This window comes from Peribacillus sp. QJM3NY_7, assembly GCF_056173225.1.
Genome location: NZ_CM149663.1, coordinates 4,582,767 through 4,640,437, shown reverse-complemented (window position 1 = coordinate 4,640,437; position 57,671 = coordinate 4,582,767). Strand labels below are relative to the sequence as shown.

The following is a 57,671-nucleotide window of genomic DNA, read 5'->3' as shown; positions in this document are numbered from 1 at the left end:
TCTTATCATTATGGGGTACATAGCTGATGAATTAAATTTAGCAGGAGACGTTATTTCCTCATATATGTTTCTTATAATTTTAGGGTTAAGCATATTTAATTTGTTTATTTACTTGAAAAATAAAAACAGTATTATTAGTGCTTAATAAATTCTTAAAGTATCAGGTGTTTTACTTCAATAATGGTGTTGCTTTTCGAGCTCTTCTTCATATGCAACTGATATGAACGAAACTGTCAACCCACCACACCCAAATGTTTTTAAATGGTGCTTCATTCAGCTATGAATAGAGTTGTTCCTTGTTCAACTTATAAACCAAATATCCTTTCGGATTTAGCTTGTCAAGGGCGTACTTTCCCTTGATAAGCTAAATCGAAATGGATACAATTCTAAAAGTTGAACAAGGATAACCTTAAAAACTTGGCACGAAGGCAAAAACGTTGACGGTGGTATACAAACTGATATGCGTGGGTTGGTTACCACATTTCACTCCATCCGTCACGGAGCTGCCTCGGACTAACGGCGCACGTTCAGTCCCTAGACCTAGTGCATAGTTGCACATGAGGGTTCTCCTTCCCGGGGGTTTGCCTTCGAGCCAAATCTTCAATTCTAACTCACAAAATTATGATTCGAAAAAATCATTTATTACATAATCTTACTTTCGATCTACTTAAGCAACATTCGATACACTTACTTGCTTATCCTCAATGGCACAACCGATAGCCCAAATAAAACCAAGTAATTCTCTGGCTACTGCAACAGCTACTTTTCCACCTTTTCCTTTAGCAGAGATGCGATGATATTTCATATGAAGAGGGTGTTGAGCTTTCCAAGCAATCCGTTTTGCCTCTGGATCTTGACCTTCTTGACGTTTAAGCAATTCGCCTTTAAGAGATGGTCGATGGCGATAAGACCAACAAACTTCTACTATGGAACGACGAATTTGGGAGTTTCCGGTTTTCGTAATGGAACCTTGCCAACGACTAGACCCACTCGAGTATTCCTTTGGAACAAGTCCAGCATAGGACATCAGTTGTCTTGGGTTTGAAAAGCGAGAAAACTGTCCAATTTCAGCTACCAAAGTAACAGCTGTGACTTCTGCGACTCCTCTTAATGTTTGAAGAGCTTGAATTACCGGAGCATGTTCACTTTGAAGGGCTTCTTCATGGATCTGAGCTTCGATTCGTTTCATACGATCTTCAACTTCATTGATTGCATGAAGATATTCTTGAAAAACAATACGTTGAGAAGCTCTTTCAAATGTTAATCGTTTTAACCATTCACGATGTTTTACGGACCAATTTCTAACTCCTTGCGGAGGACGTATTCCATGGCGAAGTAAGAAGTGAACAAGTCTCTGGCGAGAACTTTGTAAATCCTCACGAGCATCATGACGAGCACGAATTAAGTCTCTCAATGCTTCATGATCTTCATCTGGAACCCATACAGAAGTAGCTGAGCTAATCTAATAGAATCTCTTTTATCTGTTTTCACACGATCGCCCGATCGCTTTGGAATAAGGGAGGGTGCGACAACCATACAATCAATGTCCATAGATAGAAGAAATCGATAAATTCCATACCCAGAAGATCCTGCTTCATAACATACTAATAGGCTTTCAGGCTTCCCTAACTTTTTCATCAATTTGCGAATATCCTCTGGTTTATTTTGAATAGTTCCATGAAATCTAGGTTCACCACGACCAGAATCAGCAATCGCAACAGCAATTGAATCTTTAGATACGTCTAAACCAACAAATTTTTGAACATCCTTCATAATATAGGCTCCTTTTCGTGTGTAGCTCTACACTTGGTTTTTTATTTTTGGTAGTAACATTATGACCAAGTGCAATCTACGTTAAGCGATGGGAGCCGTTTTCGTTCATTATGACTATCGGGGCAGCATTCCTGTAATAACTGAAAATGAGGTTTGAATGAAAAAAGACCTCTTGATAAGATGAATGTGTCCTAAGCTGGCCAGCTAAAAAAGGACAAAAACATCTATCTGGAGGTCTCACAATGAATTATAACCAAAATCATAAAATCACTCAAATTACTTCTGAAACCTTAATTGTCGGAGTAGATATAGCCAAGCACAATCATGTCGCGAGAGCACAGGATTTTAGAGGATTGGAACTGGGTAAAACGTGTTTCTTTGAAAATACGAAAGCAGGATTTCATTCGTTTCTAGATTGGATTAACCAACTTGTTAAAGTGTGTAAGTTAAATAAAGTGATTGTAGGCATGGAGCCAACCGGTCACTACTGGTTAAATCTAGCTCATCTTCTAAAAGAGAATAATATTAAGTTCGTATCTGTCAATCCACTACATGTTAAACGAAGTAAAGAATTAGACGATAATTCACCTACTAAGAATGACGTGAAAGATGCAAAAGTCATCGCACAGTTAGTCAAAGACGGAAGATACGCCGAACCAACAATTCCACGTGGAATTTATGCAGAACTCCGAGTGGCCAAAAAACTTCGCGATCTTCTCAACGTTGATTTACAGGTTGTTCAGGGACAAGTTCATAACTGGCTTGATCGTTACTTTCCTGAATTTTTGACAGTGTTCAAAAGTTGGGAAGGCAAGGCAGCTATTCATTTTCTAAAGCTAGAATCCTTGCCACATGAACTTGTTAAGTATACGGATGAAGAGCTCTTACTTTCCTTAAGACAAGTGGTAAAACGCAGCATAGGCTTAAAGAAGATACGAGCCTTAAAAGAAGCAGCCAATCGTTCGATTGGTATTCGTCAAGGGGCAGCTATGGCGAAATTAGAGTTGAGAGCTTTACTTGAGAAGTATGATTTTATTCAAATGAAATTCGAAGAATTAGATCATCAATTAGATCAGTTATTAGACCATATCCCAGGTGTCACACAGATGTTAGAGGTGTCAGGAATCGGTCGAGATACAGTAGCAGGGTTTTTCGCGGAGGTCGGCGACCTCAGAGACTATCAACATCCTCGCCAAATCGTGAAATTAGCAGGTTTAAGTTTAAAAGAAAACACATCCGGAAAGCACAAAGGTCAGACCAAGATTACCAAACGAGGACGAAAGAAATTGAGGGCTCTCTTATTCCGGGCAGCCATGGTACTGGTGGCAAAGAACAAGGCTTTTAAAGCTCTTCATATATATTACACAACACGTTCCCATAATCCCTTAAAGAAAATGCAATCTCTGATAGCCTTGTGTAACAAGCTTATTCGAATTCTGTTTTCAATCGGTAAAAAACAATTTACGTTTCAAGAAGACAAGATGTTAAAGGATATCCCTCATATGGCAACATTTGTAGCACATCAAACAGTCGCATAGTTCATCGGATTTTAAGGTTACACGGTCATTTAATTAACACTCATTAAAAGTGAAGCACGGATTAGTCGGCAAAGCAACTAACGTGAGGACTTAGATCCTGTGGGGCAGCATGACCGACATCCACCTCATGGAAAGGTTGAACGAAGGAATGTAGGAGCATCGACTCTGTGAGACATGGGAGGGTTGACCTCCATGAGACATGTGGATATCCAAAAGTGCGATCATAACATTGCCTATGCCAATTTTTTCCTGTAATTGGCTAGTTTAGTATACACTTTTTTCGATAAATCCCTATCCTTGAGGAGTAATGCCTAGCTTACATAAATAACAGTTAATGATATGACTATGAAATCCTAAGAATTCTAGAGCAATCGTGAGATTGTGTTCAGTTTATTGAGGGAGTTTAGTTTAAGACTTTTAGAATCAAACTATCAGTTGAAACTTTTTTAGGAAGAATCTCGTATACAGATTTAGGAAAATGGTTTTTAGAAACAGGAGGAACAGGTTATGTTTATAGGGGATATTATATTTCAAGTTATTGTTTTCGGAGGTATAGCATTAATTTTAGGTGTTTTAGGTTATTTATTTTTAAAGAGGACCAAGAAAAGCTAATTAAATTTCTAATTCAAGTAACGGGTGCGTTAGCTGAAGATCGGAGCTGTCTTTAAGGCAGCTTTTTCTTATGGCACTATAGGTGCAGTTTAGTTCAACAAGCCTAAATTAAGAAACATTTCCATTTCAAACTTATTTGGAGCAAGGTTATTTCTTGCTTTTTTATTTATGTTTGTTTTTTATTCAAAAAGGGTATTTTTTATTGAAAAATAATACTTTTAGTGTAAAATTACACTAAAAAGGAGTATTTAGTATATATGGAAAAAGAAGAGTTCATCAATTTAATATCAGAAAAAATGAAACTTGTCCGAACAGAACAAGGTTTTTCTCAAGATAAGATGTCTGAAATTCTAGGGATTTCAAAAAAAACACTAGTTCAAATTGAAAAAAGAAGAACAGAAGCCAATTGGACCACCGTTGTTGCATTTTGTGCTTTGTTTAATCATAGCGAATTGTTGATATCATCAATAGGTGACAATCCAGTAGATTTTGTTCAGTTAATTGCTAGCAAAAATGGTGGTACGCCTAAAGAAAAAACAATGGGCGGTAAGATATGGTGGAAAGAGATCGAGTATAGAGGGGATTTTCGTTTGCAACAAAATTTGATTAGTAACCATTACCGTATATTGGATCAATATGATTATCGTTGGCATAGTTCTTTTAATAAAGAAGAGAGTTTTAGTCGTTTAAATGAATTACAGGAGGCGGGGACTATCGAGATAGACAAAGGGACAGGGATGGGGATATATGAAGAATAAGATTTTAATAACAATATTGATAATCAGTATAGGGTTTAATTTGTTTTTATTTGGCAGATGGTTTATTTTTGAACATGCGTATGAACCGTCCGAAAGTGAACAGGTTATTTTAAGTGAAAGGTGCTGAAAACAATTGAGAGTAAAGAGTATAAAAAGTTAGCAGAAAAAGAGAATATTATTGCTATTGATGCAAACATGGATAAAAATAAAGGTGGAAAGTTCCCCTACTATTTTGGAGTAAGTGTCCGTACTGACATACAAACTTATCTGTTTGCTTGCAGTAATGAACAATGCTCAGAAATGGAAAGCGCAGGCACGACCTATTCTCGATATAAAGACGAAGATCCCCGAGTTCCATTTGAAAAATAGAGAAAAGTCAAAATAACTGAAATAAAAGAAAGCCCCCTTCCTTACATAACAAGGATCGCAGGCTTTCTTCATTCTTATTGGTGTTTAATTTACAATGATCTGGAAAAATTCCAAATCGAATTTTTTAATAGGATTACTTTTTAGGTTTTTTATTTAAAATAGTGCGCAGTTCATTGATATCATCATCAGATAGGGTATCTTCGTGAATGAATTGGACAAGCATGGATTTCATGGTCCCTCCATAGATACGTTTGATAAATGATTCGGTCTCGGCACGCTGGCACTCTTCCTGTGAATAGAGCGGGTAAAAGGTGTAAACTCTTTGATCTTTATTGACACCTACTACATCTTTTTGAACCAATCGATCGAGAAGGGTCCGTATGGTTTTCGGTTTCCAATCGGTACTTTCCTGTAAGGAAAGTATGATGTCATTCGCTGTTTGAGGGGCTTTATCCCAAAGTACGTTCATGATTTCCCATTCTGATTCTGATATACTAGGAATGTTTTTCTCCATATTTCTCCCCTTCATTTTCATTATAGATTCCTAAATCTTTTAAAATTGATAAAGTGATTTCTCCCGCTTTGCTTCCGGATGAATCATCTTCATTTTGTATATTGGTAGCAAAGAAATAAGTGTTGTTCTTCGTCTCTACATACCCGATAAACCAACCATTGATGTTTTTTCCATTCACTGCTCCTGTGCCTGTTTTTCCTGATAGGCGAGCTTCTTCATTCTTTTCTAAGAGCAGTGCTTCCTTCACGGCTTGGATATGCCTTTCCTTATATCCAAATTGATTGTTATAAAAGGCTTGCAGCAATTGGACTTGTTCGACTGGAGAAATTTTTAATGAGGATTCGTTCCAGAATTCACTAAATTCCCCAGATACATCGGAATTCCCATAGTTTATCTCTTGTAGATTGGATTGAATTGTTTCAAATCCTGTTCGACGATCTAATTCTTGGAAATACCAGTTTACAGATTTTTGTAAAGCAGATGAGACATCCTGATCCATATTCCAAGCTTCAAAGGGTTGCTCCGTCCCATCCCATGAAAGTTTGGATTCTTCGGGTGATATCACATTTGATTCTAGAGCAAATAAGGCACTATAGATTTTGTATGTGGAATCAGGTGATACCCGCAACGTGCTTTTCTCTTCATTAAAAATGCGATATTGCTGTGCGTTATGATCATATAAAACAAAGCTTCCTTCATACCCTTTAAAGAATTGCTGTAAATCCTCATAAACTACTCCGTCATTTTTAAAATAGTATCGGTCTTTTTCCGTCGCAAATGCGGAAACGAAAGGTAATTGGATTGTCAAAATGATACTGGCCAACACATAAATGAAGACGCTTTTCCTTAATGATTTTTTTGCGGAATGCTTATAGGCAGAAATTTGTTCAATTCGTTTTTTGATTTGAAGCTTCGAACCGTTTAGTTGTGTCACCAACTGTAGATTACTTGACCGTTTTGAAAGATCCAAAAAATTAATGATAGTATTTCCATATTCACTAATGGAATGATCATCCAGTAACTGTAAAACAGATGTATCACATGCGATTTCCCGATCCAATCTCATTTCTCTAAAAGCAAGCCAAACAAGGGGATTAAACCAATAAATGATTTGATAGAACAATATCACGTAATTTGTCAGCAAATCCTTGTTTTTATAGTGATTCAGTTCATGAAGAAAGATATACTCGTAATTTTTCAAGCTAAGCCAGTTTTCATGCTGAGAAGGTAAGACGATATATGTTTGAAAAAGCCCGAATATCATTGGAGATTGGACTCTATTCGAAATAACAATCTCTATTGGTTTTCTTATTTGCAGTCTTTTCTTGCATTCTTCGAAAAGCACGAGGACATCTTGATTGGAAAACGGAGAAGAATAATTCTTAATCCTTCTGATTGTGAGCCATCCACGAACCATAGTAAAGGTAAATAAAAGCATCCCTGACAACCATAAACCCATCACTCCCCTATTAAGTAAGGACAGGTCCGGCCGATTGACCGATACAGAAAAGTCTTGTATGAGGTGTAGGCCCTGCATCATATCAGTCCCGGTTTTTTCCATATTAGAGCTGGGTGCATTAATTTGATTTATGTCCCCGCTGCTAAAGAGAGGACTAAAATTATATAAATCAGTAGGTATGAAAGGAAGTGCTAAAGCCATAAAAAGAAACATCCACAAATGATAGTGCCATTTTGCTGTTAATTGTCTTCCAAACCATTTTCGTATAAGGAGGATAACAGTAACGGAAAATGAAGACACCAATAGACCTATTATAAAGTATGTTAAAAACATGTCCTTCAATACCACCTCTCTTGACTTTTAAATTTAAAAAACAGGTATATAGCAAATTTATAGTGGCTTGATGGTAAAAAAATAAAGAATTGACTTTCTTTGATTACATATGTAATACTATACTACAGATGTAATCAGACTACAAACGTAATCTGTTAAAACTCCTTGTATGAGGTTGTTTTTTCAATTCGTACATAAGAGTCTAATCAAATAATTAGGAGGTTTACATGATGAACAAAAGATGGTTTTATCAAATACTGGCACCTATAGGCTTGGTGCTTATGGTTGCAGGCTGCTCAGATGAGGAAAAACAGGTTGTACAACAGTCGGAAACAGAACAAACCGGGGGAACTAACCAAACATCGGAAAATAATACGGCAAAAGAAGCCACAATCAAGAAATTTGAACAACTTGAGAAGGAATATGATGCAAAGCTTGGGGTCTATGCCATTGATACAGGAACGAAAGAAACCGTGGAATTTCATGAGAACGAACGATTTGCGTTTACATCTACTCATAAGGCTCTGGCTGTAGGGGCACTTTTACAACAGAAATCAATAGAAGACCTTAATCAAAGAATTACCTATACAAGTGAGGATCTTGTTAATTATAATCCGATTACCGAAAAGCATGTTGATACGGGGATGACCCTTAAGGGGCTTGCTGATGCTTCGCTTCGATACAGTGACAATACGGCTGGAAACCTTATCCTTGAACAACTGGGGGGACCGGCTGGATTTAAAAAAGAACTGGAGGGAATTGGAGATAATGTTACCAACCCTGAGCGAATTGAGCCAGATTTAAATGTAGTTAATCCTGGTGAAACGCATGATACGAGTACACCAATAGCACTTGCTACAAGTCTTCAGGCTTTTACATTGGGAGATGCACTTCCAACTGAGAAACGTGAACTTTTAATAGATTGGATGAAGAGAAATACTACTGGAGATGCTTTAATTCGTGCTGGAGTGCCGAAAGGTTGGGTAGTGGCTGATAAGACTGGAGCGGGATCATATGGTACGCGAAATGATATTGCAATCATTTGGCCATCAAAAGGAGATCCTATTGTTCTTGCTGTACTTTCAAGTCGTGATGAAAAAGAGGCTGATTATAACGACGAGCTTATTGCTGAGGCGACAGAAGAAGTAATTAAGGCCCTTAAAGTCAAAGGTAAATAGAATATGATTGTACTAAAAAAGGTTACGTTAAGTAGCCTTTTTTAGTGGATTATTTCCTATAATGATTGCCCTTCTTCAACTCCCTTTAATGAACGAAAGCCTTTCATCATCTGTATTGCTATGAAGACATAACGAAGCGACGCTTTTTTTATAGAGCCAAAGGGGCAGGATGGCGGAGGAAAATAATGGTATGATATGGTATGTTGACTAAGGAGGTTATTATATGAGTTATAAGAACACACTTATTACCATTTCAGAGGATTCAAAAGTTTCTTCAGCAAAGGTACCTGTCATCAGAAACGAAAAACCGACCATTGCTTATATTGAGCATGATTTGATTAACAATAACCCCTATAAATTTACACAAGAAGACGTACAATTCAAAACATATTTAATCAAAAATCAAATGGAAGCGGAAAATGCAGCTGAACTTCGAGAACAGTTCTTTTCAAAATCCAAGGCTTGTTTCAGGGCTTCTCCTTTAGTGAAAAATTATGGTTGGGGAATTCATTATAATAATCAAGGGAAAATTGCGATATATGATGTTAACAGTGAAATGTATAACCAGTTGCTTAAGCAAGATGACATTACAAAACTTAAAGGCATGCGCTCCAAAAGAAAATAGATGCAGGATCGTTCAAAACGTAGTGACTGGAACTGTAAAGCGATGAAGATGACGAAAGAAAACATGTTTGAAGCTAAGAAGGTATAGTCATTTTTAATCATTTTAATAATCAGTTTATTCTGATATCATAAAAGGGATAAAATGGGAGGAGGAAATAACATAAAAAACTTATTTTCAATCTTAAGTATGTTTGTGTTAGTTCTGGTAGGTGGAATGGTATTAGGCAATTCTTCTGCACAAGCAAGTGTTCCTCAGTATTCTTTTCAAACAGAAGATGGAAAATGGGATGGTGAAATTGGAAATCCTAACAGAGGTAGTGACTTACAGGTAGAACTGGTTTCCCCAATCTATTTGAAGACTTCTTCTGGAAGTAAGTTATTGACTAATTATAGTAACATATGGTCCCGTCTCTGCAATGCCAGTACTGGAAAGTGCACAGGCTATCATAGCTTAGCTGGTGGAAAGACCTTATTCACAGATATGAGAATCGGGAAATTTTATGTAGATGTTAAAGATGGATACTCTTCTGGAAGAGTATCTGGAAAACTGCAAATTGTTTTCAAATAACATGTAATACTAGCTACCCACTCTTAATGGGTAGCTTTTTATCATGAAAAAAAATCGAGATCGGACTGGAAAGGCTTTTGTGGATTGTTTGGTGGCAATATTACAAAAAGGTACACTTTAAACTGAGTGCACCTTTTTGTTTTATGAATTATATATTTCTCTGTTCATATTCACGATATCTTTATTTGCGAGGGGGAAGTTAGAAGCTGATAACTTCTCTATTACCTTATCCCGCAGGAATGGGGCTTTTTCTTTATTTGCTTTTTCCAATGCTTTTGTTAGTTCTTCTTTTGTTAGTTCTGTGCAGTATGCAGGAGTTCCTGGCTGTTGTCTCCACGAATCACTTAAAGAACCACTATCCACTGTGTCGAAGCCTAGCTGGTTTACTACGTCCATGATTATTTGTTTTTGTGATACGTCATTACCAGCAATCGCCATGGCAATGCGTCCACTAGTACCTTCGGGGGTTCCCTCATTTTCTAAAGTATGGGCTAACAAGTTGTTGAAAGCTTTGATGATAGGTTTACCTAATTGATTGGAAACCCAATCACTTTCAACCATCCCGTTCTCAATTTCTGCAATTTTTTGGTCTCTGCTAGGGTAATAATTTGAAGTATCTACGACGATTACTTCCTCCCCAACTTGCTCGATAATGTTCCGAATGCTTGGCAGTGCTGTTAAAGGGAGAGATATTATAAGAACTTCAATATTGGTCATTACATCTTCTATAAGGACAGGTGTTCCAGCAAGCTCTTTTCCTTCTAAATGTTCAATTCCTCGTGCATCTGCAATTTTTACATCATGTCCATTCTTAACTAATTTTTTAGAAATGATCGACCCGATTGTTCCAGCACCTATAATTCCAAATTTCATCATTTCTCCTCCTAAAGAATTTGTATATCAAAGAGTTGTTCTGCTTAAAGTTAACAATGATATTTTTATCTGAATCAATATCACCACTTTATCAATCCGTAAACATATCTCATTAGATATTAAAAATATTGAGTGTTTTTATTACATATACTAGAATATAACCAATTCTCATTTCTTTGAAGAAGGCAATAAAAATTGCTATAGTACATTTTTTTGTACCTAACAGTAGAAAGCAGGTGAATGGGTGTCTAGAATATGTAAGGATGGATTTGACAAAAAGTGTATAAAGGAACAGAGAGAAGTATATGGCATTGCCTATACCCAAAACATCCTATCTGGACGTTGGAAATATCTCATTCTTTGGTTTATAAAGTCCAAAGAGCGCCGTTATAGTGAAATCAAAGCTTTTTTAGGGGATATTTCACAAGGTTCTCTTACAAAGCAACTTCGAGAACTAGAAACAGCTGGTTTAGTTAATCGCAAAATTTATCCAGAAGTTCCACCTCGTGTTGAGTATTCATTATCCTCAAAAGGGGGAGAACTCATTCCTATTATTGATTTAATGGAAGAATTCGGGAAGAAGTTTGGGGAGCAGGTAGACTAACCAAAGCTAACACATCCATCGTTAACCCCAGAATTCAAAAACGAAATGGTATAAAGTAAAAGTTGCGGGAGGGAAAACGTTCTAACGCAGCTTTTTCTTTTACCATAAAAATTTGACTAAAGGTAATCAAGAGCTGATCAGAAGCTCTTTTTCTTATGGCACTAACGGGGCAGGATATTGAAGAGTGCTCTTTGCCTTTCTTCAACAAGAAGGATATTTTCTGTTTTTAGAGAATTAGAATGTAAGAATACAGGATATTGCAAAATAACAGGAACAAAGGAGGTATGAGATATGAAGATCCACAGAATAGATCATGTAGGTGTAATCGTAAATGATCTCTCTGCTGCTAAAGAGTTTTTTCTCGATTTTGGACTTGAAGTGCAAGGGGAATGGGAAATGGAAGGAGATTTGATGGATCGGATGAGTGGGCTTAATGACGTTAAAGTAGCATGTGTAGGATTGGGGAAGCCAGACGGTCAGGCATGGATAGAGCTAATTAAATTTTATACGCCGTCAGATGAAAAAGATAGTCAGCAACCTTTTGCAAATACCCTGGGTATCCGGCATATTGCATTTGCTGTTGAAGATATTGAAGCTCTTGTTGCCAAATTGAAAAAGAAAGGTACGGAAATCTTTAGTGAGATACAACAATATGAAGATAGTTATAAGTTATGCTACTGTCGTGGACCAGAGGGAATTATTTTAGAGTTGGCGGAGCAAATCAAATAAATTAAGGGTAATTAATGGTTGTTGGGCTTAAACCCTTGAACTGGAAATGTAGGGGATATACATTACTTTGTATACTGGATATAAAAAAGCCACCCTCAAAAAGATGAAGATGACATTGAAACAGCCAAAAAACAAAGAGAAAAAGCGGTGCAAGACTTGGCAGATCACCCGGAATTGTTTCAATTTGCAACTGAAATTGAATGAATGAATAAGGACTTCTTTATTGCAAAGGGGTTCTTTTTCTTGTTCATTTCTCTTGTTGAACTATAGGGGCAGGTCAGTTTTGTTCAGTAAGGGTTATGAAATGGTCTGTTACTAGTAATTATTTCCCCGAATCAATTCACGATATATACACTTACAATAACTAATTCGAAAGCTAGCACCATTACTTCGTGGTCAAAACGGTTCGGCTCCTTTAATTTACATAAAACAATTACGCTAAGAGTGAATAAGTATATTATTTACTTTCTTTGTTGACCATAGTTAAGAGTGTTAACAGTATTAGAATTTAGGAGGGCCCTACATTTATGAAGGCTGTAACTTATCAAGGACCAAATCATGTACAGGTTAACCAAGTAGAGGATGCAAAATTAGAAAAAAAAGACGATATTATAGTTAAGATTACTTCTACTGCTATTTGTGGATCTGATTTGCATTTATATCAAGGTAACATGCCATTGCCCCCAGGATATATTATTGGCCACGAACCAATGGGGATTGTAGAAGAAGTTGGACCTGAAGTGACAAAAGTAAAAAAGGGAGACCGTGTTGTCGTTCCCTTTAATGTTTCATGCGGACATTGCTTTTATTGCCAACATGAAATGGAAAGCCAATGCGATAACTCAAACCCTCATTATGATTCTGGCGGATACTTTGGTTATACTGAGAAGTTCGGTAACCATCCAGGTGGTCAGGCTGAATATTTAAAAGTCCCTTTTGGAAACTTCACACCCTTTGTTATCCCCGAGTCATGCGAATTGGAGGATGAGTCACTGCTCTTTTTATCCGATGTTCTGCCAACAGCTTATTGGAGTGTAAAAAATGCAGGTGTAAAGTCAGGCGATACAGTTATTGTTCTTGGATGCGGACCTGTTGGGTTGATGGTACAAAAATTTGCCTGGATGGAAGGTGCAAAGCGGGTAATAGCAGTTGATTACTTGGATTACCGAATCAATCATGCGAAAAAGATGAACAATGTTGAGGTATTTGAGTTTACAAAATACCCTGATATGGGGGAACATTTAAAAGAGATCACACATGGTGGGGCAGATGTCGTCATCGATTGTGTAGGTATGGATGGAAAGAAATCACCCCTAGAGTTTCTGGAACAAAAATTCAAACTGCAGGGCGGAACCCTTGGGCCTATTCAAATTTCTACTAAAGCTGTCCGAAAGTATGGGACAGTGCAAATGACTGGAGTTTACGGAGGTAACTATAATCTATTTCCATTAGGTGCATTTTGGGTCAGAAATATTAATCTTAGAATGGGACAGGCTCCAGTCATTCATTTTATGCCAGAATTGTTTAAAAAAATAACAAATAACGAATTTGACCCAAGAGAAATTATCACACACAAGATGTCCCTTGAAGAAGCAAGTCATGGTTATCGGATTTTTAATAATCGTGAGGATGATTGTATAAAAGTCATTTTAAAACCGTAATACTCTTCTCTTTCCAAAAGGCTGTTTTCACATACTTTGTTGCTATTTACCAGGTAGTGAGTTGTGGTTGATTTCCCCTCCAGATGCTCGCTTTCCGCGGGGCGGGCGGTGAGCCTCCTCGACGTAAACGCCTGTGGGGTCTAACCTGTCCCGCTGCTCCCGCAGGAGTCTCGCACTTCCGCTCCAATCAACCTTAAATAGTTTCGTTTAAAAACATCAATCTTTACGAAAAGAGCCTTCCAAAAAGACTTCATACTGTGTATGGAAGTCTTTTTTTTGTAAAATTTTTCACGGTAGGCGAAAAGTGGAAGTATGAGTCCTATCTTTGACATTGGCAGGAGTCATTCATCATTAAATATATCAATCTTTAACTAGGTGCAAATAAGGTAGGTTGCTGCTGCAACTCTTTTTCTTAAGGCACTAACGGGGCAGTTTAGTTGAACAATCGTCATTAGCCTGGTTCAACATTCGGGCCATTTAATGGAGTAAGAGGTTGGATATTACTTCACTTTTTTATGTAGCTAACATTGTTCTAAAGTAGCCGAAAACGTTGATTTACCAGCGATGTATAAAACCCTACATAAAAAAGTTCCTTTTACTCCTTGACCCCAAAATTTAACCTATATCACGACTTAATTAGTTATGATGCAGTTAATTATTCTTTCTCTATTATTGATTTATTTAACAATACCATATTGGATAATCTCCACATCTACCTTTGATTTGAATTTAACATCTTTAAAATAGTTTGACTTATCTTTTTCTTTCCAGGTATCATGATGAAAAGCGATCAGTCTTCTTCCAATACCAAACGCATCACAGTTGGCTTCTTGTAGTTTTTTAATTAATTCTTCAGCATTATTAGTAAAGGTATTTGATAATTTATTGTTTAGTTGATCAACTTTCTTAGGTACATTCCCTATGGGATATTCTTCTACTATTACTTTTAAATGTAAGTTTAAATTTACAAAAACTTCTCCTCTGTCATTCACAGAAACATTTAACTTCCGTTTAATATGAGCGACATTCAGAGAAATAAAATTATTCATTTTTAATTCTTTATTTCCATTTACATATTTTGTGAAACGCGCATATTTACTTTGCTTATTATTTAGTAAAAGAAAAAGAGTTGATTCTTCTTGGGATAGAGTTCCTGATAATTTCCTTTCATTAAATAATGCTACACCTGCCACATCTATAGTAGTACCACTATGACCTATCTTTATTAAGGGAAGAACAATATCTTCACCTGGATCAAGTATCGCTGAAGCCAGAGTCTGGATGCTTTCTTCAGGAATGATTGTATTTGTTTCAGTACTTCGGATTAGATCTAAGATGTTTTGACTAATGTTTGATTCTACTTTAGGTTGAATACTGAGTGTATCAAATGCTTTTCCTTTTACAACTGCTAATTTAGCACTTAAGGAACTTCGGGGATCGCGCCAAATTACATCTAAAGAAGGATAAATGTCACCTTTTGCAAATTGTTCACCGAATAATACAAGTTTATTTTTCGAAGAATCTAAATTACCGGGTATCTCTGTATTTAATTTCATGCGTCCTTCTCTTGGAGTATTTGCGACTGTAGATAAATTTTCACTATTAATAGCTTCAGTTTCTTGTCCTGAATCCATTGAGTTTCTATATATATTTGGTATTGCAATTCCAAATAAAAATTCCCCTTCATCAGTCTGATCAAAAGTTACAGTTTGTATTAAAGCAGCATCTTTCATTAATTTTTGATCCCAGCATCCTGTTGTTAACAATAAACATATACTAATCATAAATAACCTTTTGATCTTCATACATTATAATCTCCATGTCTTTTATTAGGAAGGAATAAAGAAAGCAAAAATAAACATAATGGTATGACCACAATAAAGCTAAAATGTGCAGGTTCCATAAGCTTATTAAATCTTTCAAGGTCAGTTTCTTTGTCAGGAAGAAGAGCGATAATAAAAATAATCCCAGCAGTGTATGGAAGGAATACAGCATGATTGGCACGTTCAAAAAGGTATTTAAGGCCCTGTGAAGAAAGAAAAAGCCAGGTAGCAATTGATGTAGCAACAGATATGATCCAGATAGATAAGAAAAATAAATCGATTCGTTCGATGATTTGAAAGGAATAGGCTTTGATCATATACAATAAAGGCTGTGGAGTAAGATATAGATCTTGCCTAGTTTCGAAAAAAATCAGACTAGCAAACACCAGATATGTATAAAATAGAGTTACGAAAAGATGGGCATTTGAAATCGTAATTAGTTTACGGGTATCAGATGCTTTTACATAAGGGTAGAGAAAAAGCATAAACTCAAACCCTAACATTGAAAATGTTGCTTCTTTAGAACCCTTTATCATATTTGATATGCCGGATTGACCAATCGGCAATAGATATAGAAAATTAGCATCTTTTAGCGAATATGTAATTAGACCAAATAGAATAATTAACATTGGAGTAACGAGTACATAAAAACGAGCCATGCTTCGTAAATTATCTTTCACAAGATATACGCAAACCCCTACCATTAATAAAATTAATATCCAGTTTGGCGTCCTTTGTAAGATCCATATATCGATGATTTGACTAAAACGGGATAAAACTAAACTGCCTGTAACAACAAAGTACAGGATGTAACATAAAATGACGGCATTTCCTAGCCTTTTCCCTAGTATATGAGGAATGATTTCATAAATTGTTAAAGATGGAAATCTTCTGCAAAGCCCCCATAAGACCAAAATAATGACTTGTATGATTAGTCCTGCAATTAAAATAGATATCCACCCATCATTCTTAGAAATTAACGAGACATCATGAGGTAATGATAAAATTCCAACTCCGATTTGAGATTGAATGATCATAAAAAAAAGCTGTGTTTTTGAAATACTACTTTCTTTTGTTATCATTGGATTTCCATCCCCTTGAAAGTTTTTGTTGTTTAATATGTTTAGGATGTGAATCTAAAGGTCGTGTATTTAATTTCCAAGTTGGCAAACGCAAAAAAGTATCCTTGATGTCTTTTATTCTAAGTGGAGCAAGTGGAGCAAAGTAGGGTGTACCAAATGACTCTAACTTGCATAAATGAGCTAAAAGCACAATAAAACCAAAGACTATTCCAACGAATCCCAATGAGGCAGCCAGAAACATAAACGGAAAACGTAACAATCGAACTGCGTCGCTCATTCCATGTGATGGAACACAAAAAGAAGAAATAGCAGTTAAGGCAACAACGACAATCATTGTAGTTGAGATAAGCCCTGCTTGAACGATGGCGTCCCCAATAACAAGGCCTCCAACTATCCCAATTGTTTGGCCAATTCTTGAGGGAAGACGTATTCCAGCCTCGCGAATCAACTCAATGGTTAATTCCATGAGTAATGCTTCGATTAATGGAGGAAAAGGAATTTTATTAATTGAGCTTCCGACAGGGTTTACAAGTTCGTCAGGCAGCACTTCAAAGTGAAATGCAATAACAGCAATATAAAAAGCTGGCAATAGAATCGAGATCAAAAAACTTGCATGTCGAATAGAACGGATAAACGTACCAATCATCCATCGAGAATTATAATCGTCAGGTGATTGATAAAAAGCAAAAAATGTAACCGGCAAAAGTAAAGCAGTTGGGTTTCCATCCATGAAGACAGCAACTCTGCCTTCATTTAAATGTCCAATTACACGATCTACTCTTTCTGTATTTAATAATTGAGGAAAAGGTGATATTGTAGAATCTTCTATTAATTCCTCCAAGAATCCAATATTTAAAACGTTATCCATCGAAATGGAATTTAATCTGCGTTCAAATTCATAGATTACTTCTTCATTTGCAAGATTATTTAAATACACAAGTGCTATTTTTGATTTAACTTGCATTCCAACTCGGAAATATTTCATGCGTAGATTAGGACTTTTCATTGTTTTTCTAAGTAAATGAAGGTTCGTCAAAAGGTTTTCAATAAATCCATCATGAGAACCCTGAACAATCTTTTCGTTTTCTGGTTCTGTAACAGAACGGTCATTAGACGTAGAGACATCAACCAAAAAAAGCTTTTCATAACCATCTAAACTCAAAACACAAGAGCCATTTAAAAGTGCATCCTCGACCTGCTTGAAAACTGTTGAAGCCTGAAAATTAGTGTTAAGCATATTTTGAATTGTTTCTGAATTCGATAGTAAACAAGGTTTCAAAGCGTCTCTTTGTATTTTTTCCTTATCTACCATAGTTTCGAGATAAATAAGTGCACCTCGTACTGTTTCCGTTTTGAATTCCTTTACAACTAAATCTTCTGTGTTAGAAAAGATTTGTTTTATTGTGGAGATATTTTCATTAACTTTAGAGAAAACTTCTTTAGAGGGTTGAGGTATTTGCTTTGAAGGAAGATAGTCATTATTTACCTTGTTATATTTTAATAAATGTTTGATGAACTTCATTAAAGTTAAGCTCCTATATTTATTTATAGGATATTTTCTCCAATAATTATTAATGTATGTATCAAAAAAATATTGAATGGATTTTGATACGATTCCTTGTCTAAACGGATGGCTAACAGGTGCGTGTGCGGCCGAGCCTAGGTCGTATCATATAGCGGGTGGGATTCCCGTCGAGTAAGAACTAGCCATTCGCTCGTAGCAAGTCTTGGAGGGCTAAAGGTAACTTTAGTCTTTAAGCGTAGACAGTTAGGTGGCGGGCCGAAAGCCAAATGGTTGAAGGGATTGAGCTCCATAATGTTAGTAAATCGAGAGGGCTGATGCTTTACGCACAGCAGAAAGCTACATTTTATCCTTCGTTAAGGGCAAGATGGATAAAACCTCTCTGGAGTCAGAGACCTTGGCACGTTACACATCGATATGATACGGCAACTCGGGAGACCCTATCGGCCTTTTCTTGTTAGAAGAGTATGGTGTACAAGCGATAAAAAGCAAGGAAACCAAATGCTGTATAGGGAGTCGGATAGCAGCGTAGTACCAATGAAGTTGGGTAATGCCGATGGAGGAAAGGCTAGCTACCAGTTATCGCCCTTACTAGGGAAACATTTACTACACTCAGAGGTGGGGATAAATGGAAACAAACTACTAAGGATAGCAGAATTAGCAAAATCTGAATCTGAGAGATTAGCTACATTTTGTGAATGGTAACTAGGAGGAGCCGTGTGCGTGAATAGCGCAAGCACGGTTCTGTGAGGGGGGCAGGAACACAATCTACTGTAAGGTAGAGAGGTTCCTTCTACTCGACTAGCTGAATATCGGAGCTGTCTTTAAGGCAGCTCTTTTTATGGAACTATCGGGGCAGGATAGCTGAAGTACAGGTAATAAAATTTCTATGTCGAATTAGTTACAAATGGGGTGATTAATTTTGATACATGTAAAAAGTTTTCAACAAAGTGAGCATGATTTAGATTTTTTAACGGATATGATGTATGAAGCTATTCATATTCCTGAAAATAAGCCACCTAAAGAAGAACTGTTAAATTTACCATATATCAAAAAATATAGTGAGGGATGGGGACGAAAAGGTGATAGAGCAATAATTGCTTTTGAGGATAATTTTCCTGTTGGTGCTGCATGGTATCGCCTATTTGCAGAAAATCAAAAAGGTTATGGATATGTTGATGATAAGACTCCTGAACTAGGTATAGCTGTAATTAATAAAGTAAGAGGTAAGGGAATAGGTAACCTGCTTATGGAAAAATTATTTGAAACAGCTTCCAGAGATGGTTATACATCACTATCTTTGAGCGTTGACCCTAAAAACACTCAGGCTGTACAACTTTATAAGAAACTTGGATTTGAACAATGTGATTCATCAGGAACATCTTGGACAATGATATATAACATCTCTTCCAGTTAGATATTTTAAACTAACGGGTACGATAGCTGAAGATCGGAGCTGTTTATAAGTCAGCTTTTTCTTAAGGCACTAACGGGGCAGCATTCCTGTAATAACTGAAAATGAGGTTTGAATGAAAAAAGACCTCTTGATAAGATGAATGTGTCCTAAGCTGGCCAGCTAAAAAAGGACAAAAACATCTATCTGGAGGTCTCACAATGAATTATAACCAAAATCATAAAATCACTCAAATTACTTCTGAAACCTTAATTGTCGGAGTAGATATAGCCAAGCACAATCATGTCGCGAGAGCACAGGATTTTAGAGGATTGGAACTGGGTAAAACGTGTTTCTTTGAAAATACGAAAGCAGGATTTCATTCGTTTCTAGATTGGATTAACCAACTTGTTAAAGTGTGTAAGTTAAATAAAGTGATTGTAGGCATGGAGCCAACCGGTCACTACTGGTTAAATCTAGCTCATCTTCTAAAAGAGAATAATATTAAGTTCGTATCTGTCAATCCACTACATGTTAAACGAAGTAAAGAATTAGACGATAATTCACCTACTAAGAATGACGTGAAAGATGCAAAAGTCATCGCACAGTTAGTCAAAGACGGAAGATACGCCGAACCAACAATTCCACGTGGAATTTATGCAGAACTCCGAGTGGCCAAAAAACTTCGCGATCTTCTCAACGTTGATTTACAGGTTGTTCAGGGACAAGTTCATAACTGGCTTGATCGTTACTTTCCTGAATTTTTGACAGTGTTCAAAAGTTGGGAAGGCAAGGCAGCTATTCATTTTCTAAAGCTAGAATCCTTGCCACATGAACTTGTTAAGTATACGGATGAAGAGCTCTTACTTTCCTTAAGACAAGTGGTAAAACGCAGCATAGGCTTAAAGAAGATACGAGCCTTAAAAGAAGCAGCCAATCGTTCGATTGGTATTCGTCAAGGGGCAGCTATGGCGAAATTAGAGTTGAGAGCTTTACTTGAGAAGTATGATTTTATTCAAATGAAATTCGAAGAATTAGATCATCAATTAGATCAGTTATTAGACCATATCCCAGGTGTCACACAGATGTTAGAGGTGTCAGGAATCGGTCGAGATACAGTAGCAGGGTTTTTCGCGGAGGTCGGCGACCTCAGAGACTATCAACATCCTCGCCAAATCGTGAAATTAGCAGGTTTAAGTTTAAAAGAAAACACATCCGGAAAGCACAAAGGTCAGACCAAGATTACCAAACGGGGACGAAAGAAATTGAGGGCTCTCTTATTCCGGGCAGCCATGGTACTGGTGGCAAAGAACAAGGCTTTTAAAGCTCTTCATATATATTACACAACACGTTCCCATAATCCCTTAAAGAAAATGCAATCTCTGATAGCCTTGTGTAACAAGCTTATTCGAATTCTGTTTTCAATCGGTAAAAAACAATTTACGTTTCAAGAAGACAAGATGTTAAAGGATATCCCTCATATGGCAACATTTGTAGCACATCAAACAGTCGCATAGTTCATCGGATTTTAAGGTTACACGGTCATTTAATTAACACTCATTAAAAGTGAAGCACGGATTAGTCGGCAAAGCAACTAACGTGAGGACTTAGATCCTGTGGGGCAGCATGACCGACATCCACCTCATGGAAAGGTTGAACGAAGGAATGTAGGAGCATCGACTCTGTGAGACATGGGAGGGTTGACCTCCATGAGACATGTGGATATCCAAAAGTGCGATCATAACATTGCCTATGCCAATTTTTTCCTGTAATTGGCTAGTTTAGTATACACTTTTTTCGATAAATCCCTATCCTTGAGGAGTAATGCCTAGCTTACATAAATAACAGTTAATGATATGACTATGAAATCCTAAGAATTCTAGAGCAATCGTGAGATTGTGTTCAGTTTATTGAGGGAGGTTAGTTGAAGAAGGATTTTGTTTTTACGTTAAACTGTATAAAGTTTAACGGTTTTAGGAGGTGAAAATGATGAAACGTGCGATAGGAATATTTCTTACTCTTTCATCTTTACTAACATACTTAATTGTGGACATGCTTTATGATCCTGTTGAGAATAAAATAACAACAACCGATATGAATTCAGGAGTTACCACAGCAACAGTACTATATCAATATCCTTTGATGTATTGGGTAATTTGTGTCATTTTAATAATTACTTTTATTCTTGGGATTTACTTTATTTCTAGCAAAGGAAAAGCAATATGAGGAATGTCCACTCTGTGATACTCCAGAATATACTAGAAATAAGTGAATCGAACTAATGGGTGCTTTACTTCAATAAGGGAGTTGCTTCCGCAGCTCTTTTTCTTATGGAACTAACGGGGCAGGTTGATTCAAGAGTGTTGATTGGTCTTTGTTCAACAATTGGACCATTTTGTGGAAAATCACTAGATACTTTTGAGGTCTTAATCAAAATAGTAATTAATCTATGGAAGTTGTAAAATAAAGGTAATAATAGTTCTGGGGGGATTTATATCAATTATAATGCTATTAATCTTAGCGAGAAACTGTCCAAATTCAGTGAACACTGGTCGCCCAAAGTCATTGGTGAAATGAATGACTATCAGTTTAAGTTAGTTAAGATTCAGGGGGATTTTGTCTGGCACGATCATAAAGACACCGATGAGGCATTCATCGTGATAGACGGCGAGATGTCCATCGCATTCCGCGATGGAGAGGTTAAACTTTCCAAAGGAGAAATGTATGTGATACCAAAAGGTGTGGAGCATAAGCCTTATGCTGAAAAGGAATGCCATATAATGCTGGTAGAGCCTAAAGGTGTAGTCAACACTGGTGAAACTATTTTTAAACTAACCGCTGAAAATAATATATGGATTTAGGGGGATAATTTTCCAACTACTATCTTTGGATCAACATATAAAAGGAAGTTACATATTTTCCGCAACGGGAGCGATTCTTTAATAAGAATCGCTTTTCTTAATGAACGAACGGGTGCGTTAGTAGAAGATCGGAGCTGTCTTTAAGTCAGCTTTTTTTCTTGAACTATCGAGGCAGGATAGTTCAAGAAGAATTAACACAAGAAGGTCGTCAATGAAGTCAATCTTCTTGTGTCAATTTTTTTTTAGAATAAGGGATTTCTAATTGGAATATTATGTTAAAGTTAAAGCGAACAGAGCAGTTTTTAGGGTATTGATGGTGAGCGTAATGGGGGAAATGATTATCTACGATAAAAGTCCTATGATTCATTAAAACAAAACAGTTAAAATGATAATTCTTAAGGGGTGTTTATTTATAGTTATAAATAGAAATAAACTTGAGAGTTTAATTGGGAGCGCTCTGTTCATTGTGGAGGTAGAGGTTTACGAATTCACTGGTCTGGCTGCCGAGGTGACCTCATGACAGAAATGAAAAAGCAGCCAATTTCACATTTGATGAAGAAGCGTAGATTTTGGGGTTATGGTGCCGCTATAGCGGTAATGCCTTATCTGTTAATCAAAATAGCCTGGACGTTCGGTCTCTTCATGCCGACCGAACAAATGGGCGACCCAAGCTGGCGCACTGCAAACGCAGTAACAATGGTTCTAGCTGCAGTTGGTATCCTGTTAGCATTAGCGTTTAGCATGACATGGGGTGAGCGACTGCCCGCCTGGTTGGTTGCCTTGCCCGTCTGGGTAGGTACTGGTTTACTTATTCCCATGCTGTTGCTGGCACCTGTGCTTGGTCCTGCTGCTATGATACGCGATCAGCAGGCAGGTGCTGCTAATGTTTGGGTATATGAGCAGATCTTCGTAATGGTCTCACTGGTTGGAGTCGGCATCTGCCTACCTTTCGCCTTAGCTGGATACGCAAAAGCGCGTTGGCCAGAGGCATTTGCTGATCCAATCGACATTGAATTACTCCCGGGCAACAGCCAGAAACTGCATATCACCTTGGCTAGGCTTGTCGTGGCTGGCTGTATCCTGCTTGGATTTATTAAGCTATTCTGGGCGGTTGGTGGAACTATTGGCATCAACCCAGCCATGTTGGATAACCGCGATTTATGGTGGCACCTATTGTCGTTGAGTACCGGTGTGTGGGCCTTCGCAGGGGCGTGGGGTTTGTTGGTATTGACCACTCGCCGCGGGTCGAAGCGGTTCCTCCCTCCTATGGCAGCAGCATGGATCTCGTCGGGAATGCTGTTCTCTTATAACCTCTTTAACCGCTTGGCCGCCACTCGCCCCGATGCACAACCTGCTCTAGAGAACCCGCTTGCATATGTACTAACCACCGAGTTAGGTAGCGTCTTGGGAGTGATGATGGGAATAATTATCCTGATGGTACTGCACGACCGCCGGAGAGCAATGCGTAGTTTTAGAAGTAATTAACGTTCCTAATATTGAATTATATATTTATAAAAAGAAAATAAATTAAATGAAAAGGCCCCAATTTTAGGGCCTTTTAAATGTACGATTCTTTACATTATCATACATTAAAATCAAGAAAAAAAACTTGTTCAGGTAAAGTGTGCGTCGTACTAGAAAATGGTCACTGATGAGACCGCACTCTAGGTGAGCGAGCCAAAAAATGAAGGCATCCTTATAAGAGGAGAAGAAGTCATGTCAGAAAATAAATAATTCCCAATCAAAAAACCACACATCATGGTGTGGTTTTCATTTTTCTTCCTTTTATGCTTCCTTTACATCCATTCCCTTCATCATCGAACGGTCTTGGAGGCTTTCGGAACGCATGCTATATGCCACGAGCTTCTTCTTGTCCTGTTTTACGACATCCACATGGTCACCGTACACGAACACCAATAACCGAATATCCTTTTTGCCTTTTTTCGTATCGATGACCAATGGCTTAACACCGCTCTCTGGATGTAAAAACAAGGAATCGTTTCCGGGAAATATATGATTTTTCTTCAAAATCATCGCGTGGTTAACATCCTGAATCACTTGGTTCTTCTCTTCCCCTTCCAATCGTTTTCCGTCCATCGTGATCACGGTATTCTCGTCACTAAGTGTTGGATGCATCTTAAATTTATTCAAAAGCCAATTGACGACATCGGTTGGAAGGCAGGTAACAACTAGTTTAAATATCGTCATAATAATGGTCAAAATCAAAACGGGTCCTGTCATTTTTTCATCATCTCCGTATGTTATAAATGCCTCATGATAAGTAGCTGCCTCTATATTACCAAAAGAATGGCCATTTTTTCTTTCGAAAATATGTCCATTCTCGTAACGTTTTCCTATTGGGGCGTGCTGTATAAACTAACGGTCAGGGGGTTGCTTCCGCAGCTCCTTTCATATTGAAAAGGGAAGATTAGTGTATTCATAACGGGTGCCTTATTACAAGGGTTGCTGCGGCAGCCTTTTTTCTTATGGCACTAACGGGGCACGATCGTTTAAGAACGAATGGGTTTTTAATGGTAAAATTAACCTGGTTATAGTGATTAAGTGGATTACCTGCAGTATAGAAAATAAAATAGGAGTTGTTTTTATGTTTGACATTGCCTTGATTTTGTTTATAGCTTCAGCTGGGGGAGTTATTGCTATTACCGGATTCCTCGTTATATTAGGTCGAAGAATTTTAGAACCTAAGAAAGAACTTCAACAAAAAATCGATAAACTAGAAGAAGAGGTTCAAAAATTAAAAAATCACAAATAAAAACTAGCTTTAATGAACTAACAGGTGACGTTAGCTGAAGGTCAGAACTGTCTTTAAGACAGCGCTTTTTAAAAATGTTTTAATGAGAGATAAAGAGAGGGGGAATTTTCAATGAGTAAAGCAATCATTTTTGATATGGATGGAACCTTGTTTCAAACAAATTTAATTTTAGAACCTGCCCTAGAAGCAACATTTGAAGTACTACGAAAAGAAAATTTATGGGATAAAAAAACACCGATTGAACAATATAGGGGAATTATGGGTGTGCCACTACCGGTTGTATGGGAAACACTTTGCCCAAACCACTCACTGGAAATACGAGTAAAGAGTAATGAGATTTTTCATAAAAAGCTTATAGAACTAATCCAAGCACAAAAAGGTGCATTATATGCTGGTGTGGAGAGCACATTAAATGAGTTAAGTAAAAAGTATCCCTTATTTATTGCCAGCAATGGTCAGATAGAATATTTACAAGCAATTGTAGAAACTTATAATTTGGATAGGTTTATACAAGATACATATAGTATCCAACCAATTAAATCTGGGAATAAATCAGATTTAGTACAAATGGTGAAAAATAAAAATCAAATTGGAAAAGGTTACGTTGTCGGAGACCGGTCTTCGGATATATCTGCTGCTAAGGATAATGAACTTATTGCAGTTGGTGTGAACTTTGACTTTGCCCAAGAAGATGAATTAAAACAAGCAGATTTTGTAGTGAATAACTTCAAAGAAATCTTAGAGTTAGTTTAAATTCTAAAAGGCCGCCAATTGGCGGCCTTTTGAAAAACGTTTCTTAGTATTATCATACTTTCATATTCAAGTGAAAAACTACCTTTAATGAACTAACGGGGGCAGGATAGCTCAACAAGGGTTTGTTTATTTTTATCTTTTTAAGAGAGATAATAATTTGTTTTTGGAGGGAATTATGAGGGGAATTACTTTGTCTAATGGAAAAACAGTTGAAGTCGAATGTTTAAGTTGTGCTTTAACAAGTGGGGAAATAGAACCGGATGGTGGTGTAATAATCGAAACTGAATATTTTCATGCTCACCAAGACGTTGCATATCCCATTAAAGGTTTAGTAATTTTAGCATCTAAACGCCATATTAAGTGCTTTGACGAGTTAAATGACTTAGAAAAGGTTGATTACATAAACTTATTATCTAAGATTAGAAAAGCTCAAAGGGAAGTATTAGGGATAGAACATGTTTATTACTTTTATAATGAAGATACTACTCACCATTTTCATACTTGGATGGTTCCTCGATATGAATGGATGTACGATTTTGGACGTTCTGTGGAATCCGTTAGACCAGTTTTGCTCCATGCAAGAAACAAATTGAATAATGATGAAAATGTAAAAAGTGTAATTGATGGAATTAAGGCTTTAAAAAAAGAACTATACACTTAATCCTTCCTTGTCCCACTAACAGTTGCTTTACATCGATAAGAGAGTTGCTTTGGCAGCTCTTTTTCTTATGGCACCAACGGGGCAGGATTGAATAACGTTCAATTTATCAAAAGAAGGTTGTTATCTGATAGTAAACACATTTTCTAGAAATAGGTACTGTGGTTATATCGTTTATTACTTCAATTTAAGCATTTTTTATAACGTTATGTCATAGTCTAAAGTAAGAATAGAAGGAGGTTTGTATTCCTACGAAAAAAAAGATGGATCATTTTAGTTATTGTTTCTTTGGCTATATTCATACTATTGTACATAATCAGGTCTTTTCAAAGATGATGGTTCAATGAGTGGTTTCGTTACAAATGAAGGTAAGCAAGAATACATAAATTCTTATCATGAGGCAATGAGCTATTTACCACAACCTGTTGAGTCAAAAATGCTCAATACCGATTTTGGTAAAGTGAAGCTATACAAATTTCAAGAAGAGGAAACACCAGACAAAACACCGTTATTGTTACTTCCTGGAAAGGGGTCTGCTACACCAATGTGGGAAGCAAATCTCAATGACTTCTTAAAACACCGTCCGGTTTACACAATTGATTTAATAGGTGAGCCAGGGTTAAGTATAGAAACAAAACGTATCAAAACTAATATGGATCAAGCTATTTGGTTAAAACAAGTGCTGGAACAATTGCCAGAAGAGGAAATCAACTTATTAGGATTGTCATTTGGTGGATGGAGTGCGGCAAATTTAGCAATTAAGCACCCAGAAAAAATTCAAACACTCATATTAGTAGAACCAGTTTATGTTTTTGGTCCTATTCCACTAAAAATGATTCTAGTTTCGATTCCAGCTTCCGTACCAGCAGTGCCAAAATCAATAAGGGAAAGAATGCTTAGTTATATCTCTGGTGGTGCTAAAATTGATGAAAGTGAGCCGGCTGCCAAATTGATTGAAACAGGAATGCGAACATTCAAAAGTAAATTGCCAATGCCAGAAAAGGTTAAAACTGAACATTTGAAGAAACTTAAGATGCCAGTGCTCGGAATTTTGGCTGATCAATCGACTATGCATCATTCCGAAAAGTCGTTTCAAATCGGTTTAGAAAATTTAAGAAATCCATACAGTAATATGGTGTTATTTAAAGACGCCTCTCATGCTATCAATGGGGAGTACCCTGAAAAGTTGTTACAAACGATTGAAGACTTTCTAAAACATATTGAATAAGGGGTAGGACCACGGCAATTTAGTTCCAGGCATCTCATGATAATATAGTCATCGACACAAATGTGAATTGGTGATTATCGTGAGAACTTTGGTAGTTCATTAAGAATTACTAAAGATAATCAAACTATTTTATAAAAATTGTATCTGAATCATAAGGAAAGAATCCATTTATTCAATATTTTTACAAAATGAATTCTTGCTTTACACTAATATGTGGTTTCAAGAGGGGGCTTTGGTCAATCTTGATTTAAAAACTACACATAGACATTAATATTTTTATAAATGGACTTACTTGGAGAATTATAAATAGGGATAGTCCAATCACTATCCCTAACAATACATATGATTTCGATTAACGAGTTCTTCCGCCTAATTGTTGTTCAGCCATTTGCACTAAACGTTTTGTAATTTCTCCACCAACAGATCCGTTTGCACGAGATGTTGTATCAGCGCCAAGTGTAACACCGAATTCACTAGCGATTTCGTATTTCATTTGTTCTAGAGCTTGCTCTGCACCATTAACTACTAATTGATTATTGTTGTTATTTCTAGCCATGTTGTCAGCTCCTATGAATATAATGTGTTGCTGGTCATAGGTTTTGATATTGTTAAGAGTTATATACATAGATTTCAAAATAAATTAAGGCAATGATTAATTTAAATTAATACCATCTGTGGATTTAGAAGAGAGAGCAGAGGAAAATATTGAAGTCACCGGGTCGCAAGGAAGGGTTTCAGAAGCGATTATGAAAACAAATGATTTGCAATATCTTCGCTCAGGATTAAGAGTCAAATGTGAAAAGGATGTAAATCCATCAGTAAGACGGACGTGCTTAAGCTTTGCGGTTTGGTTGCGTACATATATGGAATTTCCTATAAGGGTTGTTGTATATCTAAAAACGGATTATCAACTTAAAACGAGAGATACAAGAGAACTGGCAAGTGCTACTTTTTTTGCACCTTATGATAAAACTGTTGAACCATACATAAGAATTGCAACAGGTGATTATGAAGAATTAGTTTCAGAAAGAGGAAAAAATGATGCTTTATGGGCAATTTTAAGCAGCTTGGCTCATGAGATAATCCATTATCAACAATGGCTAGAAGATAAGGAAATGGATGAGAAAGAAGCAGAAAACGGAAGCGAAGAATTATTAGATAGTTACTATCGATTTTTGTGATTTGATTTTCTTGTTGAACAAACAGATGCGTTAGCTGCAGATCGGAGCTGTCTGTAAGGCAGCTGTTTCTTTATTCACTATCTGGGGGAAATAATTGAATAAAACTTAACAGTTCTTAGGAAACTAAAATGGGTGATGAAATGAAAAATTTCGCAGTAATGCTTTTGATAGCAATATTCTTAATAAGCTCTAATAAGCCAGTTTATTCAAAAACAATAAATGAAGCTGATACGGAACTATGTGAAACACTTAAATATGCACTTATAAATAGTCTTAGACAACCAGTAGATAAAGCAATTGCTGAAATATATAAAAATGATAAAGATGCACCAAGTAATCTTACTTGGGCTTCGTATGACACAGAAATAATCAAAATTAAGCAACTGTACGGAGTTGGTGGAGGATATGAGATAACTCTAAAAGTCCACCCTTATTATGATGCTCATAATAGTTATGGAATAGATGAGGTTGTTGTAGATACAAGGGGTGAGTTAATAAATTATAAGCACATAAAAACATATCCTTGAACCTCAACTAACGGATGCGGTCTTCATTTAGAAGGATCGCTTTTTCTTATGGAACTAACGGGGCAGGATAGTTCATCAAGCATATTGTATTCGAACTATGCAATAAATACTAAACCATGAGAATAGAAAAATGATATTTAAATCTAATTATTTGGTTTTATGGTAAAATTATGTAAAAGAAACGGAGCAATTCCTTATAAAAAAAGAACATTGAAAATCAATATGAGAATGATGAGTATCAAGATGAAGACGAGGATAGTCATTTTATACAAAGTATAGCTGTGTGATCCATATGGAACAACAAGCAACCACCCATACAATATTAATAGAAAGAGAGGAATGCCTTATGAAAATACGTAGTCAATTTACATTTGCAAGTCTGGCCCTACTAATAACGGGAAGTTCCCTGCTATACACATCGCCACCCTCAATTGCAAAAGTAGAGCCTACTCAAAATGTAACTAGTTCGATACAAACAAGCACTCAACGAGGTCATAATTCCGTCAAGCAAGCAATGCGGGATACATTGCAACTTGGATTCCCAGGGATACTTGCTAAAACATCCGATGATGGAAAAACGTGGGGTTATGCCGCTGGGGTAGCAAATCTGAGCACCAAGAAACCAATGAAAACAGATTTTCGTTTTCGCATTGGCAGCGTGACGAAGACGTTCACCGCAACGGTTGTACTTCAATTAGCTGGAGAGAACCGCTTGAGTCTAGACGACTCCATCGAAAAATGGTTGCCTGGTGTCATTCAAGGAAACGGATATAATGATAAACTGATTACCATCCGGCAGATATTGAACCATACAAGTGGTATCGCTGAATACTCAAGGTCAAAAGACGCTGATTTTATGGATACAAAAAAATCGTATACGGCTGAAGAACTAGTGAAGATGGGGATTTCGCTGCCCCCAGACTTTGACCCAGGAAAGGGCTGGTCCTATTCAAACACAGGATACGTATTACTGGGTATTCTTATTGAAAAAGTAACCGGAAACAGCTACGCGGAAGAGATTGAAAATCGGATTATTGAACCGCTTGAATTGTCGGATACATTCCTACCTGGAAATTCAAGCGTTATTCCAGGTACCAAGCACGCCCGGGGATATTCCCAACCAGACGAAGCAAGTGAGATAAAAGACGTTACCTATTATAACCCAAGTGCAGGTAGCTCGGCTGGAGATATGATTTCTACTGCTGACGACTTAAATAAATTTTTCTCTTCCTTGCTTGGTGGCAAATTACTGAAGGAACAGCAACTAAAACAAATGCTTACTACAGTTCCTACAGGAAGAGCAGGAATTGATGGATATGGTCTTGGAATATTTGAAACTAAGCTTCCAAACGGTGTCTCGATATGGGGACACACAGGTGGCATTCTAGGGTTTTCTACTATTGCTGGAGGTACACTTGGAGGCAAGCATACGTTGGTCGTCAGTTTGAACAGTTTGGGTAGGGATAACAGTCCTAATCCTTTTAAAAATATTTTACTTGCTGAATTTAGCAAGTAGGCAAAAATAAAAATACACCTCATCAACCATAGTGGTAAGCTTTGTTATTGACCTAACGGTTGCGTTAACTGAAGATCAGAGCTGTCTTTTAAGGCAGCTCTTTTCTTATGGCACTAACGGGGCAGGTTAGCATTCCTGTAGTTCGTTATTTTTCAGCTTTGAAAAAAATAGGGCTCCTCAGTAAGATATGAGTAAGACACCACTCTAACTCAAACCCTAAGGAGGAACCCTAATATGAAGTTTAAAATGCAAGATAAACAAAATCAACTAATAGAAAGAATTTCCGATAATCACCTTGTTGTTGGAGTGGATATTGCCCAACAATTACATGTGGCTAGAGCAGTGAATTTCCGTGGAATTGTAGTCGGAGATCCACTTGTATTTGAAAATAATGAAGATGGGTTTGCTAGTTTATTAAAATGGATGGATAAGCTTCAAAGATTAAATAAACTGGAGGTAGCCATCGTGGGAATGGAACCTACAGGACATTACTGGATTAATCTTTCAAAATGGCTATTTAAACAAGGAATCGAGGTAGTAACGGTAAACCCCCACTTAGTAAAAAGGAATAAAGAAAACCGTGATAATACTCAGTCCAAAAGTGATAGGAAAGATGCCCTGGTCATCGCTGATATGGTGAAAAACGGTTACTACACCTTTGTCAGGGACACTTCAGAATCATTTGAGATACTTAGGGTCCTTATGTCTAACCGTGATGTGGTAGTTAAACGACTCGTTAGCACGATTAATCAATTAAACCGTTGGGTGGATATTGTCTTTCCCGAACTCAGGCAAGTATTTAAAGACATCACTGCTAAAGGGGCTATTGCCACACTTCGTTTATTTCCATCTCCAATGGAACTGCGTTCCCTGAAACCTCATGATGTTGTTTCAGGATGGAAATCAATAATGAAGAGGCAGCCTGGATTAAAGAAAGCTCAATTACTTCTTCAGTTAGCTAAGAAATCTGTCGGCACAAGACAAGCACTTGAAGCGTATAAATTCCATTTGGAACAATTATTAGAGGAGTATGATCTCGCAGTCTTACAACTCGAAAGAGTGGAACAAGAGGTTAAGGATGTATTAAAACAAATACCTTTTGCCAAGAAGCTGCTTGCCATAAAGGGAATTAGTGAAATTTCTTTAGCCGGAATATTAGGTGAAGCAGGAGATCTAAGTGGTTTTTCACACGGTAATTCTTTACTTCGGCACGCTGGGTTGCATCTGGCTGAAGCAAGCTCTGGAAAGTGGAAAGGCCAAATTGTTATCTCTAAGCGAGGGCGATCCAGGCTAAGGCGTTTCCTTTACTTAGCCACCATGAGCCTTGTGATGAATAACACGGAATTTCAAGCCATTCACTCCCATAATGTTAAAGTGAAAAAAATGAAGAAAATGAAATCGATTATGAAATTGGTAGGTAAGCTAGCTAGGATATTTGTTGGAATAGCACGCAGAAACGAGTCTTATTGTGCAGATAAAGTTCAACCTATAACTGAACTGGTTGCGTAGTTAAAGGGGGATGTCTTAATAGGGTTCTCGAAGGGAACCTTTAAAAACTGATGTTCATAGTTTTCTTTTTACTAATGTTGGCTTATTCGTAGGATTTCAAATATGTACGGAGTACCAGATTTCTTGAACAAAAGGGCACCGACCCATCAGGTTAGCATAACTGGCCTCCACCCCTTGGATAGGCATGACGAAGGAATGATAGGGCAATTGACCCGTTGAGACATGGGAGGGAAAGCCTCCAGGGGCGGCGTGGAGAATGTACATTATATGGTAAAATATGGAGTGTTGTACAACTCCTTTATTTCCCTGTGCCTTCACGAAACATCCATGTCCTGAAATCACTCCGTTTAACCATGAACTAAAATTCAAGGGTGATGAAATCCTGCGAATAAGCGAGTATTTGTAAGAAAATCGGATTAAACTGAGGGAGTTCAATAAGGATGGATAATTTTTCAATTTACATATAATGTAGAAGGAAGAAATGGAGGGATGAAATTTGAGATTTTTCAAGATGTTTTCTTTTTGCATTTTAATGATAGTATTCTTAAATGCTTGTAGTTTAGATACTACAAAAACGAAAAGTGAAATTTTAGAAATACCTAATAAAGATGAATATACAACCTTATTAGTGCAAAGTGTTGATGAGAACGGGGTATCTTCCGAGTCAACTTCAAAGGTCATTACAGATATTAATGAAATACAGGCTTTTATAGAAAAAGTAAACAAAATGGAAGTTGTGCAACCTCCTAATAAGGAGTTATTGGAGAAGAGTAAAGAATTAAATAAAAAAGGGAATTACTTTTTTATATTATCCGATAAGGAAACCATGGATAATAAAGTTTACACGATGAATTTTTTTAATGATGGAAGGATTATGTTTCAAGAACCGAACGGAAAGAAGCAAGAAGCAAATGGAGCAGGACAGAAAATGATGTATTTATCAAAAGAAAAACATTCTGATGTTCTTCTTGAAATGAAAGAATTATTAAACATCAAGTTTTAATTAACCATCCTTCAACTAAAGGTCGATAGTTTAACAAAGGGTTGCTGCGGCAACCTTTTCTTATGGCACTAAAGGGGAAGTTTAGTTTAATAAGAGAGAAGCCTATTTTATGTCGCTTTTAATCATCTAAATACCAGATAGTTCCACAGATAGATAAATATGATAAAGTTAAAAAGGATGTAAAAGAGACAGAATTTTGGACAAGGAGATATAAAGTGAAGAAATTAAAAAAACGAGTTATTCTAGGGTTAGGTGTGCTGATGGCTGCGTATATACTTTTTGTAGTCTATGATTACTTAGACAATCAGAAAAAGGAAGAACAGAGCCGAGCATTCATGGAAGAAAGCAATAAGGTATTTAATGAATATGATATTATATCGCTCGGGGTCAATCCAAATAACAAAACGATTAAAGTCCATGTGCCGATAGAGGAAGAACAACGGAATGAACTGGCCTATTCTTTGGCTCAAATCGCCCAAAAGCATGGCATGAAGGATTATGAAGTCATAGTTAGAGCTATAAGAGATGGGTACCCAATTTCCAATTGAAAGCCTTGTGAAGGATTGTACTTAAACTAACGGGTGCGTTCGTATTATAAGGTTGACCAGTAAAAATTACTGGTTGACCTTTTTTTAATAGAATCTATTATATCAGTAGCCAGGGTAGGACGTACGGGTGCGTGGGACTTGATCCCGTGAACTAAACTGTTCGCCCCCTACTTGTAGAAACATGTTTGAGGCTGGTTGGGACGTGGATCTCGTATAACAAGCGAAGCTATGACACTACATGGAGGACTAGGGGTACTGGTAAATAAGTGGAGGAGGAAAAAGCAATGAATCCAGTTGTTGGTCTGGATGTAGCAAAAGGAGAGAGCCAAGTTCAGGCATTTTTAGATCAATCTAAACCGTATGGGAAGAGCTTTTCAATGAAGCATATCAAAGAGGAATTAGATCATTTATTAGACTTTTTAAAAGAGATTGAAGTGGTGACAGGGCAGATGCCTATGGTCATTTTAGAATCTACAGGGCATTACCATACTCCTGTTATTCAATACTTGGAGGAACAAGGGATTCTATATATCTTACTAAATCCGATTATTTCTTATCAGGCAAAGAAGACCAGTTTACGAAAGGTAAAAACAGACGCAATCGATGCGTACCAGTTGTGTGTGCTGTATTACAAAGAGGATTTTGAACCTCATAAAATTAGAGGAATTCAGCTTTTAGACCTTCGGAATTTGTCCAGACAACAGGAAATCGTAACGAATATGTATGTGGAAGCTAAACTTCAGTTTCACACCATTTTAGATCAAGTGTTTCCTGAATACCGGAAGGTTTTTGGGGATCTATATTCGAAGGTTTCTTTATTGATGTTAAAGGAATATCCTACTTCAGAGGCTGTATTAACAGCCGGAGAAAGTAGACTAGCAGAGAGTGTTATAGAGTTCTGTCCTAGCCGATCCGGTCAATGGGCATGGGGAAAAGCAAAAAAAATAATGGACTCCGCATCTCGGAATCCATTTCAAAAAAACGTGTATGAAAGTCACGTAATCAATCTTCGTATGTATATTGAGTTGCTTTTTCATTACCAGGGACACCTTTCTGATTTGGAAGATCGTATAGTGGCCCTGGCAAATGAACTGGAAGAATATAAGATCATCCAATCGATACCCGGTATCGGTGAAAAAATCGCAGCCACGATTATCTCTGAAATTGGTGAAATCGATCGGTTTAATCATCCGAAAAAACTGGTTGCCTTCGCTGGAGTAGATCCAAGTGTTCACTCATCGGGTAAGTTTACAGCAACCATTAATCGTATTACAAAAAGAGGTTCGAGCAGACTACGTCATTCTCTGTATCTTGCCGTACTATGCGGCATAAGAAGTTCAAGGAACAAAAAGCTTAAAGCATTCTATGATAAGAAAAAATCAGAAGGAAAACCTGCCAAAGTGTCAATCGTTGCCTGTATGAATAAGTTGCTTCATTGGATTTACGCTTTATTAAAGAGAAAAGAAATGTTCCTAGATTTAGCCTAATTAACGGTTTTGTGAAACAGAGAAAAATCCTTCCAAAAGGGTTTTGGAGGGTTATTTGTCATGAACAAAAATAGTATATCATAAGGGAAAAGAAAATTTCAGAGAAAGATATTGACATCCTATTAGCTGGTTAGTTCATTAAGGAACACAAAAATGATCAATCTTTTTAATAGTATAAGGGCATGTTTTGATTAATCTTTTTTCAAGACATGCCCTTTCTATTTATTCATTTATCAAGGTTGTTTGTATTAATTTGATCAAACTTTGTGGTGATCCCATAATCCGTTCTTTTTTTTATTTTTACTCTGTATAAATTAATCGCTCCCAAAGCTACAGATATTCCGGCCAAATATAGGGCATGTTGATAACTGTTCAATAGATTAACGACTAAACCGAATAAAGAGGGTGCTATGACTATGAATAATTGATTTAATGTCAATGCTGAACTCACCGTTAAACCTATAAAACGTGAATCCGATTGCTCTGTGATACAAGCAATAAAAATGGAATACCAACCAATGGCTACAAAACCCAAAAGAAAACAAAATAATAGCATCAAGATTTCCATTTCAACAGTTAGGATGAGTGGCAGCATCACTGTAAGAATTACGGTAACAGCCATAACAATAAGCAATAATCTTTCCCTTTTACCTTCAAAGAATTGATCACTCGCCCATGCGATGACTACCCGTCCAACCATACCACCTATTAAAACGACGCTTAAATATTTTCCTGCCTCTGTTAATGCATAGCCCCCTTCGTTATGCAAATAACTCATAAAATGCCCAATGAAAATCATCTGTAATGACATCATCACAACACCCACTATATACATCGGATATAACTCTTTATTATTCTTGATGACACTCATTTTCTCCTTGAACCCGACCGAGGTTGATCCCGTTTTACCCGTTCTTTCTGGTTCGTTATATAATAATAGGAAGAGCAGCCCTCCCATTATTGCTACGATCCCTTGTACTATATGTACTGATGACAAATTGAAATGATAATATGTATAGGATAAAACTACAGAGGCTAGAGATCCTCCAAGCGGTATTCCCGTCTGTCTTATCCCTAGAGCCAGACCTCTATGTTCGTTTGGAAACCATTTTACGATGGCCGTGCTTCCACCGGTTTGAGCACTTCCGTACCATATACCGACCAACAATAATAAAAGCAGCAATACAATATAATCATTAACAAAAACTAGCGTTAAAGCTGAGAGGCCCAATAAAATGGTCCCCCACCCGATAATGTGTTTTTCCCCTTTTTTATCCATCAAGTAACCGAATGCCAGCATTGAAAACATCGGACCAATATTGACCGCTGAAACAATGAAGCCTGTTTGAAGAGGTGTTAAATTCCATTCAATTTGATAAAACGCAGCGATGGGTCCCATGCCATATGTCACAAAGGTTGCTGCAGTTTGAGATAACGTGGCCACCAATACGATTAACCATTTATAATATGTATGCATTAAGAAATTCTCCCCCTATGCTTGATGTATCGTTCAATAATAATTCGGTGGGATAAATTCTTATTATTAGCTTCTAGCATTATCTAGTCTCCCTTACTTATTAACTAACTAGAGTTTACTCTGACTGCCCAGAAGCGTAAAATGGAGGAAAATGATAGGGTTCATAAATTTTTTTTATAGGGTGTGCCAACTATATGAACATCAAAGAAATAGCATTGAAAATTGAAATATTAAACCGTCAAAATTTAAGTAAGTCTGCAGAAATCACGAACTATACTCAATCCGCCCTTACGGCTAAAGTGAAAAAAATAGAGTCGGAAATTGGAAAACTTGTTTTTAAACGCACGCCCCAAGGATTGAAAATCACTAGCGTAGGAATACAGTATAAAAACTATCTTCAACTTATTTCACAAGAGTACGAAGAATTTTTACAAAGCATTGGTGCCATTCAAACTAACTCTAAAGTGGATTTTGGCACATCACATACAACCTTGAAAATCTATGGCGCCCATATCGCGAATACTTTGAATATGAAGAACGACATTCAAATGGATGTGGATTTCGCCGTAGATTCCAGTAATGCCATAAACCAAAAAGTGCACAATTCTGAATTAGATTGTGCACTCATTAGTGAACCTATTAAGAAATATCCCGACTTAACTTATGACATCGTTGCATCCGAAACATTCGAGATCATTTCAAGTAAGGACCATATCATCAATTTTGATTGGAAAACACCTATTACATTGCTCGTATTGAGTATAGGTTGTATGTATACAAGAGCTGTGACCGAATGGCTTATGAATAATCAAATACCATATAAATTAAAAGAAATAAAATCAATCAGCAGTATCCAAGATTTTTTGCAAATCAGCAATACCATTGCAGTATTGAATACTAAGCTTATAGATTTATATAACTATACAAACATTCACTTTTACAAATTAAGCTTTAACAATGTCATTAATACCGTTTTCGTTTATAAGATGAACGACGGCGAACAGAACAATATCGTACAATTTAAAAATGTTCTGAAGACGATTGGTTAATTACAAAAAAGAGGTTTTATCTTTAGAGTTGCTTTTTGGCAGCTCTTTTTACAAAGCTATTAATTTTTTTTATTTTTGTCTCTTTTAATACATATATTTGTTTTTATGCAAAAGACAAAACAGAAGGTATAGTTACTGCGTGTATAGGTATCTTTCTAGTGATTTTGGTTGCAACTATGGGATTTCTTCAAGATAGAAGTAACCATATGTATAAAAGATAAAGAGGATGAAAAAGATGAAAAAGGAAAGGCAAAAAAGAAGGTTTTTCAAAGGGATAATGATTGAAATTCGTGATTCAATCTTATATGAATTCGTTTTTAACCTCTTAACTCTTATTCCAAGAATGATAGTTCGTTTAGTAAAAAGTTTATTTTAACTAATTGTGTCGGAAGTAATTCTTAATGAACTAACGGACGTTAGCTGAAGATCAGAGTTGTCTTTAAGGCAGCTCTTTCACTAACTAAAGGGGCAGGTTAGTGGAATAAAAAATTTTCAAACGAAACCAAAGAAAGAACTTTTTAATGGTAAAATTGGAAATAAATTCATTTTTATCGTTAAGGAGGATTTAATTTGAAGAAAATTTTTACTGTATTATTTTTAATGATGGTTTTAACAGCTTGTGGTTCTAACAGCATTAACAAGGATTTTAATTCGGATACTACTAATTTGGAAACCACTAAAAAAGATACTAATTCTGTGGAAATGACTGAGCATAATTATCAATTTACAGGAGAAAGCGAACATTGGGAAGCTGTATATTTTTATGAAGGAACTGAATTATGGGGAGAGAAAAACGAACAAACCACTCATTCTAGCAAAGATAGCTATGAACTTGTATTAAAATATAAGGGGGCTTTGAAAGAGTTATCTTCCATGAAAAACCTGGAATATACTTATGAAACAACCACTTCAAGCGGAACTAAAACTGAGGCATACAAAGAGCCACCTAGTGAAAAAGTATTTACAATTAGAGGTGGATCAGAAAATGGAGCAATAATAGGTGAAGGCGAAGTTATAAAAGTAAATGTAAAATGGGATGGTTCTGAAGAGTCATTTCAATTGCATAATAAGGCTAAGTGATTTTGTTGAACTAACGGGTGCATTTCCAGGAGCTGTTCAGCAGCTCCTTTTGGTTATGCAACAAACGAGTTGTTTGATTGAGTGCCGGCTCATGTTATAATGAATAACTTACGAAAATTACTATTTTTGAACGGATGCCTAGAAAAGCCTCCGCATAGCGATAAAATATGGAGGTGTAAGAGAATGAATAAACAATGGACGATTGGTCAAATTAAAGAATTTGTTGAGAAGAATTCGGAAAGTAAGTTGCTGACGACGGAATATCATGGTTTTTCTCAAAAGTTACTATTTAAATGTACATGTGGAAGCAACTTTGAAAAGACATTTAAGAAATTTAAAAATAATAACCAACGTAAATGTGATGTGTGTCAACCGCCTAAAGCGACTCGTTAACGTATACAAAGAAACGAAGTGCTGAATTTCTATTAAAGAGAAGTTGGCACTTTTTCTTATGGCACGAACAAGGCAGGTTGGCTGAAAAGGGACGAATTACCAGTACAAAAGTTTTGATATTTTGAGATAATCAATAAGCAATAAGTCTTTAATAGACTGGATTTGTTTAGAAAATATTATACAAGTTTGGGTGTAAACATTTCATGGGGAATGTACTATTGGGGCTGCCAATCGGAATATGTATTGCAGCCTATATAAGGCAATGCACAGATAAAATTATAAAAAATGATAGGTTCCATAGTATACATAGTTAAATAATTTCTTATTGAACTAAAGGTCGGTTTAGTAGAAGATGGAGTCGCGGCGAGAGCTCTTTTTTCCCGTAAAAGAACAGGCATGTTATAGTATAGTAGAACCGGATTTTATAATATCTGTGGTAATCTTAATCATCAAAGGAGTTTATTCATAATGCATGTGCTACAAAAAACACAAAAAATAGTTCGCTATCAGAATCAACAGGGCAATATACATTACGGTATTGTTGAGGATGACATGATATTACAACTGTCTAGCAGTTTTGCTGAACTTGTCAACAAGGAAATAAAGTATGACGGGGTTGAGCTGAAATATAGTGACGTGAAAATCTTGGAACCTGTAAAACCTTCGAAAGTGGTTAATTTCGGCTGGACATATGCAGGTCATGCGAAGGAAACGGGTGGAGAGGCAAACCTTGTTGAACCATTCCTATTTTTAAAGCCATTGTCTTCGCTTATTGCAGACAAGGAGAATATTATCCTTCCTCCAAACGAGCTATCCAATCAAGTGGAACTTGAAGGGGAAGTGGCCCTTGTCATTGGAAAGCGCGGAAAAAACATTAAAGAAGAAGATGCGCTTGATTATGTATTCGGCTGCACGATATTTAATGACGTGACAGCAAGAGATCTTACAAAAAAAGATCCACAGTTTACGCGGGGCAAAGGATTTGATACATTCGGACCTTTGGGACCATGCATCGTTACCGGGGTAGATCCTACAAACTTAAGGATTGTGACCACTTTAAACGGCCGCGTCGTCCAAGACGGAAATACCAATGAAATGTCTCTAAGCATTCCATTTTTAATCAGCTGGCTTTCACAGGTAATGACACTTGAGCCCGGTGATATTTTGGCCACGGGTTCACCATCTGGCAGCTGCATGATCAAGTCGGGTGATGAAGTCGTTGTTGAAGTCGAGAATATCGGTCGGTTATGTAATGGTGTCCAGTAGGATTTGCTGGAATTCTTAATACGTTAAAAAAGATCAGAGCTGCCTTTAAGGCAGCTTTTTCTTATGCATCGGGGCAGGTTAGTTTAATAAAGAATGGATAAAGTATGTATGTAGATAAACATTTGGGGTGTGATTGAAACGAATAACAGGCTATTAGAAATATATATGTTGGATGGGAAGATACACCAGATAATGACAACTGGTATTTTGGAAATTCGAAAAGTCTATTATTTCGATGAAGAGCCAAGTAATCTTCATGTTAGCGGAATGCTTGACCCTTCAGTTTCGTTTACCTGCAAGCTCTTTTTGGAAAAGCAAAGAAGTCACGAGATTGTACTTATTTAGCATTACGCGGGGGCTTATTAGTTGGATAAATTGCTTTTTCCAAGTCTTCTGCTGCAATCACTGGGTCTACTGTATTGCTTTTAGCCTTTCCCTTCTGACTTTTGCCTTTATCACGCTTTTGGCTCATGCCTAGAACCTCCCTCCATGTAGCTTCATTTGTTAAGATGGACTATTAGATGGCGACTTATTCACCAAACGAGTGAAGGGATTCGTTTTGATTTGAAAACATCCATATAGCAATTTTGACAGAAAGCCCTTTTTATCCTGTAGAAGTCTACTATGGCAATCTGTCTATTCCTATTACTATGTCCTATTTGTGCTTTACGGCAATTAAAAATAAAAGCAGACGGTACAGCGGGAATCTTAGAGGTTTTCACTGTACCGTCTTTAATTAAGCGGTGTGAAAAATAAAAATCTTCAAGTTTTTTTGTGTATATGAGAGTTTTCTTTGGGATACGGCTGTATATAGAATCCATCTGTTTCTGACCATTCTCCATATAGGATATCCTCAATTTTTTTATAATTCCTCTTCTGAAGCCCTTCCAGAAGCCATTCTTTTGATTTTTTCACGGATCGAAGTTCTTCCTCTTTTATTTTGCCTTCTTCAATTACTAAGATAGAAGGTGCTTCATCCCTAAGATTGAGGTCAAGCATATCTGGTGTGATGCTTCCCGCCTTAGAATGAAGCTTTACACTGATGTCCCCGCCAGGCTCAAGATATAAATCTCGCACTTCCCGGAGAGTGAACACCCCCTGTTTCCGCAGCATGGTTCGAACCTGTTCAATTTCCAGGTGATTTTTTTTCATTTGTTTTATATCCAATTCGCCATTACGAATAATCAAAGAAGGATGTCCTTTGAGCAATTTTTTCATGCGATCACTTTTTTGAGCGCAAATCTCAATGATATAAACGGAAATCCCCCAAAGGCAAATGGCAAATAGAATCTGCCAGATCGACACTTTTTCATCGTAAATGCCTTCTTCCAGAATGCCGCCTAATACTAAAGCGTAAATAAAATCAAAAGGGGTCACTTGAGACATTTCTTTTTTTCCAAGAAGTCTTGCCACTGCCAGGAGTCCAGCCAGCCCAATCACCAGCTTCGTTGCTATTTCCAGATAAATCATTTTATCACCTCACCTTTTTTTTCCTTTCTCCTTTTTAACAATCATTTAAACCAAATTGCACCTGGTATTTATATCACACGGCAGAGTACCGTTTTCTGCAATTCTATTAAATAAGAATACCCAACATCAGAGGCGGTATTGTCCAATTAAATAAAAGAAGACGGTACAGCGAGAATCTATAGAGATTTTCACCGTACCGCCTATTTTTAAATGAACATAAAGTTGTTAAAGTGCCTATTCATTACCAATCATTTTTCAAAACAATTTTTCCTATCGCCTTGCCTGACTCCAAGTACTCATGAGCTTTTGAGACTTCATCAAACGTAAACATGTTTGGATCAACGAGCGGGCGCAGCTTACCTTCCTCAACCACCTTGGCAACCTTCTTCAAAATCTCTCCATATTGCTTATGCATGTCCTTATTTAATATCTTCAACAACATAAAGGTAACATGGAGGGAAAGTCCCTTCGAATGCACTGGGGAGAGGTCATGAGTCGAACGGGCAGCAATGGCTGCCACCGTTCCATGTACCGCAGCCGCCTCAAAAGAGCGATCAAGGTTTTCTCCCCCTACCGTGTCAAACACAACGTCAAATCCTTTTCCGTCTGTATACTTTTGTACATAGTCGTGAACGCTTTCTTCTCGATAATTGATCGTTACATCTGCCCCAAGGAGCGTGCCAATCTCCAGCTTCTCTTGCGAAGAGGCAGTTGTATAGACTGTCGCGCCTTGCCATTTGGCCAGCTGAATGGCAATGTGGCCTACACCGCCGGTTGCTGCATGGATCAGTATATCTTGACCAGGGACTAGATGTGCCCGATTGAATAATGCTTCCCAAGCGGTAATGGCAACCAGTGGTAAAGCAGCGGCTTCTTCCATCGTCAAATTCTTCGGCTTGTGAGCAAGTAAATCAGCATCTGCAAGCATGAACTCTGCAAGTGCACCGCCAGTCCCTTTAAAACCACCTGCGCATCCAAACACTTCATCGCCAACTTTAAACTCAGTCACTCCTTCTCCCACTGCAGATACCAAACCTGCGACATCACCATGTAAAACGGCTGGAAACTCGGGGGAAACGGCTGGAACTGCACCAGCACGGACTTTCGTATCAATAGGATTTACACTTGAAGCCTTGACTTGAATAAGTACATGTCCAGGTTTTAATTCGGGTTTTGAAACCTCTTCAAGCTGAAATACGGATGGATCGCCAAAAGATTGAATGATTTGTGCTTTCACTTTAGTCACTCCTATTTATTTTTATGGTGAATTTCTCATTGCCTATGCCTATTAAGGATCTCAGGGAATAGGGTAAAATGTAAGAATATTTAGTCTTTACTTGTAAAATCAATGATACTTTATCTACTATAAAATTAAAAGTTACGCACATTTTTAAAAGGGAATTTAAGAGAAGTCTCTTAAATCATTAAAATATTAATATGATTAGGGGCTATCAGGGTATTTGGCGAAGTTTCAGTAATATGTGGAATTGTAATTTTATCGTATGAAAAGTTAATGAACTAACGGGGTATGTTAATTATTGAATGAATTCGTGAAAAAGGCCTTAATGATTAAAGGGGGAGAAGGATGGAAATTCGTTCTGTGAAAGGGTCAGATTACTATGCCATATCGCCGCTAATCAATGAATGGTGGGGAGGAAGGCAAATGTCTGATATGCTACCGAAATTATTCTTTGATCATTTTACAAATACAAGTTTCATAGCCGAAAAGGAAGGGAACATAGTCGGTTTCCTAATAGGGATTCTATCTCAATCTCAGCCTGATGAGGCATATATTCACTTTGTCGGAGTGCATCCTGAATACAGAAAAAATGATATCGGAAGACAGTTATATAATCAATTTTTCCATGTCGTTTATCAAAATGGCCGCAATGTTGTCCGTTGTGTAACATCTCCGGTCAACAAATCTTCAATCGCCTATCATACCAAGATGGGATTTGAAATGGAAGAGGGAGATACATTCATTGATGGTGTTTCAGTCCACTCTGACTATGACGGACATAATCAAGATAGAGTTTTATTCGTGAAACAGTTATCAATGAACTAAGGTCGACCAGTAAAAATCCGGTCGACCTTTTTCTTATAGAATCCACTAAGGCAGGACTGGACTGTCAGCTAAAGCGGGTTTTATTCATTGCTAATGCTGCCTGGAATAGCATATTTCTCTTTAGAACCTCATAATTATCTAATCTGCTCATTGTATGCCCTTCATGATTGACTGGTTTTTGTGATTTTCTTCTTCTTAGACAGCTCTTCTTTTATGGTCCTATAGGGACAGGATAGTTCAACAAGGATAAGATATAATTTGGATTAATATACTAAATTTTAATGAAAATAGAAAGGAAGCATGAATATGACAGAAATGATACCACTGACATCGGAGAATTTGGAGCTATGCATCGAACTCTACATGAACGTTTTTAATCGTGAACCATGGAATGAAAGTTGGACCTATGGAATGGCTAAAGAGAGACTTTCCGACTTATTGCATACACCTAAATTTCTTGGGTTTTTATTTCATATTGATCATAAACCAGTTGGTTTCATTGCTGGAAATAGTAAAGTGTCTGATCAAGGTTTAACGTATTATTTGGCAGAACTTTGTGTGAATAATCAAATGCAAGGCAAAGGGAATGGCTCAAAAATGCTTCGAGCTTTAGAAGCTGAACTGCAGAAGAGAAAGATTAAAAGTCTATATCTATTAACGGCCAATGACGGGCTTGCAGAAGCATTTTATCTGAAAAATGATTATGTTGTAAACGAAGATAGGGTGGTTATGAAGAAAAATTTTTTTGAAAAATAGTCAAGGGACGTGATGGAATTGTCGAAATCTGTAAAGTTGTATCAATTAAGCCGAAAAGTACATAAATGGACTGGATTGGTTTTATCCATTTTTTTCATGTTCATTGCAGTCACGGGCCTCGTGCTTGTTTATATGATTCCACTCGGAGTGGCTGATGAGTTAAGGACGGGGAAAGAGGCAAGTCCAGATCAAGCGATACCTATGGAGAAGGTCGTGTCCATTGCTGTGTCTCAGGATCTACCAGGTGCGGATTCGGTTGAAGATATTTTTAGAATCGAATATAGGCCAAGTGCAAATGTGTACCAGGTTCGCTTTAATAACGGTCAAGGTGTTCAAATGGATGTGAGTACGGGAAAAGTGTTATCCACAAATCCGGATTACTCGACGTTCCTGATTACTTTGCATGATGGAACCTTCTTTGGTGATTGGTATAGATACAGTATCCTCACAATGACGGGTTTATCCTTAATCCTGCTGTCATTTTCCGGGTATTACATGTTCGGGTATCCTCTCTATAAGCGTCTAATGGCGAATAAGAGGAAATCTTAATATGAGGTGGTAATGTGTCTATAAAAGGTTTGAATCACTTTTTATTTTCAGTTTCTGATTTAGACAGTTCCATAGAATTTTATCAAAAGGTTTTTGATGCGAAATTATTAGTTAAGGGCCGAACCACAGCCTATTTTGATTTGAATGGAATGTGGATTGCCCTGAATGAAGAAAAAGATATTCCCCGTAATGAAATAAGCGAGTCATACACACATATCGCCTTTTCCATAGAAGAAGCCGACTTCATGAACATGTACGAGAAAATGATCGGATTGAATGTAAACATCCTGTCAGGACGTCCAAGAGATGAAAAAGATAAGAAGTCCATTTATTTCACAGATCCAGATGGTCATAAGTTTGAGTTTCATATAGGGACTTTACAAAATAGAATAGATTACTACAAACAAGAAAAAGCCCATATGGAGTTTTTCGACTGATAAGTAAGCCATCTTCAAATGAAAAGGGGAATGTTCATGAAAACTATTGGCCTTATTGGCGGCATGAGCTGGGAGTCATCGTTGGAATATTATCGAATCATCAATGAAGAGGTAAAAGCCAAATTAGGAGGATTGCATTCAGCCAAGTGCATTTTATATAGCGTGGACTTTGAGGAAATCGAACGCTGCCAAGCTGAAGGGGATTGGGAAAGCTCCGGCAAATTATTAGGCGATGCAGCTCTGTCTTTGGAAAAGGCAGGTGCCGAAATGATTCTAATTTGTACAAATACGATGCATAAAGTGATTGGATATATTGAAGGAAAAGTCAGTTTACCGATTTTGCACATTGCTGATTCAACGGCAAAACAAATTCAAAAGTCCAAAATCAGTACGGTTGGTTTACTTGGCACTAAATATACGATGGAGCAAGACTTTTATAAATCACGAATTGAGACTAATGGTATCAAGGTCCTGATACCAAATGAAGAGGATAGAAAAGTCATCAATAAAGTGATTTATGAAGAATTATGTTTAGGGGAAATTCAACAATCATCAAGGGATTATTACAAAAAGGTTATCAAGGGGTTAGTTGATGATGGAGCGGAAGGAATAATACTAGGCTGCACAGAAATTGGATTACTAGTAAAACCCGAGGATTCCGAAGTGCCATTATTCGATACAGCTGTCATACATGCCATCGAATCCGTTAATATGGCATTGGAAAAATGAAGTGATCACATTGTGCTTTAAAAAGGAAGGTTGCTGCGGCGGCCTTTTTTTTGTGGAGCTGAGCGTAGGTTAATTCAGGTAATAAAGAGCCAAATAAATGGAATTATGTGTTAAAAATTTACTAGAAGATATGGGACTCGAATTTAAAGGGAGATAAAGATGCGAAATGTAACATATATATTTATTACTAGTTTAATTTGGATCTTATCAGGAACTTTTTTGTTCATCCATAGTAAGGGGATGTTGAATGTTAGTCCTTGGGGGATGCACAATTTTGTTAATATAACGATAGAGACAGCGGTTATTCTATTACCGGTTATTGTACTATTTTTATCAATTCTTATTAAGAAGAGAGTCATAAAGTACGTAATGATTTTAGGGTGCTTAATGAATATTTATTATCTCTCCATTCCATTTACCTTTGCTTGGTTACATTACTTTCAGGTCATTTGATACAGTAAAACACTTTTGAATTTATATTTCAGTAAAGGAGACGATGGGATTTGCTTAAGATTGATACAGGGTGTTGAATTAAATGCCTAACTATATTTTTTATACAAAGATATAACTGCTAGGCAGGAAAAATATTTAGACAGTTGGTCAGAATATATTGAATAAGGAAAAAGAGTCGGCAAAGCGACCCTCCTCCAATATTTTCCGTATTTAACATATTAAGTATTTATTCAACGCTTGTTGTAAAGTTCCTAATGTTTGTGCTTTTTCATTTAATCTCATTCCTAAGCGTATCATATTGCTAGCCACTTCAGCTCTTAACCCGGTAATCACAGTGGTACATCCCATTAATGAAGTGCCGTCAATAATCCTCATTAAATGATCAATTACCTCAGTCTCCATTTCCATAATTCCAGATAAGTCCATAATCAATGTTTGAATACGTAATTTTCCAATCTCTATTAAAACTTTTTCCTCTAGAATATTCGTTCGGTAAAGATCAACCGCACCAATTAAAGGCAAAATACATATAGTGGGCGTTATTGGGATTATTGGCACAGAAAGATTTTCGACCAATTCTCTTTGAGCCATTATCAATGAATCTTTGTATTGAGAATATGTGATAAAAAAAACATTTAAAAACCTGTCTACTTGATTATTTATTTGTTTTTCTACCGAAAAAAAATCTTCATTTATAACGTGATTCGTTACCTCGTTATATCCTTGTAGGAACTTCCACAAAGTTCTTCGAATGGCTTGCACCCACTCTAATTTGAAAGTTAATGGTATTTCGTGTGTCGCCCAAGCTATTCCTTCTTGTTTAGCAAATGATTGAAGCTCTTGTTCTTCACCCTCAATAATGTATCGAACCAGCTTACGGGCATTATTTATCAGGTCAATATTACCGACCATTAATATTTCTTCAATTTTGTCTTTCACATTAGATGCTTCGTTTAATAATGAATCTTCAAAATCCTCGTTATTTTCTTCGATGAATTTCATTAATTTATATATATCAAGTGACAAATCCATAATTTAATCTCCTTTTTTTAAATATGCCAAATCATAAATACCCTATTATTATAATTACTAAACCCATCTACACAAAAAACTTCTAATTTTAAGGAAAATGGATGATATTTATGTAAATTAAAATTGTGAGATTTCTACTTAACGAAATGTACATTGGCATATTTTCCTTACATTAGTAGAGAGTTTAGTTGAAGAAGAACTGAATAAATAAAAACAGCCAGTTCTGGCTGTTTTTATTGTAAAAAATCCGAATGCTTGAAATAAAAACCAAAATTCAATCAGATTTATGGGATAACTTTATTAATTCCAGTTTTTCTCTATAAATTGAACTGCAGGATTTAAATTTGTTTTGTTAGCAATTGAAATGAGAGCTGGAACCACAGAAGGGTCCGTTTTGGAGAAATTAGGGATCCGTGGATTTAACCGAAAAAAACGATTTCCTAGAAGCTGAGAACTGACCATGGATTCATAGTAACCGGAGCCACTAGCGACAATCTGAAGAAATGGCAGTAAGGGTTCATTGGGAGATCGGTCCAAAAGAACTCCCCAATTTGGGGGAAGGTTCTTCATATTTTCGGGACGTATGTTATCTGCACTTACCATCCCCCATCCCTTCGTATCTCTTCTTAATCGAGTCGGCTCCTCACCTGTTCCAATGGATAATACCGCAATTTGATCCAACGGCTGTTTGGCCTTCCCCACCGCAAATGCGATACTGGCTGTACTGGGGTTGGTTGTTACTGTATACCCATCCACGTAGTTTTGATAGGCTCGTTGCGTCGCGGGAGCACCACTGCTCCGTAGTATTACATCACTCGCTTTCTCATTTAAATAGGGAGAGCCAGGAAAGTTGTGGAATAACACAGGAGTCCAACGATTCAGCTCCGGTGAGAATAAATGAAATGCAGGTACAACAATTCGTCTTTTTAAGTCTTTGAGGAGAAGATCTGATGGGAAAAATGTTTGTACCGCTTTAATGAAACCAGAATATGGCAATTGTTGGTTGAAAACAGGTCCACCTGGTCGGGAAACGCTGAAAGCCGGCAGGATTTTATCCTTAAAAAACTGGAGTGTCTCCTTCGGCGATCTTCCACTTGCTAAAGCAAGGGCAGTGAATGAACCGATTGAATTTCCCGAAAAAACATTGGTTCGACTAATTAATTTTGGGTTTTGCCGAGCCAGTCTGTTCAAAAGTTGTAAACTTAAAGCACCTAAAGTGCCGCCTCCATCAAAGGACATGATCCGATATTTTGTCAAAGCTATTTCTCCTTTCCAATCTGGTCACAAATATCACTCAGTATATGTTTATTTTTCGGGAGCCGGATTATGTAGCTAAACATCCAAGGAAAGACTTTACCGAGTATATAAAAAACTACGACGAGGATAGAGGAGACTACGTTTGAGTGGCAGTACGGGCAATCCAAACAGAATTATTATGCACGTACTTTGTTTGTAATGGGTGATGAGAAAGACAGAAAGTACAACAAAAAAACTTGAAAGAAAATAAAAAAGCCATAGCGGTCGGCTACGGCTGCCTGTTCCGTCCTCAAACAGGTTCTTTTGCAACCTGTGCACAAAAGGTTGATGTGAAACTTGAAGAACAAAGCAAAAATGATGATGGCACAATAGATTACTTATATACAACAACATTTAAAGTTTATGACGAGAATTCATCTAAAATTTATGAAAAAGAAGGAGAATTAACAATATCCACTACAAATAATGAATTAAAAATCGATCGTGATTGGAGTAGAGGGGTGAAAATTGACGGTTTAGATGGTGGCCTATAAGAGCTTATAAATGAAGAGTCATATTATGCAAGTGTGCTCTCGTTTTATTTAATTAAAGCGCCCTGTTTGTTGAGGACTATAAAGATTTAACGCATTGGATTTTGCACTAAATCAATTCATTAAAGTAAGGAATGGAAAATATATTTCATAATGGTTGTTGCAGCACCTTTTCTATATAAACTTTACAGCAATGAAATGTAAAAATTCGGAACTAAGTATTTCGTATTCCTGAGGAAGGTGAAACGCAGTTGATGTAATGTTGTATTATACCTAAATGACTCTTTAACACAGAAAAGGTTTTACTCTTGTTTATGTTATAATTTCGATTGAAGAATTTCGATTTATACTATGACTATTAGATTGGTTGTTGAAGATGAAAAGGAAAAAAAACAAGAAAAACGAATCAAATATAATTAATATGACATTTGGAAAGAATTCTTATGTTAAGGACGATGAAACAGATTTTATATTTGCGTGGTTACATCCTATTATTTCGTGTAGATTATGTATCAAGTATTTTATAAAATGGATAACGTCTGTGGATTCTTCTTTAGCACCTAATGTTCACCGTTACTACATTTTATTCTTTACATTGATATTGAGGTCATTTTTGTGGATTTATATTGGAATGGGGATTGGAGTAATCTCAAATGATAAGACAGATGGTATGAGGTTAGTGACAGAGATTCCAATGACTATCGGGATGTCATTTTTATCTATCTTTGGACTGTTGCTGGTTATACGGATTGTCATTTCTTTCTTTGAACTGATCAAACTATTTAAAAAAGATAACTTATTATTGTATGGTTTGGGAGTTACCGTTGTATATGGATTTATTGGCATGATCATGTTGGGCAGTGCAATGTGATAGTTTTATACCATGTCATTCTGCAGGTAACGGGTGCGTTTGCTGGAGATCGGAGCTGTCTTTAAAGGCAGCTTTTTCTTACGGAACTAACGGAGCAGGATATTGAAAGAAGTAATTTCCATTTTTTATACAAACGACAAGGTGTTAAATGGTATGATTGGAAAAGAATTTAATTTTTAGGGGGAAATATATTTTTGAAAATGGTTAGAACTATTTTAGCGATAGTGGTTATTGTTCTATCAGGTTATAGTCTAATAACTCAAGCCTTTGAGTTAATGCCCTATTATATGTTTATCCTTGGGGCATTTATGTTGGTGTCAGGATTTGTCGAACTTCAAAAAGACAGAAAAGGATTTTGGGGATATATGAATATTGTTATCTCTTTATTTATTTTCATTTTTTACATACCGTATTTCTTATAGAACTAACAGGGGCGTTAGCTGAAGATCGGAGCTGTCTTTAAAGGCAGCTTTTTTTATGCAACGAAAGGGGCAGTTAGTTCAACAAGCTGATATTCTAATAAGCCAGTGAAAACAACATTTCATGTGGTATATAATAAAAATGTAACTATCCGAACCTTTTAAGAGAGGCGAATAACATGAAGGTAGAAATAAGCTACTTCCCTCCAGAAGAAATAATAACTGAGCCTGGCCCAGAAGCCACTTATCCTTTTGAGATAACCGGTGAGTTCAAATATATCGTAGAGTTTTCTTGTTATATTGATGGGGATTATACAGAATCCCATGAAGAATTCTTTTACAATTGGCTGGAGAGCCCTAATTATTACCCTATTTATTCACTAGCGGAAATCTATGATTTTCAACTAGAAGAGTACGAAGAGCTGTTTAAGAAGCAAAATATAGAGTTCAATTATATGAAGGGGAGTAGTAAAGACTCGTTCTTTGTAAAGGCAAATATCCGCAGCCCACAGCAATTTAAACAATATTATCCTTATTTACACGGGAATGGGAGCATGTTGAACTTATCATTATGGTCCTTAAAACAGGAAGTCTTCAGACTAGAGGAAAAGGAACATGAGTCACCTTATCCCGTAAAAAGGACTAAAAATAACAGAACAAGACTTATTAAACTAAAATGGATAGCCAATACCCTGATAGCAACGTTAAATGAGAGTTCCACTATGTTTTGGGTAGGGCATGATGGCGATTATATAGCCGCATTCTCAAATGATGAAAACTTTTCAACAATAGACTCTCTTCAAAAAATAATGCCGGAAAAGGTTGAGCTGGTGACTGATTATGAATGGGAATAGTGTTTTCCCTTTCCATACCCTTGAACCAACGGGTACGAGCTGATCAGCAGCTCTTTTTCTTTATGGAACTAAAGGGGCAGTTAGTTTAATAAGAATAAACATGAATAGGATAAATACACAGCAACTCAATAACTAAATTGGGTTGTTTTTCTGTTGACATAAAATATATCCTAATGTTAGGATATATTTATCCTGAAGTTAGGATATATAATCTTAGGATAAATAATATTAGAATAAAGGGAGAGAAAATTAATGGGTGTTTTATCAATTATTCTTCAAGTTATATTAGGATTAGGATTCCTAATGTTTGGATTTATGAAGTTCGGATCAAAGCAAATGGTGGAAGGGTTTAAGCATTATGGGTATCCAGGATGGTTTAGAGTGTTTACAGGATTGGCAGAAGTCGTTTCAGCGGTATTAGTTATCGCAGGTGTTTGGAACGAGAGGTTAGCTGCATGGGGAGGTTTATTCATTGTAGTAACGATGATTGGTGCCGTTTTTACTCATATTAAAATAAAAGATACTGTAAAACAAATGATGATGCCAATCATTTTATTAATTCTTGGATTATTAGTATTACTTATAAATTTCGGATCTTTGCTTGGATAAGTAGACAATTATCTATAAGGAGGGATACAAATGGAAATTAAAATTATTAAACCACAGTATCAAGCGAACGGGCAGTTTGATGTCGGTAAAATTAAAGAGCAAAAACCGATTGGCTTTTCTGGCGAAGGGTCTCTAATAAATCGACTAGGACCATTATTTTACTGGGCTTGGGGTCATTCTCAGGAACCAGCAGAAATTGGACTGCATCCACATCAAGGCTTTGAAATCATCACCTATGTGATAAAGGGTAATGCTTATCATCGGGATACACTTGGTACGGAAAGTGTTGTAGAAGAAGGGGGAGCCCAGCTCATGCAAACAGGCTCCGGTGTGTATCATGCGGAAGCATTAAAAGAACCATCGGAAATCTTTCAAATCTGGTTTGAACCACATTTAAGTCAAGCTGTAAAACGTACACCTGCGTATTCACAATACGATTCAAATGATTTTTCTTTAACGTATGAAGATGGTGTGAAAATTAAAACAATACTAGGAAATGATTCACCAATGAAAATCGTGACAGATGCTCAGATGTGGGATGTACTCATTCCAAAGGGAACGGTATATACTCATAGCCTTTCATCGAATCGTACATTAGCTGGTTTAGCCATCAGAGGCGATGGAGATTTTTCATTAGACACGAATGGACCCACTCGTTTAGCAGAAAAAGATTTTTCCATCGTTCAATCAGAACAGGGTGGAGACGTAACAATTCAAGCATTAGATAAAGACTTTAGAATCTTCCTAATTGAAGTTCCGACTGAAGTTGATTATCCTTTATACAGAAAACCAAAATAACCAATTGTAATTTCAAAAGTTAGTCGTAATAGGAGGTTTGGTGAATGTATCAAGGAGATGAACAAAGCCAGATTGATTTACGTCTTTTCCGCATCTGGCTTAAGGCAAGTAAAACTATTTTTGGTCATGTTGTTAAAGATATTGAAAGACACGGAATTAGTTCAGAGAATTTTATGATTCTGGAACTTCTTTATAATAAGGGCCCCCACTCAATTCAAAAAATTAGTGAAAAATTATCTATTCCTAGTGGAAGCATCACTTACGTTGTTGATAAACTTGAGAAAAAAGAATTTGTTAAAAGGGAACCAAATCCAGCAGACCGTCGTGCTTCAAATGTAGTTCTAACTGACAAAGGTCAAAATTTATTTAAAGAAATCTTTCCTCAACACGTTGAAGTCATATCTGAAAATTTGTCTTTTATAAGTAATGAGGAAAAATTACAGTTAATGGATCTTCTCAAAAGGCTTGGACTAGGTGCTATTCAGATTAAATAATTACAAATTATTAGAGTATACTGTAATCCGAATATCAGACACTAAAAATAAAGTGTTTGATATTCGTTTTTTTGATTTTAACGAAATAAGACCAATTTCCAGAATGCTCTCTATAAAAAAAGTTTTTGAAACATTACTTAAACTAACGGTTGCTTTAGCTGAAGATCGGAGCTGTCTTAAGGCAGCTTTTTCTTGTGTGCCAGGCATGGCAACTATCTAGGTGGTGAAAGTCCACTGTGGGGGTACATATCGACCAACCACTAAGGAAGCGCAAGGTACTTATCGTGAGGTAAGGGCTGGAGGAAGCGTGGAATAAAATCTTGGCTCGACGAACAGGAATCTGATACTAAGGCTCTATAAAGGGATTAAACTCCAAGACAAGCTAAAGTCCAAAAGATGTGCGTAACTTTATAGAGTAAATCAGGCGAGTAAAAGAGGAAAGATAGGTGTCTTCCCCTGGGAGGTCTTGCGGATGTACAGAAGTACAGTCGAAAAAGGTTAGTCGCAAGAAGTCAGCAGAAGCCATAGTAATGAAATAATTTCATGAAGGGCTGAACAATTTATAGTGTTTCAACGCCACGAATGCGTAAGTGACGAACTCCGAATGTGTTAATGGTGAAAGTATGAGCGTACCTCAAAGAATAACCAAAATGGAGATATCACTTACTACGTGAGAGGAAAGGAGAAACGAGTGTGGAACTTTTAGAACAAATCCTAAGTAATAAAAATATGAACGAAGCCTACATACGTGTCTATAAAAATAAAGGTGCAAGTGGGGTCGACAGAGTAACAGTCGACGAACTAAAGCAATACCTGAAAGAGAACAAAGATGAACTGCGTCAGCGCATCAGAACAAGAAAATACCAACCACAAGCTGCCTTAAGAGTGGAGATCCCAAAAGAAAATGGAAAGATGCGCAAATTGGGAATACCAACAGTAGTGGATAGAGTCGTTCAACAAGCCATTCATCAAGTTCTCAGTCCACTATTTGAAAAGCAATTCAGTGAATTCAGTTACGGTTTCAGACCAAAAAGAAGTTGTGAAATGGCGATAATTAAAAGCCTGGAGTTTCTGAATGATGAACATGATTGGGTAGTCGACATTGATCTTGAAAGATTCTTCGATACCGTCCATCACGATAAACTCATGAGAATCATATCCAACACAATAAAAGACGGAAATGTCATCTCGTTAATCAGAAAATACTTAGTCAGTGGAGTCATGGTGAATGGAAAATATGAAGACACACCTGTCGGTACTCCGCAAGGAGGCAACCTCAGTCCACTATTAAGTAATATAATGTTAAACGAACTTGATAAGGAACTGGAGAAAAAAGGACTAAGGTTCGTGAGGTACGCTGATGATGCCCTTATCTTTGTGAAAAGTGAAAAGGCAGCGAACCGAGTAATGAGCACAATCGTGAGATTTATAGAAGAGAAATTAGGCCTGATAGTCAACGTAGAGAAGAGTAGAATCTCACGTCCAAAAGAGTTGAAATTCTTAGGATTTGGGTATTATTACGACACTAATAACAACAACTACAAAGTGAAACCTCATCCAAGTTCTGTACAGAAGTTTCAAAGGAAACTTCGACAACTGACAAAGCGAAATTGGAATGTTCCACTAGACTACCGAATATTGAAATTGAACTAAGTAATAGTTGGATGGGTAAACTACTTCAGAGTGGCAATGGAACTATCTGGGCAGGTCAGTTGAAGAACATCATTTCCAATAAATCCATTATTTGTTAATGTAGAGGTGACTAATGATTTGCGTTTGAAATAAAAATGAGGAGGAATACAATGAAACGAATGCCATTCGAACAACCAACCGACCATTATGATGAAAAGGTTTTATCAATAGATGAACAACTTTGTGCATTACTAAAACAACGTAAGGATATTTCAAATAATGATCCAGGTTTTCCACCTCGTAAAAATATCTCAAATTGGGCAAAAATGTTCGAACTGTACGAGGATTTGTTAAACACGGTATTCGGTACATTGAGAAATGATGAAGAATTTAGACCACGTGTTGAACCAAAAAAATTTATAAGGCATATACCCATCTTAAAATCAGTTGAAAAGGGTGAATATATATATACGGTAACCTTTATTCGGCAGTATCAGAATGCAAGCGTGGTTCATCTTAATATCGATTGGGATTCGACGAAGGAGTCACCATACGACGGACATCAACATAATTTTTTCGAATTGTTTTTAGGAGAACAATATGATTGTCGTTGGAATACTGGAAGTGGTTCAACAGGACAATTCGTATACAGCTTTATTGTTTCTCCACCGTTACCTGACGATATTTCAGGACTTGATTTAGTTTTTAGAGAATATAGCGGGCCTTTTGGGGACAAACCCACAGGTCTGGAGATTTCAATGCATTTATAATAATTTCACTAAAGGGTAATTATGTTCATTATCAGGAGGTATTAGAACGTCCTTTTTTTACTACTTCTAAATGAAATAACGGGGAGTTTAGTTGCATAAGGATAATGGTTTTTTGTGGTAAAATTAATAGGAAAAGGATAATGAGGGGGATGACTATGGAAGGGTTGGAAATATACGATTTTTTAAGATTAGTTTTTATTACTTTTATAATTAGTTTAATTGTTATTACCATTATTTTATTGGTTCAAAAGAAACGGAGCAACCTCGTTAATGGATTCACAGTTAGTATTACTTCAATAATTTCAATAATTGTTTCTGGTATTAATCTTATTATTATAGGATACATAGCTGATGAATTAAATTTAGGAGGAGATGTTATTCCCTCATATTTGTTTCTTATAATTTTGGGGTTAAGCATATTTAATTTGTTTCTTTACTTTAAAAATAAAAACAGTATTATTAGTGATTATTAAATAAATTTTGTTCTTAAAGGAGTTGTTAGGGCAACTCCTTTAACGGGTGCGTAAGCTGAAGATTGGAGCTGTCTTAAGGCAGTTTTTCTTCATTAGCTAACAGGTGTTACTGTTTAATGAGAACTCTACTAATCTAGTATAATCGTTATTCTTTTGACTATACTGTCTATTAATACAGTATAGATTGGAGAGAAACAGGTATGATCTTAACTGATGTTGGGGTTTATATAAGGCAGATAAGCAAATCCAATTTATCGAGAATAACGGGATAGTATATCCATCAGTTCTTGCTTGGCTGTTTCTACACTTTCTTTTTGGAAATGTTTGTATTGCACTCGGATCTTGGATTCATCCATTCCTGCTGCACTTTCCAAAAACCCAGAAAGTCCTCTTGCTTTTCTATCCACTTCGATGAATAAATCTACGGATTGAGCGTCCGCGACGAATCCGATTTCAACCTCATCAAGGCTTCTTTGGAATGTACCGCCCTTTGGCTTGTATTCGAATTCCTGAAAGACACCCGTTTTGCTACGTTTGAAGGGTACATTTTTCACTTTGTTCAAGTAAAACCCTAATGATTCGATTGCTTTTAGGAAGCTACTGACTGTTTCATTTCCAAATACGTTTATATAATCGTTATCTTTAGGGTCCAATGCGAACGTCACATCCATTTCCGTCTTCATCCACACAGACACGTCCCCTATCGTGATTGGCGTTTCGTACGGAAGTTGCAAGGAAAACGGAATCACCT

General features: G+C 36.8%; 62 protein-coding genes (2 of these 62 cut by a window edge). 45 read left to right on the top strand and 17 right to left on the bottom strand.

Annotated elements, in window-relative coordinates:
- Positions 1-145, top strand: the end of a protein-coding gene (locus AC0VX1_RS22335) for a hypothetical protein (protein WP_475469076.1). It extends 170 nt beyond the left edge of the window; 145 of the gene's 315 nt are visible here — the last part of the coding sequence; its start codon lies off the left edge, out of view; it ends in the stop codon at positions 143-145.
- 522 nt (positions 146-667) lie between these two features.
- On the opposite strand, the gene AC0VX1_RS22330 is transcribed toward AC0VX1_RS22335, so the two are convergent.
- Positions 668-1,414: an IS110 family RNA-guided transposase gene (locus AC0VX1_RS22330; RefSeq protein ID WP_475469074.1), complete on the bottom strand. Its 747-nt coding sequence runs from the start codon at positions 1,412-1,414 to the stop codon at positions 668-670.
- A complete protein-coding gene (locus AC0VX1_RS22325) occupies positions 1,411-1,773 on the bottom strand; it encodes an IS110 family transposase (RefSeq protein ID WP_475469073.1) in 363 nt (120 codons plus the stop codon). Before AC0VX1_RS22325 ends, AC0VX1_RS22330 begins: the two co-directional genes overlap by 4 nt.
- Positions 1,774-2,015: 242 nt before the next feature.
- Here AC0VX1_RS22325 and AC0VX1_RS22320 point away from each other — a divergent pair, with 242 nt between their 5' ends.
- From AC0VX1_RS22320 to AC0VX1_RS22310, 3 genes are all read left to right on the top strand, one after another.
- On the top strand, positions 2,016-3,311 hold the full coding sequence (locus AC0VX1_RS22320; protein WP_475469056.1) for an IS110 family RNA-guided transposase: 1,296 nt from the start codon (positions 2,016-2,018) through the stop codon (positions 3,309-3,311).
- An 869-nt stretch (positions 3,312-4,180) separates the two neighbouring features.
- The gene (locus AC0VX1_RS22315; protein WP_475469071.1) at positions 4,181-4,681 is read left to right on the top strand and encodes a helix-turn-helix domain-containing protein; all 501 of its coding nucleotides are present in this window, start codon (positions 4,181-4,183) and stop codon (positions 4,679-4,681) included.
- A gap of 120 nt (positions 4,682-4,801) precedes the next feature.
- Complete coding sequence (locus tag AC0VX1_RS22310) at positions 4,802-5,050, top strand: hypothetical protein (RefSeq protein WP_475469069.1); 249 nt, start codon at positions 4,802-4,804, stop codon at positions 5,048-5,050.
- Between the two features lie 133 nt (positions 5,051-5,183).
- Here AC0VX1_RS22310 and blaI read toward each other — a convergent pair whose 3' ends face one another.
- Positions 5,184-5,564, bottom strand: a complete 381-nt coding sequence (blaI, locus tag AC0VX1_RS22305) for a penicillinase repressor BlaI (protein WP_034304552.1) — start codon at positions 5,562-5,564, stop codon at positions 5,184-5,186.
- On the bottom strand, positions 5,545-7,356 hold the full coding sequence (locus tag AC0VX1_RS22300) for a BlaR1 family beta-lactam sensor/signal transducer (protein ID WP_475469068.1): 1,812 nt from the start codon (positions 7,354-7,356) through the stop codon (positions 5,545-5,547). Before AC0VX1_RS22300 ends, blaI begins: the two co-directional genes overlap by 20 nt.
- Positions 7,357-7,586: 230 nt before the next feature.
- Between AC0VX1_RS22300 and bla the strand changes: the two genes are divergently transcribed.
- The 3 genes from bla to AC0VX1_RS22285 all read left to right on the top strand — a co-directional run bounded on the left by bla (position 7,587) and on the right by AC0VX1_RS22285 (position 9,726).
- A complete protein-coding gene (gene bla / locus AC0VX1_RS22295; protein ID WP_475469067.1) occupies positions 7,587-8,534 on the top strand; it encodes a class A beta-lactamase in 948 nt (315 codons plus the stop codon).
- A 223-nt stretch (positions 8,535-8,757) separates the two neighbouring features.
- Positions 8,758-9,159: a DUF6157 family protein gene (locus tag AC0VX1_RS22290; protein WP_095680071.1), complete on the top strand. Its 402-nt coding sequence runs from the start codon at positions 8,758-8,760 to the stop codon at positions 9,157-9,159.
- 141 nt (positions 9,160-9,300) lie between these two features.
- Positions 9,301-9,726, top strand: a complete 426-nt coding sequence (locus AC0VX1_RS22285) for a hypothetical protein (RefSeq protein WP_194719387.1) — start codon at positions 9,301-9,303, stop codon at positions 9,724-9,726.
- Between the two features lie 141 nt (positions 9,727-9,867).
- On the opposite strand, the gene AC0VX1_RS22280 is transcribed toward AC0VX1_RS22285, so the two are convergent.
- A complete protein-coding gene (locus tag AC0VX1_RS22280; RefSeq protein WP_106027943.1) occupies positions 9,868-10,599 on the bottom strand; it encodes an NADPH-dependent F420 reductase in 732 nt (243 codons plus the stop codon).
- Between the two features lie 244 nt (positions 10,600-10,843).
- On the opposite strand from AC0VX1_RS22280, the gene AC0VX1_RS22275 reads away from it, so the two are divergent.
- The 3 genes from AC0VX1_RS22275 (at position 10,844) to AC0VX1_RS22265 (ending at position 13,593) form a co-directional block, all read left to right on the top strand.
- Positions 10,844-11,203, top strand: a complete 360-nt coding sequence (locus AC0VX1_RS22275; RefSeq protein ID WP_475469064.1) for a winged helix-turn-helix transcriptional regulator — start codon at positions 10,844-10,846, stop codon at positions 11,201-11,203.
- Positions 11,204-11,494: 291 nt separating this feature from the next.
- The gene (locus tag AC0VX1_RS22270; protein ID WP_063590018.1) at positions 11,495-11,932 is read left to right on the top strand and encodes a VOC family protein; all 438 of its coding nucleotides are present in this window, start codon (positions 11,495-11,497) and stop codon (positions 11,930-11,932) included.
- Between the two features lie 527 nt (positions 11,933-12,459).
- A complete protein-coding gene (locus AC0VX1_RS22265; RefSeq protein WP_413024496.1) occupies positions 12,460-13,593 on the top strand; it encodes a zinc-dependent alcohol dehydrogenase in 1,134 nt (377 codons plus the stop codon).
- 677 nt (positions 13,594-14,270) lie between these two features.
- Here AC0VX1_RS22265 and AC0VX1_RS22260 read toward each other — a convergent pair.
- Genes AC0VX1_RS22260 through AC0VX1_RS22250 form a run of 3 tightly spaced genes read right to left on the bottom strand, consistent with a single transcriptional unit; the run spans position 14,271 to position 18,020 of the window.
- Complete coding sequence (locus tag AC0VX1_RS22260; protein ID WP_475469062.1) at positions 14,271-15,398, bottom strand: Ger(x)C family spore germination protein; 1,128 nt, start codon at positions 15,396-15,398, stop codon at positions 14,271-14,273.
- The gene (locus AC0VX1_RS22255) at positions 15,395-16,498 is read right to left on the bottom strand and encodes a GerAB/ArcD/ProY family transporter (protein WP_475469061.1); all 1,104 of its coding nucleotides are present in this window, start codon (positions 16,496-16,498) and stop codon (positions 15,395-15,397) included. Before AC0VX1_RS22255 ends, AC0VX1_RS22260 begins: the two co-directional genes overlap by 4 nt.
- Positions 16,479-18,020 carry a spore germination protein gene (locus AC0VX1_RS22250; RefSeq protein WP_475469059.1) on the bottom strand — a complete coding sequence of 514 codons (1,542 nt, stop codon included), beginning with the start codon at positions 18,018-18,020 and terminating at the stop codon, positions 16,479-16,481. The genes AC0VX1_RS22255 and AC0VX1_RS22250 overlap by 20 nt, the downstream gene beginning before the upstream one ends.
- Before the next feature lie 922 nt (positions 18,021-18,942).
- On the opposite strand from AC0VX1_RS22250, the gene AC0VX1_RS22245 reads away from it, so the two are divergent.
- The 5 genes from AC0VX1_RS22245 (at position 18,943) to AC0VX1_RS22225 (ending at position 23,759) form a co-directional block, all read left to right on the top strand.
- Positions 18,943-19,437, top strand: a complete 495-nt coding sequence (locus AC0VX1_RS22245; RefSeq protein WP_475469057.1) for an N-acetyltransferase family protein — start codon at positions 18,943-18,945, stop codon at positions 19,435-19,437.
- 197 nt (positions 19,438-19,634) lie between these two features.
- Complete coding sequence (locus AC0VX1_RS22240; RefSeq protein WP_475469056.1) at positions 19,635-20,930, top strand: IS110 family RNA-guided transposase; 1,296 nt, start codon at positions 19,635-19,637, stop codon at positions 20,928-20,930.
- A 472-nt stretch (positions 20,931-21,402) separates the two neighbouring features.
- Positions 21,403-21,639: a hypothetical protein gene (locus AC0VX1_RS22235; protein ID WP_475469054.1), complete on the top strand. Its 237-nt coding sequence runs from the start codon at positions 21,403-21,405 to the stop codon at positions 21,637-21,639.
- Positions 21,640-21,908: 269 nt separating this feature from the next.
- The gene (locus tag AC0VX1_RS22230; RefSeq protein ID WP_098186382.1) at positions 21,909-22,274 is read left to right on the top strand and encodes a cupin domain-containing protein; all 366 of its coding nucleotides are present in this window, start codon (positions 21,909-21,911) and stop codon (positions 22,272-22,274) included.
- A 516-nt stretch (positions 22,275-22,790) separates the two neighbouring features.
- Positions 22,791-23,759 (top strand): hypothetical protein, encoded by a 969-nt coding sequence (locus tag AC0VX1_RS22225; protein ID WP_475469052.1) that lies wholly within the window; start codon positions 22,791-22,793, stop codon positions 23,757-23,759.
- Between the two features lie 300 nt (positions 23,760-24,059).
- Here the strand turns inward: AC0VX1_RS22225 and AC0VX1_RS22220 are convergent, their stop codons facing one another.
- Entirely contained in the window at positions 24,060-24,515 is a 456-nt protein-coding gene (locus AC0VX1_RS22220) for a YfmQ family protein (RefSeq protein ID WP_063577605.1), read from the bottom strand.
- 364 nt (positions 24,516-24,879) lie between these two features.
- On the opposite strand from AC0VX1_RS22220, the gene AC0VX1_RS22215 reads away from it, so the two are divergent.
- From AC0VX1_RS22215 to AC0VX1_RS22200, 4 genes are all read left to right on the top strand, one after another.
- The gene (locus tag AC0VX1_RS22215; RefSeq protein ID WP_328144867.1) at positions 24,880-25,047 is read left to right on the top strand and encodes a hypothetical protein; all 168 of its coding nucleotides are present in this window, start codon (positions 24,880-24,882) and stop codon (positions 25,045-25,047) included.
- A gap of 111 nt (positions 25,048-25,158) precedes the next feature.
- Positions 25,159-25,800, top strand: coding sequence for an HAD hydrolase-like protein (locus AC0VX1_RS22210; protein WP_475469050.1), 642 nt, complete (start codon positions 25,159-25,161; stop codon positions 25,798-25,800).
- A 175-nt stretch (positions 25,801-25,975) separates the two neighbouring features.
- Positions 25,976-26,461: an HIT family protein gene (locus AC0VX1_RS22205; protein WP_475469048.1), complete on the top strand. Its 486-nt coding sequence runs from the start codon at positions 25,976-25,978 to the stop codon at positions 26,459-26,461.
- Between the two features lie 340 nt (positions 26,462-26,801).
- The gene (locus AC0VX1_RS22200) at positions 26,802-27,686 is read left to right on the top strand and encodes an alpha/beta fold hydrolase (RefSeq protein ID WP_475469046.1); all 885 of its coding nucleotides are present in this window, start codon (positions 26,802-26,804) and stop codon (positions 27,684-27,686) included.
- Between the two features lie 352 nt (positions 27,687-28,038).
- Here AC0VX1_RS22200 and AC0VX1_RS22195 read toward each other — a convergent pair whose 3' ends face one another.
- Positions 28,039-28,242 carry an alpha/beta-type small acid-soluble spore protein gene (locus AC0VX1_RS22195; RefSeq protein WP_034315006.1) on the bottom strand — a complete coding sequence of 68 codons (204 nt, stop codon included), beginning with the start codon at positions 28,240-28,242 and terminating at the stop codon, positions 28,039-28,041.
- A gap of 118 nt (positions 28,243-28,360) precedes the next feature.
- Between AC0VX1_RS22195 and AC0VX1_RS22190 the strand changes: the two genes are divergently transcribed.
- The 7 genes from AC0VX1_RS22190 to AC0VX1_RS22160 all read left to right on the top strand — a co-directional run bounded on the left by AC0VX1_RS22190 (position 28,361) and on the right by AC0VX1_RS22160 (position 35,457).
- Entirely contained in the window at positions 28,361-28,867 is a 507-nt protein-coding gene (locus AC0VX1_RS22190) for a hypothetical protein (RefSeq protein WP_475469044.1), read from the top strand.
- Between the two features lie 128 nt (positions 28,868-28,995).
- A complete protein-coding gene (locus AC0VX1_RS22185; protein ID WP_222619971.1) occupies positions 28,996-29,394 on the top strand; it encodes a DUF3888 domain-containing protein in 399 nt (132 codons plus the stop codon).
- A 346-nt stretch (positions 29,395-29,740) separates the two neighbouring features.
- On the top strand, positions 29,741-30,910 hold the full coding sequence (locus AC0VX1_RS22180; protein WP_475471857.1) for a serine hydrolase domain-containing protein: 1,170 nt from the start codon (positions 29,741-29,743) through the stop codon (positions 30,908-30,910).
- Positions 30,911-31,144: 234 nt separating this feature from the next.
- Entirely contained in the window at positions 31,145-32,419 is a 1,275-nt protein-coding gene (locus tag AC0VX1_RS22175; RefSeq protein ID WP_475469042.1) for an IS110 family RNA-guided transposase, read from the top strand.
- Positions 32,420-32,915: 496 nt separating this feature from the next.
- Positions 32,916-33,422: a hypothetical protein gene (locus tag AC0VX1_RS22170; protein WP_317778196.1), complete on the top strand. Its 507-nt coding sequence runs from the start codon at positions 32,916-32,918 to the stop codon at positions 33,420-33,422.
- 215 nt (positions 33,423-33,637) lie between these two features.
- Positions 33,638-33,970 (top strand): YolC/YozM family protein, encoded by a 333-nt coding sequence (locus AC0VX1_RS22165; RefSeq protein WP_475469040.1) that lies wholly within the window; start codon positions 33,638-33,640, stop codon positions 33,968-33,970.
- 284 nt (positions 33,971-34,254) lie between these two features.
- A complete protein-coding gene (locus AC0VX1_RS22160) occupies positions 34,255-35,457 on the top strand; it encodes an IS110 family RNA-guided transposase (RefSeq protein WP_475469038.1) in 1,203 nt (400 codons plus the stop codon).
- A gap of 226 nt (positions 35,458-35,683) precedes the next feature.
- Here AC0VX1_RS22160 and AC0VX1_RS22155 read toward each other — a convergent pair whose 3' ends face one another.
- Positions 35,684-36,934, bottom strand: a complete 1,251-nt coding sequence (locus tag AC0VX1_RS22155; RefSeq protein WP_475469036.1) for an MFS transporter — start codon at positions 36,932-36,934, stop codon at positions 35,684-35,686.
- Positions 36,935-37,128: 194 nt separating this feature from the next.
- Here AC0VX1_RS22155 and AC0VX1_RS22150 point away from each other — a divergent pair, with 194 nt between their 5' ends.
- The 4 genes from AC0VX1_RS22150 (at position 37,129) to AC0VX1_RS22135 (ending at position 40,722) form a co-directional block, all read left to right on the top strand.
- Positions 37,129-37,983: a LysR family transcriptional regulator gene (locus AC0VX1_RS22150; RefSeq protein WP_475469034.1), complete on the top strand. Its 855-nt coding sequence runs from the start codon at positions 37,129-37,131 to the stop codon at positions 37,981-37,983.
- A gap of 570 nt (positions 37,984-38,553) precedes the next feature.
- Positions 38,554-39,063 carry a hypothetical protein gene (locus tag AC0VX1_RS22145; protein ID WP_475469032.1) on the top strand — a complete coding sequence of 170 codons (510 nt, stop codon included), beginning with the start codon at positions 38,554-38,556 and terminating at the stop codon, positions 39,061-39,063.
- Between the two features lie 183 nt (positions 39,064-39,246).
- Positions 39,247-39,456, top strand: a complete 210-nt coding sequence (locus tag AC0VX1_RS22140; protein WP_034304456.1) for a hypothetical protein — start codon at positions 39,247-39,249, stop codon at positions 39,454-39,456.
- Positions 39,457-39,924: 468 nt separating this feature from the next.
- Positions 39,925-40,722, top strand: coding sequence for a fumarylacetoacetate hydrolase family protein (locus tag AC0VX1_RS22135; protein ID WP_034304454.1), 798 nt, complete (start codon positions 39,925-39,927; stop codon positions 40,720-40,722).
- A gap of 337 nt (positions 40,723-41,059) precedes the next feature.
- Here AC0VX1_RS22135 and AC0VX1_RS22130 read toward each other — a convergent pair whose 3' ends face one another.
- From AC0VX1_RS22130 to AC0VX1_RS22120, 3 genes are all read right to left on the bottom strand, one after another.
- Positions 41,060-41,194 (bottom strand): hypothetical protein, encoded by a 135-nt coding sequence (locus AC0VX1_RS22130; protein WP_475469030.1) that lies wholly within the window; start codon positions 41,192-41,194, stop codon positions 41,060-41,062.
- Positions 41,195-41,484: 290 nt separating this feature from the next.
- Entirely contained in the window at positions 41,485-42,192 is a 708-nt protein-coding gene (locus AC0VX1_RS22125) for a DUF421 domain-containing protein (protein ID WP_475469028.1), read from the bottom strand.
- Between the two features lie 241 nt (positions 42,193-42,433).
- A complete protein-coding gene (locus AC0VX1_RS22120) occupies positions 42,434-43,429 on the bottom strand; it encodes a zinc-dependent alcohol dehydrogenase family protein (protein WP_475469026.1) in 996 nt (331 codons plus the stop codon).
- A 348-nt stretch (positions 43,430-43,777) separates the two neighbouring features.
- Between AC0VX1_RS22120 and AC0VX1_RS22115 the strand changes: the two genes are divergently transcribed.
- From AC0VX1_RS22115 to AC0VX1_RS22095, 5 genes are all read left to right on the top strand, one after another.
- Positions 43,778-44,257: a GNAT family N-acetyltransferase gene (locus AC0VX1_RS22115; RefSeq protein WP_034304445.1), complete on the top strand. Its 480-nt coding sequence runs from the start codon at positions 43,778-43,780 to the stop codon at positions 44,255-44,257.
- Positions 44,258-44,563: 306 nt separating this feature from the next.
- Positions 44,564-45,013, top strand: coding sequence for a GNAT family N-acetyltransferase (locus tag AC0VX1_RS22110; RefSeq protein WP_475469023.1), 450 nt, complete (start codon positions 44,564-44,566; stop codon positions 45,011-45,013).
- A gap of 18 nt (positions 45,014-45,031) precedes the next feature.
- The gene (locus AC0VX1_RS22105) at positions 45,032-45,562 is read left to right on the top strand and encodes a PepSY-associated TM helix domain-containing protein (protein ID WP_161784819.1); all 531 of its coding nucleotides are present in this window, start codon (positions 45,032-45,034) and stop codon (positions 45,560-45,562) included.
- 14 nt (positions 45,563-45,576) lie between these two features.
- The gene (gene fosM, locus AC0VX1_RS22100) at positions 45,577-45,999 is read left to right on the top strand and encodes a FosM family fosfomycin resistance protein (protein ID WP_475469021.1); all 423 of its coding nucleotides are present in this window, start codon (positions 45,577-45,579) and stop codon (positions 45,997-45,999) included.
- A 36-nt stretch (positions 46,000-46,035) separates the two neighbouring features.
- Positions 46,036-46,728, top strand: coding sequence for an aspartate/glutamate racemase family protein (locus AC0VX1_RS22095; RefSeq protein WP_475469019.1), 693 nt, complete (start codon positions 46,036-46,038; stop codon positions 46,726-46,728).
- Between the two features lie 663 nt (positions 46,729-47,391).
- Here the strand turns inward: AC0VX1_RS22095 and AC0VX1_RS22090 are convergent.
- Positions 47,392-48,213, bottom strand: a complete 822-nt coding sequence (locus AC0VX1_RS22090) for an STAS domain-containing protein (RefSeq protein ID WP_034304417.1) — start codon at positions 48,211-48,213, stop codon at positions 47,392-47,394.
- Positions 48,214-48,513: 300 nt separating this feature from the next.
- A complete protein-coding gene (locus tag AC0VX1_RS22085) occupies positions 48,514-49,470 on the bottom strand; it encodes a patatin-like phospholipase family protein (RefSeq protein WP_475469017.1) in 957 nt (318 codons plus the stop codon).
- A 236-nt stretch (positions 49,471-49,706) separates the two neighbouring features.
- On the opposite strand from AC0VX1_RS22085, the gene AC0VX1_RS22080 reads away from it, so the two are divergent.
- From AC0VX1_RS22080 to AC0VX1_RS22035, 10 genes are all read left to right on the top strand, one after another.
- A complete protein-coding gene (locus AC0VX1_RS22080) occupies positions 49,707-50,003 on the top strand; it encodes a hypothetical protein (RefSeq protein ID WP_475469015.1) in 297 nt (98 codons plus the stop codon).
- Between the two features lie 538 nt (positions 50,004-50,541).
- Positions 50,542-50,871 carry a hypothetical protein gene (locus AC0VX1_RS22075; RefSeq protein WP_475469013.1) on the top strand — a complete coding sequence of 110 codons (330 nt, stop codon included), beginning with the start codon at positions 50,542-50,544 and terminating at the stop codon, positions 50,869-50,871.
- A 200-nt stretch (positions 50,872-51,071) separates the two neighbouring features.
- Positions 51,072-51,293, top strand: coding sequence for a DUF3953 domain-containing protein (locus tag AC0VX1_RS22070; protein ID WP_475471855.1), 222 nt, complete (start codon positions 51,072-51,074; stop codon positions 51,291-51,293).
- A 176-nt stretch (positions 51,294-51,469) separates the two neighbouring features.
- Positions 51,470-52,144 (top strand): hypothetical protein, encoded by a 675-nt coding sequence (locus tag AC0VX1_RS22065; RefSeq protein WP_475469011.1) that lies wholly within the window; start codon positions 51,470-51,472, stop codon positions 52,142-52,144.
- A 252-nt stretch (positions 52,145-52,396) separates the two neighbouring features.
- Positions 52,397-52,753 (top strand): DoxX family protein, encoded by a 357-nt coding sequence (locus AC0VX1_RS22060; protein WP_434366624.1) that lies wholly within the window; start codon positions 52,397-52,399, stop codon positions 52,751-52,753.
- Positions 52,754-52,783: 30 nt separating this feature from the next.
- Entirely contained in the window at positions 52,784-53,551 is a 768-nt protein-coding gene (locus AC0VX1_RS22055; RefSeq protein WP_475469009.1) for a pirin family protein, read from the top strand.
- 44 nt (positions 53,552-53,595) lie between these two features.
- The gene (locus AC0VX1_RS22050; protein ID WP_434366621.1) at positions 53,596-54,045 is read left to right on the top strand and encodes a MarR family winged helix-turn-helix transcriptional regulator; all 450 of its coding nucleotides are present in this window, start codon (positions 53,596-53,598) and stop codon (positions 54,043-54,045) included.
- 693 nt (positions 54,046-54,738) lie between these two features.
- Positions 54,739-55,698, top strand: a complete 960-nt coding sequence (gene ltrA / locus AC0VX1_RS22045; RefSeq protein WP_475469007.1) for a group II intron reverse transcriptase/maturase — start codon at positions 54,739-54,741, stop codon at positions 55,696-55,698.
- A gap of 149 nt (positions 55,699-55,847) precedes the next feature.
- Entirely contained in the window at positions 55,848-56,447 is a 600-nt protein-coding gene (locus AC0VX1_RS22040; protein ID WP_475469005.1) for a hypothetical protein, read from the top strand.
- 155 nt (positions 56,448-56,602) lie between these two features.
- Positions 56,603-56,920 (top strand): hypothetical protein, encoded by a 318-nt coding sequence (locus tag AC0VX1_RS22035; RefSeq protein WP_475469004.1) that lies wholly within the window; start codon positions 56,603-56,605, stop codon positions 56,918-56,920.
- 251 nt (positions 56,921-57,171) lie between these two features.
- Here AC0VX1_RS22035 and AC0VX1_RS22030 read toward each other — a convergent pair whose 3' ends face one another.
- Positions 57,172-57,671, bottom strand: partial view of a sporulation protein gene (locus tag AC0VX1_RS22030; protein WP_475469002.1) — the 3' portion only. Its footprint extends 271 nt past the window's final position; the window shows 500 of its 771 coding nt (coding positions 272-771); its start codon lies off the right edge, out of view; the stop codon is at positions 57,172-57,174.

Coding starts and splice junctions, on each gene's coding strand:
- AC0VX1_RS22325 (WP_475469073.1), bottom strand. CDS start 1,773: ATGAAGGATGTTCAAAAATTTGTTGGTTTAGACGTATCTAAAGATTCA.
- AC0VX1_RS22320 (WP_475469056.1), top strand. CDS start 2,016: ATGAATTATAACCAAAATCATAAAATCACTCAAATTACTTCTGAAACC.
- AC0VX1_RS22315 (WP_475469071.1), top strand. CDS start 4,181: ATGGAAAAAGAAGAGTTCATCAATTTAATATCAGAAAAAATGAAACTT.
- blaI (WP_034304552.1), bottom strand. CDS start 5,564: ATGGAGAAAAACATTCCTAGTATATCAGAATCAGAATGGGAAATCATG.
- AC0VX1_RS22300 (WP_475469068.1), bottom strand. CDS start 7,356: ATGTTTTTAACATACTTTATAATAGGTCTATTGGTGTCTTCATTTTCC.
- bla (WP_475469067.1), top strand. CDS start 7,587: ATGAACAAAAGATGGTTTTATCAAATACTGGCACCTATAGGCTTGGTG.
- AC0VX1_RS22290 (WP_095680071.1), top strand. CDS start 8,758: ATGAGTTATAAGAACACACTTATTACCATTTCAGAGGATTCAAAAGTT.
- AC0VX1_RS22285 (WP_194719387.1), top strand. CDS start 9,301: ATGGGAGGAGGAAATAACATAAAAAACTTATTTTCAATCTTAAGTATG.
- AC0VX1_RS22280 (WP_106027943.1), bottom strand. CDS start 10,599: ATGAAATTTGGAATTATAGGTGCTGGAACAATCGGGTCGATCATTTCT.
- AC0VX1_RS22270 (WP_063590018.1), top strand. CDS start 11,495: ATGAAGATCCACAGAATAGATCATGTAGGTGTAATCGTAAATGATCTC.
- AC0VX1_RS22265 (WP_413024496.1), top strand. CDS start 12,460: ATGAAGGCTGTAACTTATCAAGGACCAAATCATGTACAGGTTAACCAA.
- AC0VX1_RS22260 (WP_475469062.1), bottom strand. CDS start 15,398: ATGAAGATCAAAAGGTTATTTATGATTAGTATATGTTTATTGTTAACA.
- AC0VX1_RS22255 (WP_475469061.1), bottom strand. CDS start 16,498: ATGATAACAAAAGAAAGTAGTATTTCAAAAACACAGCTTTTTTTTATG.
- AC0VX1_RS22250 (WP_475469059.1), bottom strand. CDS start 18,020: ATGAAGTTCATCAAACATTTATTAAAATATAACAAGGTAAATAATGAC.
- AC0VX1_RS22240 (WP_475469056.1), top strand. CDS start 19,635: ATGAATTATAACCAAAATCATAAAATCACTCAAATTACTTCTGAAACC.
- AC0VX1_RS22235 (WP_475469054.1), top strand. CDS start 21,403: ATGAAACGTGCGATAGGAATATTTCTTACTCTTTCATCTTTACTAACA.
- AC0VX1_RS22225 (WP_475469052.1), top strand. CDS start 22,791: ATGACAGAAATGAAAAAGCAGCCAATTTCACATTTGATGAAGAAGCGT.
- AC0VX1_RS22220 (WP_063577605.1), bottom strand. CDS start 24,515: ATGACAGGACCCGTTTTGATTTTGACCATTATTATGACGATATTTAAA.
- AC0VX1_RS22215 (WP_328144867.1), top strand. CDS start 24,880: ATGTTTGACATTGCCTTGATTTTGTTTATAGCTTCAGCTGGGGGAGTT.
- AC0VX1_RS22210 (WP_475469050.1), top strand. CDS start 25,159: ATGAGTAAAGCAATCATTTTTGATATGGATGGAACCTTGTTTCAAACA.
- AC0VX1_RS22205 (WP_475469048.1), top strand. CDS start 25,976: ATGAGGGGAATTACTTTGTCTAATGGAAAAACAGTTGAAGTCGAATGT.
- AC0VX1_RS22200 (WP_475469046.1), top strand. CDS start 26,802: ATGAGTGGTTTCGTTACAAATGAAGGTAAGCAAGAATACATAAATTCT.
- AC0VX1_RS22195 (WP_034315006.1), bottom strand. CDS start 28,242: ATGGCTAGAAATAACAACAATAATCAATTAGTAGTTAATGGTGCAGAG.
- AC0VX1_RS22185 (WP_222619971.1), top strand. CDS start 28,996: ATGGGTGATGAAATGAAAAATTTCGCAGTAATGCTTTTGATAGCAATA.
- AC0VX1_RS22180 (WP_475471857.1), top strand. CDS start 29,741: ATGAAAATACGTAGTCAATTTACATTTGCAAGTCTGGCCCTACTAATA.
- AC0VX1_RS22175 (WP_475469042.1), top strand. CDS start 31,145: ATGAAGTTTAAAATGCAAGATAAACAAAATCAACTAATAGAAAGAATT.
- AC0VX1_RS22160 (WP_475469038.1), top strand. CDS start 34,255: ATGAATCCAGTTGTTGGTCTGGATGTAGCAAAAGGAGAGAGCCAAGTT.
- AC0VX1_RS22155 (WP_475469036.1), bottom strand. CDS start 36,934: ATGCATACATATTATAAATGGTTAATCGTATTGGTGGCCACGTTATCT.
- AC0VX1_RS22150 (WP_475469034.1), top strand. CDS start 37,129: ATGAACATCAAAGAAATAGCATTGAAAATTGAAATATTAAACCGTCAA.
- AC0VX1_RS22140 (WP_034304456.1), top strand. CDS start 39,247: ATGAATAAACAATGGACGATTGGTCAAATTAAAGAATTTGTTGAGAAG.
- AC0VX1_RS22135 (WP_034304454.1), top strand. CDS start 39,925: ATGCATGTGCTACAAAAAACACAAAAAATAGTTCGCTATCAGAATCAA.
- AC0VX1_RS22130 (WP_475469030.1), bottom strand. CDS start 41,194: ATGAGCCAAAAGCGTGATAAAGGCAAAAGTCAGAAGGGAAAGGCTAAA.
- AC0VX1_RS22125 (WP_475469028.1), bottom strand. CDS start 42,192: ATGATTTATCTGGAAATAGCAACGAAGCTGGTGATTGGGCTGGCTGGA.
- AC0VX1_RS22115 (WP_034304445.1), top strand. CDS start 43,778: ATGGAAATTCGTTCTGTGAAAGGGTCAGATTACTATGCCATATCGCCG.
- AC0VX1_RS22110 (WP_475469023.1), top strand. CDS start 44,564: ATGACAGAAATGATACCACTGACATCGGAGAATTTGGAGCTATGCATC.
- AC0VX1_RS22095 (WP_475469019.1), top strand. CDS start 46,036: ATGAAAACTATTGGCCTTATTGGCGGCATGAGCTGGGAGTCATCGTTG.
- AC0VX1_RS22090 (WP_034304417.1), bottom strand. CDS start 48,213: ATGGATTTGTCACTTGATATATATAAATTAATGAAATTCATCGAAGAA.
- AC0VX1_RS22070 (WP_475471855.1), top strand. CDS start 51,072: ATGGTTAGAACTATTTTAGCGATAGTGGTTATTGTTCTATCAGGTTAT.
- AC0VX1_RS22065 (WP_475469011.1), top strand. CDS start 51,470: ATGAAGGTAGAAATAAGCTACTTCCCTCCAGAAGAAATAATAACTGAG.
- AC0VX1_RS22060 (WP_434366624.1), top strand. CDS start 52,397: ATGGGTGTTTTATCAATTATTCTTCAAGTTATATTAGGATTAGGATTC.
- AC0VX1_RS22055 (WP_475469009.1), top strand. CDS start 52,784: ATGGAAATTAAAATTATTAAACCACAGTATCAAGCGAACGGGCAGTTT.
- AC0VX1_RS22050 (WP_434366621.1), top strand. CDS start 53,596: ATGTATCAAGGAGATGAACAAAGCCAGATTGATTTACGTCTTTTCCGC.
- AC0VX1_RS22040 (WP_475469005.1), top strand. CDS start 55,848: ATGAAACGAATGCCATTCGAACAACCAACCGACCATTATGATGAAAAG.
- AC0VX1_RS22035 (WP_475469004.1), top strand. CDS start 56,603: ATGGAAGGGTTGGAAATATACGATTTTTTAAGATTAGTTTTTATTACT.